This window comes from Kitasatospora sp. NPDC036993, assembly GCF_055607525.1.
On the sequence record NZ_JBVJRP010000003.1, the window covers coordinates 224,174 to 278,162 of the forward strand.

Annotated in this window: 58 protein-coding genes and 1 pseudogene (2 of these 59 cut by a window edge); 23 read left to right on the forward strand and 36 right to left on the reverse strand. The window is 72.1% G+C overall.

The window, feature by feature from the left end:
* Positions 1-11 carry the final stretch of a DeoR/GlpR family DNA-binding transcription regulator gene (locus ACZ7C5_RS07145; RefSeq protein WP_401092449.1) on the forward strand. The gene continues 817 nt to the left of window position 1, outside the view, so 11 of the gene's 828 nt are visible here — the last part of the coding sequence; the start codon falls outside the window, past its left edge; it ends in the stop codon at positions 9-11.
* 89 nt (positions 12-100) lie between these two features.
* On the opposite strand, the gene ACZ7C5_RS07150 is transcribed toward ACZ7C5_RS07145, so the two are convergent.
* The 7 genes from ACZ7C5_RS07150 to ACZ7C5_RS07180 all read right to left on the reverse strand — a co-directional run bounded on the left by ACZ7C5_RS07150 (position 101) and on the right by ACZ7C5_RS07180 (position 8,163).
* Positions 101-1,246: a LacI family DNA-binding transcriptional regulator gene (locus ACZ7C5_RS07150; protein WP_470322181.1), complete on the reverse strand. Its 1,146-nt coding sequence runs from the start codon at positions 1,244-1,246 to the stop codon at positions 101-103.
* A 100-nt stretch (positions 1,247-1,346) separates the two neighbouring features.
* Positions 1,347-3,119 (reverse strand): glycoside hydrolase family 36 protein, encoded by a 1,773-nt coding sequence (locus ACZ7C5_RS07155; protein ID WP_401092447.1) that lies wholly within the window; start codon positions 3,117-3,119, stop codon positions 1,347-1,349.
* 2 nt (positions 3,120-3,121) lie between these two features.
* Positions 3,122-3,991, reverse strand: coding sequence for a carbohydrate ABC transporter permease (locus ACZ7C5_RS07160; protein WP_470322182.1), 870 nt, complete (start codon positions 3,989-3,991; stop codon positions 3,122-3,124).
* Positions 3,988-4,902: a carbohydrate ABC transporter permease gene (locus tag ACZ7C5_RS07165; RefSeq protein ID WP_401092445.1), complete on the reverse strand. Its 915-nt coding sequence runs from the start codon at positions 4,900-4,902 to the stop codon at positions 3,988-3,990. Before ACZ7C5_RS07165 ends, ACZ7C5_RS07160 begins: the two co-directional genes overlap by 4 nt.
* Entirely contained in the window at positions 4,899-6,245 is a 1,347-nt protein-coding gene (locus ACZ7C5_RS07170) for an ABC transporter substrate-binding protein (RefSeq protein ID WP_470322183.1), read from the reverse strand. The genes ACZ7C5_RS07165 and ACZ7C5_RS07170 overlap by 4 nt, the downstream gene beginning before the upstream one ends.
* A gap of 267 nt (positions 6,246-6,512) precedes the next feature.
* Positions 6,513-7,742 carry a radical SAM protein gene (locus tag ACZ7C5_RS07175; protein ID WP_470322184.1) on the reverse strand — a complete coding sequence of 410 codons (1,230 nt, stop codon included), beginning with the start codon at positions 7,740-7,742 and terminating at the stop codon, positions 6,513-6,515.
* Between the two features lie 40 nt (positions 7,743-7,782).
* Complete coding sequence (locus tag ACZ7C5_RS07180; protein WP_401092442.1) at positions 7,783-8,163, reverse strand: hypothetical protein; 381 nt, start codon at positions 8,161-8,163, stop codon at positions 7,783-7,785.
* Here ACZ7C5_RS07180 and ACZ7C5_RS07185 point away from each other — a divergent pair, their 5' ends adjacent.
* Complete coding sequence (locus tag ACZ7C5_RS07185) at positions 8,164-8,685, forward strand: hypothetical protein (protein ID WP_470322185.1); 522 nt, start codon at positions 8,164-8,166, stop codon at positions 8,683-8,685.
* Between the two features lie 36 nt (positions 8,686-8,721).
* Here ACZ7C5_RS07185 and lysA read toward each other — a convergent pair whose 3' ends face one another.
* On the reverse strand, positions 8,722-10,110 hold the full coding sequence (lysA, locus tag ACZ7C5_RS07190) for a diaminopimelate decarboxylase (RefSeq protein ID WP_470322186.1): 1,389 nt from the start codon (positions 10,108-10,110) through the stop codon (positions 8,722-8,724).
* A gap of 37 nt (positions 10,111-10,147) precedes the next feature.
* Entirely contained in the window at positions 10,148-10,354 is a 207-nt protein-coding gene (locus ACZ7C5_RS07195; protein ID WP_401092439.1) for a hypothetical protein, read from the reverse strand.
* Between the two features lie 302 nt (positions 10,355-10,656).
* Here ACZ7C5_RS07195 and kdpB point away from each other — a divergent pair, with 302 nt between their 5' ends.
* The 3 genes from kdpB to ACZ7C5_RS07210 all read left to right on the forward strand — a co-directional run bounded on the left by kdpB (position 10,657) and on the right by ACZ7C5_RS07210 (position 14,630).
* Positions 10,657-12,897, forward strand: a complete 2,241-nt coding sequence (kdpB, locus tag ACZ7C5_RS07200; protein WP_470322187.1) for a potassium-transporting ATPase subunit KdpB — start codon at positions 10,657-10,659, stop codon at positions 12,895-12,897.
* Positions 12,898-13,075: 178 nt separating this feature from the next.
* A complete protein-coding gene (locus ACZ7C5_RS07205) occupies positions 13,076-13,561 on the forward strand; it encodes a universal stress protein (RefSeq protein WP_470322188.1) in 486 nt (161 codons plus the stop codon).
* Positions 13,562-14,168: 607 nt separating this feature from the next.
* Positions 14,169-14,630: a hypothetical protein gene (locus ACZ7C5_RS07210; RefSeq protein WP_401092437.1), complete on the forward strand. Its 462-nt coding sequence runs from the start codon at positions 14,169-14,171 to the stop codon at positions 14,628-14,630.
* Here ACZ7C5_RS07210 and ACZ7C5_RS07215 read toward each other — a convergent pair whose 3' ends face one another.
* The 5 genes from ACZ7C5_RS07215 to ACZ7C5_RS07235 all read right to left on the reverse strand — a co-directional run bounded on the left by ACZ7C5_RS07215 (position 14,631) and on the right by ACZ7C5_RS07235 (position 17,320).
* Complete coding sequence (locus tag ACZ7C5_RS07215) at positions 14,631-15,254, reverse strand: hypothetical protein (RefSeq protein WP_401092436.1); 624 nt, start codon at positions 15,252-15,254, stop codon at positions 14,631-14,633. It abuts the gene before it with no gap.
* Positions 15,255-15,345: 91 nt separating this feature from the next.
* A complete protein-coding gene (locus ACZ7C5_RS07220; protein WP_401092435.1) occupies positions 15,346-15,963 on the reverse strand; it encodes a hypothetical protein in 618 nt (205 codons plus the stop codon).
* Between the two features lie 149 nt (positions 15,964-16,112).
* Positions 16,113-16,592 carry a hypothetical protein gene (locus ACZ7C5_RS07225; RefSeq protein WP_401092434.1) on the reverse strand — a complete coding sequence of 160 codons (480 nt, stop codon included), beginning with the start codon at positions 16,590-16,592 and terminating at the stop codon, positions 16,113-16,115.
* The gene (locus ACZ7C5_RS07230; RefSeq protein WP_401092433.1) at positions 16,562-17,083 is read right to left on the reverse strand and encodes an HD domain-containing protein; all 522 of its coding nucleotides are present in this window, start codon (positions 17,081-17,083) and stop codon (positions 16,562-16,564) included. The genes ACZ7C5_RS07225 and ACZ7C5_RS07230 overlap by 31 nt, the downstream gene beginning before the upstream one ends.
* A gap of 9 nt (positions 17,084-17,092) precedes the next feature.
* Complete coding sequence (locus tag ACZ7C5_RS07235) at positions 17,093-17,320, reverse strand: cupredoxin domain-containing protein (RefSeq protein ID WP_401092432.1); 228 nt, start codon at positions 17,318-17,320, stop codon at positions 17,093-17,095.
* Positions 17,321-17,373: 53 nt separating this feature from the next.
* On the opposite strand from ACZ7C5_RS07235, the gene ACZ7C5_RS07240 reads away from it, so the two are divergent.
* The gene (locus ACZ7C5_RS07240; RefSeq protein ID WP_401092431.1) at positions 17,374-17,757 is read left to right on the forward strand and encodes a sirohydrochlorin chelatase; all 384 of its coding nucleotides are present in this window, start codon (positions 17,374-17,376) and stop codon (positions 17,755-17,757) included.
* Here the strand turns inward: ACZ7C5_RS07240 and ACZ7C5_RS07245 are convergent.
* Both ACZ7C5_RS07245 and ACZ7C5_RS07250 read right to left on the reverse strand, forming a co-directional pair.
* Entirely contained in the window at positions 17,693-17,902 is a 210-nt protein-coding gene (locus tag ACZ7C5_RS07245) for a hypothetical protein (RefSeq protein WP_401092458.1), read from the reverse strand. The genes ACZ7C5_RS07240 and ACZ7C5_RS07245 overlap by 65 nt on opposite strands.
* Before the next feature lie 4 nt (positions 17,903-17,906).
* Positions 17,907-18,809: an alpha/beta fold hydrolase gene (locus ACZ7C5_RS07250; RefSeq protein ID WP_401092430.1), complete on the reverse strand. Its 903-nt coding sequence runs from the start codon at positions 18,807-18,809 to the stop codon at positions 17,907-17,909.
* A gap of 57 nt (positions 18,810-18,866) precedes the next feature.
* On the opposite strand from ACZ7C5_RS07250, the gene ACZ7C5_RS07255 reads away from it, so the two are divergent.
* Positions 18,867-19,475: a TetR/AcrR family transcriptional regulator gene (locus ACZ7C5_RS07255; protein WP_401092429.1), complete on the forward strand. Its 609-nt coding sequence runs from the start codon at positions 18,867-18,869 to the stop codon at positions 19,473-19,475.
* Positions 19,476-19,483: 8 nt separating this feature from the next.
* Here ACZ7C5_RS07255 and ACZ7C5_RS07260 read toward each other — a convergent pair whose 3' ends face one another.
* Together ACZ7C5_RS07260 and ACZ7C5_RS07265 are read right to left on the reverse strand one after the other, a co-directional pair.
* Complete coding sequence (locus ACZ7C5_RS07260; protein ID WP_401092428.1) at positions 19,484-19,681, reverse strand: DUF397 domain-containing protein; 198 nt, start codon at positions 19,679-19,681, stop codon at positions 19,484-19,486.
* A gap of 11 nt (positions 19,682-19,692) precedes the next feature.
* The gene (locus ACZ7C5_RS07265; protein WP_401092427.1) at positions 19,693-20,547 is read right to left on the reverse strand and encodes a helix-turn-helix domain-containing protein; all 855 of its coding nucleotides are present in this window, start codon (positions 20,545-20,547) and stop codon (positions 19,693-19,695) included.
* Between the two features lie 188 nt (positions 20,548-20,735).
* Here ACZ7C5_RS07265 and ACZ7C5_RS07270 point away from each other — a divergent pair, with 188 nt between their 5' ends.
* Positions 20,736-21,089 (forward strand): hypothetical protein, encoded by a 354-nt coding sequence (locus ACZ7C5_RS07270; RefSeq protein WP_470322189.1) that lies wholly within the window; start codon positions 20,736-20,738, stop codon positions 21,087-21,089.
* 397 nt (positions 21,090-21,486) lie between these two features.
* Here the strand turns inward: ACZ7C5_RS07270 and ACZ7C5_RS07275 are convergent, their stop codons facing one another.
* Positions 21,487-22,092, reverse strand: a complete 606-nt coding sequence (locus ACZ7C5_RS07275) for a TetR/AcrR family transcriptional regulator (RefSeq protein ID WP_470322190.1) — start codon at positions 22,090-22,092, stop codon at positions 21,487-21,489.
* 49 nt (positions 22,093-22,141) lie between these two features.
* Between ACZ7C5_RS07275 and ACZ7C5_RS07280 the strand changes: the two genes are divergently transcribed.
* The 3 genes from ACZ7C5_RS07280 to ACZ7C5_RS07290 all read left to right on the forward strand — a co-directional run bounded on the left by ACZ7C5_RS07280 (position 22,142) and on the right by ACZ7C5_RS07290 (position 24,175).
* A complete protein-coding gene (locus tag ACZ7C5_RS07280) occupies positions 22,142-23,005 on the forward strand; it encodes an alpha/beta fold hydrolase (protein WP_470322191.1) in 864 nt (287 codons plus the stop codon).
* Positions 23,006-23,245: 240 nt separating this feature from the next.
* Complete coding sequence (locus ACZ7C5_RS07285) at positions 23,246-23,731, forward strand: DUF6879 family protein (protein ID WP_470322192.1); 486 nt, start codon at positions 23,246-23,248, stop codon at positions 23,729-23,731.
* 135 nt (positions 23,732-23,866) lie between these two features.
* The gene (locus tag ACZ7C5_RS07290; RefSeq protein WP_470322193.1) at positions 23,867-24,175 is read left to right on the forward strand and encodes a hypothetical protein; all 309 of its coding nucleotides are present in this window, start codon (positions 23,867-23,869) and stop codon (positions 24,173-24,175) included.
* Between the two features lie 113 nt (positions 24,176-24,288).
* Here the strand turns inward: ACZ7C5_RS07290 and ACZ7C5_RS07295 are convergent, their stop codons facing one another.
* Both ACZ7C5_RS07295 and ACZ7C5_RS07300 read right to left on the reverse strand, forming a co-directional pair.
* A complete protein-coding gene (locus tag ACZ7C5_RS07295) occupies positions 24,289-24,963 on the reverse strand; it encodes a lysophospholipid acyltransferase family protein (RefSeq protein ID WP_470322194.1) in 675 nt (224 codons plus the stop codon).
* A 139-nt stretch (positions 24,964-25,102) separates the two neighbouring features.
* Positions 25,103-26,677, reverse strand: a complete 1,575-nt coding sequence (locus tag ACZ7C5_RS07300; RefSeq protein WP_401092422.1) for a purple acid phosphatase family protein — start codon at positions 26,675-26,677, stop codon at positions 25,103-25,105.
* 502 nt (positions 26,678-27,179) lie between these two features.
* Between ACZ7C5_RS07300 and ACZ7C5_RS07305 the strand changes: the two genes are divergently transcribed.
* On the forward strand, positions 27,180-27,800 hold the full coding sequence (locus ACZ7C5_RS07305; RefSeq protein ID WP_401092421.1) for a transglycosylase family protein: 621 nt from the start codon (positions 27,180-27,182) through the stop codon (positions 27,798-27,800).
* A 150-nt stretch (positions 27,801-27,950) separates the two neighbouring features.
* Here ACZ7C5_RS07305 and ACZ7C5_RS07310 read toward each other — a convergent pair whose 3' ends face one another.
* The 4 genes from ACZ7C5_RS07310 to ACZ7C5_RS07325 form a co-directional block, all read right to left on the reverse strand.
* Positions 27,951-29,762: an APC family permease gene (locus ACZ7C5_RS07310; protein WP_470322317.1), complete on the reverse strand. Its 1,812-nt coding sequence runs from the start codon at positions 29,760-29,762 to the stop codon at positions 27,951-27,953.
* A 507-nt stretch (positions 29,763-30,269) separates the two neighbouring features.
* Complete coding sequence (locus ACZ7C5_RS07315) at positions 30,270-31,931, reverse strand: multicopper oxidase family protein (RefSeq protein ID WP_470322195.1); 1,662 nt, start codon at positions 31,929-31,931, stop codon at positions 30,270-30,272.
* Between the two features lie 147 nt (positions 31,932-32,078).
* Complete coding sequence (locus ACZ7C5_RS07320) at positions 32,079-32,567, reverse strand: hypothetical protein (RefSeq protein WP_470322196.1); 489 nt, start codon at positions 32,565-32,567, stop codon at positions 32,079-32,081.
* A gap of 98 nt (positions 32,568-32,665) precedes the next feature.
* Positions 32,666-33,574, reverse strand: a complete 909-nt coding sequence (locus tag ACZ7C5_RS07325) for a LysR family transcriptional regulator (RefSeq protein ID WP_470322318.1) — start codon at positions 33,572-33,574, stop codon at positions 32,666-32,668.
* A 126-nt stretch (positions 33,575-33,700) separates the two neighbouring features.
* Between ACZ7C5_RS07325 and ACZ7C5_RS07330 the strand changes: the two genes are divergently transcribed.
* Positions 33,701-34,747: a YncE family protein gene (locus ACZ7C5_RS07330; RefSeq protein WP_470322197.1), complete on the forward strand. Its 1,047-nt coding sequence runs from the start codon at positions 33,701-33,703 to the stop codon at positions 34,745-34,747.
* A 126-nt stretch (positions 34,748-34,873) separates the two neighbouring features.
* Here ACZ7C5_RS07330 and ACZ7C5_RS07335 read toward each other — a convergent pair whose 3' ends face one another.
* The 3 genes from ACZ7C5_RS07335 to ACZ7C5_RS07345 form a co-directional block, all read right to left on the reverse strand.
* On the reverse strand, positions 34,874-35,263 hold the full coding sequence (locus tag ACZ7C5_RS07335) for a cupredoxin domain-containing protein (RefSeq protein ID WP_470322198.1): 390 nt from the start codon (positions 35,261-35,263) through the stop codon (positions 34,874-34,876).
* A gap of 95 nt (positions 35,264-35,358) precedes the next feature.
* Positions 35,359-36,168, reverse strand: a complete 810-nt coding sequence (locus tag ACZ7C5_RS07340; RefSeq protein WP_401092416.1) for a ferritin-like domain-containing protein — start codon at positions 36,166-36,168, stop codon at positions 35,359-35,361.
* On the reverse strand, positions 36,165-36,971 hold the full coding sequence (locus ACZ7C5_RS07345) for a ferritin-like domain-containing protein (RefSeq protein WP_401092415.1): 807 nt from the start codon (positions 36,969-36,971) through the stop codon (positions 36,165-36,167). Before ACZ7C5_RS07345 ends, ACZ7C5_RS07340 begins: the two co-directional genes overlap by 4 nt.
* A 515-nt stretch (positions 36,972-37,486) precedes the next feature.
* Here ACZ7C5_RS07345 and sigK point away from each other — a divergent pair.
* From sigK to ACZ7C5_RS07365, 4 genes are all read left to right on the forward strand, one after another.
* The gene (gene sigK / locus ACZ7C5_RS07350) at positions 37,487-38,071 is read left to right on the forward strand and encodes an ECF RNA polymerase sigma factor SigK (RefSeq protein ID WP_470322199.1); all 585 of its coding nucleotides are present in this window, start codon (positions 37,487-37,489) and stop codon (positions 38,069-38,071) included.
* Positions 38,068-38,811: an anti-sigma factor gene (locus ACZ7C5_RS07355; protein ID WP_470322200.1), complete on the forward strand. Its 744-nt coding sequence runs from the start codon at positions 38,068-38,070 to the stop codon at positions 38,809-38,811. The genes sigK and ACZ7C5_RS07355 overlap by 4 nt, the downstream gene beginning before the upstream one ends.
* 368 nt (positions 38,812-39,179) lie before the next feature.
* Positions 39,180-39,470 (forward strand): SDR family NAD(P)-dependent oxidoreductase, encoded by a 291-nt coding sequence (locus ACZ7C5_RS07360; RefSeq protein WP_470322325.1) that lies wholly within the window; start codon positions 39,180-39,182, stop codon positions 39,468-39,470.
* Between the two features lie 807 nt (positions 39,471-40,277).
* Entirely contained in the window at positions 40,278-40,577 is a 300-nt protein-coding gene (locus ACZ7C5_RS07365; RefSeq protein WP_401092412.1) for a MerR family transcriptional regulator, read from the forward strand.
* A 137-nt stretch (positions 40,578-40,714) separates the two neighbouring features.
* On the opposite strand, the pseudogene ACZ7C5_RS07370 reads toward ACZ7C5_RS07365, so the two are convergent.
* Positions 40,715-40,948 (reverse strand): annotated as a pseudogene (locus tag ACZ7C5_RS07370) (transposase); the annotation flags it as partial.
* A gap of 451 nt (positions 40,949-41,399) precedes the next feature.
* Here ACZ7C5_RS07370 and ACZ7C5_RS07375 point away from each other — a divergent pair.
* The 4 genes from ACZ7C5_RS07375 to ACZ7C5_RS07390 all read left to right on the forward strand — a co-directional run bounded on the left by ACZ7C5_RS07375 (position 41,400) and on the right by ACZ7C5_RS07390 (position 46,101).
* Positions 41,400-42,002, forward strand: a complete 603-nt coding sequence (locus ACZ7C5_RS07375; RefSeq protein WP_401092411.1) for a PadR family transcriptional regulator — start codon at positions 41,400-41,402, stop codon at positions 42,000-42,002.
* Complete coding sequence (locus tag ACZ7C5_RS07380; RefSeq protein WP_401092410.1) at positions 41,999-43,762, forward strand: sulfatase; 1,764 nt, start codon at positions 41,999-42,001, stop codon at positions 43,760-43,762. Before ACZ7C5_RS07375 ends, ACZ7C5_RS07380 begins: the two co-directional genes overlap by 4 nt.
* A 112-nt stretch (positions 43,763-43,874) precedes the next feature.
* A complete protein-coding gene (locus ACZ7C5_RS07385; RefSeq protein WP_401092409.1) occupies positions 43,875-45,218 on the forward strand; it encodes an MFS transporter in 1,344 nt (447 codons plus the stop codon).
* An 82-nt stretch (positions 45,219-45,300) separates the two neighbouring features.
* Complete coding sequence (locus ACZ7C5_RS07390) at positions 45,301-46,101, forward strand: SGNH/GDSL hydrolase family protein (protein WP_470322201.1); 801 nt, start codon at positions 45,301-45,303, stop codon at positions 46,099-46,101.
* A gap of 1,176 nt (positions 46,102-47,277) precedes the next feature.
* Here ACZ7C5_RS07390 and ACZ7C5_RS07395 read toward each other — a convergent pair.
* Positions 47,278-47,736: an SPDY domain-containing protein gene (locus ACZ7C5_RS07395; protein ID WP_401092407.1), complete on the reverse strand. Its 459-nt coding sequence runs from the start codon at positions 47,734-47,736 to the stop codon at positions 47,278-47,280.
* Between the two features lie 445 nt (positions 47,737-48,181).
* Here ACZ7C5_RS07395 and ACZ7C5_RS07400 point away from each other — a divergent pair, with 445 nt between their 5' ends.
* On the forward strand, positions 48,182-48,706 hold the full coding sequence (locus ACZ7C5_RS07400) for a P-loop nucleotide/nucleoside kinase family protein (protein ID WP_401092406.1): 525 nt from the start codon (positions 48,182-48,184) through the stop codon (positions 48,704-48,706).
* Positions 48,707-49,126: 420 nt separating this feature from the next.
* On the forward strand, positions 49,127-49,528 hold the full coding sequence (locus tag ACZ7C5_RS07405; protein ID WP_401092405.1) for a YccF domain-containing protein: 402 nt from the start codon (positions 49,127-49,129) through the stop codon (positions 49,526-49,528).
* A gap of 66 nt (positions 49,529-49,594) precedes the next feature.
* Here the strand turns inward: ACZ7C5_RS07405 and ACZ7C5_RS07410 are convergent, their stop codons facing one another.
* The 6 genes from ACZ7C5_RS07410 to ACZ7C5_RS07435 all read right to left on the reverse strand — a co-directional run.
* Positions 49,595-50,866, reverse strand: coding sequence for an APC family permease (locus ACZ7C5_RS07410; protein ID WP_470322202.1), 1,272 nt, complete (start codon positions 50,864-50,866; stop codon positions 49,595-49,597).
* A 67-nt stretch (positions 50,867-50,933) separates the two neighbouring features.
* Positions 50,934-51,365 carry an SRPBCC family protein gene (locus ACZ7C5_RS07415; RefSeq protein WP_188298218.1) on the reverse strand — a complete coding sequence of 144 codons (432 nt, stop codon included), beginning with the start codon at positions 51,363-51,365 and terminating at the stop codon, positions 50,934-50,936.
* Between the two features lie 93 nt (positions 51,366-51,458).
* On the reverse strand, positions 51,459-53,099 hold the full coding sequence (locus ACZ7C5_RS07420) for an AMP-binding protein (protein WP_470322203.1): 1,641 nt from the start codon (positions 53,097-53,099) through the stop codon (positions 51,459-51,461).
* A gap of 139 nt (positions 53,100-53,238) precedes the next feature.
* On the reverse strand, positions 53,239-53,478 hold the full coding sequence (locus tag ACZ7C5_RS07425) for a chaplin (RefSeq protein ID WP_470322204.1): 240 nt from the start codon (positions 53,476-53,478) through the stop codon (positions 53,239-53,241).
* Between the two features lie 98 nt (positions 53,479-53,576).
* Positions 53,577-53,897 (reverse strand): hypothetical protein, encoded by a 321-nt coding sequence (locus tag ACZ7C5_RS07430; protein WP_470322205.1) that lies wholly within the window; start codon positions 53,895-53,897, stop codon positions 53,577-53,579.
* On the reverse strand, positions 53,894-53,989 hold the end of the coding sequence (locus ACZ7C5_RS07435; RefSeq protein WP_470322206.1) for an Hsp70 family protein. 2,475 nt of this gene lie beyond the right edge of the window; only the last 96 of its 2,571 coding nucleotides appear in the window; its start codon lies off the right edge, out of view — the gene reads right to left on this strand; its stop codon occupies positions 53,894-53,896. Before ACZ7C5_RS07435 ends, ACZ7C5_RS07430 begins: the two co-directional genes overlap by 4 nt.

Consider the following 53,989-nt stretch of genomic DNA (forward strand, 5'->3'; position numbering starts at 1 on the left):
AGCCGGGCTGACGGGCTGACGGGCTGACGGGCTGACGGGCCATGCGAACCCGGCCGGCCGACGGACCGGCCGGGCCGACGGGCCGCGCGAACCCGCCCGGCTAACCGAACCAGCCCGACCAGCCGGATCGGGCCGGCCCGCCGGACCGGCCCGAACTCCCGCGCGCCACCAGCTCGGTGGGCAGCTCCAGCCCCTCCCCCGGCACCGCCTCCCCGCGCACCTGCGCCAGCAGCCGGCCCACCAGCGCCGTGGCGATCGGCCGCAGCGGCAGCCGGACCGAGGTCAGCGCGGGATGCAGGTGCCGGCAGAGCGGCATGTCGTAGAAGCCGGTCACGGCCACCCCGCCGGGCCCGACCACCAGCCCCTCCGCCCGGACGGCCTCGTACACGTCCAGCGCCAGCAGGTCGCTGCCGGCCGCGAAGGCGGTCGGCCGGTCGGGCCCGCGCAGCAACGCCCGGACGGAAGCCGCCACGGAGCCCTCGGCCGCCGCACCCGAACGGCCCCACCCCGAATCGCCCCACCCAGAATCGCCCGACTCCGACGTGCCCGCCCGCCGCGCGCCCGTCGCCACCGCGGACAGCCCCAGCCGCCGCGCCTCGGCCAGGAACCCGGCCCGCCGCGCCGCCGTCCAGGGCAGCTCCTCGGCGGCCCCGACGTAACCGATCCGGCGGTGGCCGAGCGCCGCCAGGTGCCGCACCACCTCGGCCATCGCCGCCTCGTTGCCGATGTCCACCCAGCGCTGGGGCTCCCCCGGCCCGGTCCGCCCGAAGCTGACGAACGGGACGCCGAGCCCGGTCACATGGGCGATCCGGACGTCCTCGCGCAGCACGTCCGCCAGCACCAGCCCGTCCACCTGGCGGGCCGCCACCAGTTCGTCGATCGCCGCCACCGGGTCGGCCGTCCCCCGACCGGGACGGAACAGCAGCACCCGCTGCCCCGCCGCCCCCGCCGCGTCGACCAGGGCCTCCAGGAAGCCGGCCATCAGCGGGTTGGGGTCGAGCGGGTCGTCCACCGGGGCGAGGTAGCCGATGGTGCGCCGGGCGCCGCTGCGCAGCGAGCGGGCCGACTGGTCGGGCTGGTACCCGAGTTCGCGGATCGCCGCGTTCACCCGCTCCAGGGTCTCCGGGCGGACCCGTTGCGGCGCGTTGAGCGCGTTGGAGACGGTCTGCCGGGAGACCCCGGCCGCCCTGGCGACCTCCTCGATCGTGGTGGCGCCGCGGCGCGGCCGGTGTGCTCCCTCGGGCATGCGGTCTCTCCAGGGTGGTCGGGGGCTCGGACGGGGCGCCGGCGCCGGTCCGGCGCCCCGAGCGGGTCGGGCCCGGTGCGAGGTCAGGCCCGGTGCGGGGTCAGGCCCGGCGCAGGGTCAGCAGCCCGCCGCGCGGCACGGGGACCGCCTCCGCCCGGTCCAGCTCGACCTCGCCCTGCCGGACGATACGCCCCCGGGCGTCCCGCACGGTCACGGCCACCTGCCCGCGGCCACCGGTGAGCCGGACGTCCGGGTCGGCGTCGGCGTTGGCCACCAGCAGGGTGTGCCAGTCGTCGCCGGAGACGTCCACCGGCAGCGCGGTGTAGCGGGCCACGGCCACCGTGCCGGTGCCGCGCGCGGTGACCATCGGATAGCCCAGGTCCGGACGGGCCGGGAGCAGTTCGCCGAGCTGGAGGGTGGCGGTGTGCTCGCGGAAGACGCCCAGCCAGAAGGCGATCGCCTCACGCTGCGCCTCGCTCTGCGCGGCGAGGTCGACGGAGACCTGCGGCACCGAGAACAGCACGTTGATCAGGTGGCAGGCGATCTGCTCGGCGGGCTCGCCCGCGTGCCACATCAGCATGTCGGCGTGGACCGGGACGGGCCCGGCGGCCAGCCGCACGTCGATGGTCCGCTGCCGGTTCTCCTGCGGGCTGAGCGGGCAGTCGGTGGCACGGATCATGGTGGCGTACGGCCACAGTCCGGGGCTGACGTACGGCTGGCGGTGCTCGATCATCGCCTCCGGGTTCGCGGCGGTGATCCGGCGGCGGATCTCCGCGAGCAGGCGCTCCACGCCCTCGTCCACGCTCGCGCAGTCCGCGCCGGGGCGGGCCGGCGGGGCGTCGGCGCGGGCGAACCAGTCGACGAAGTCCACCTTGAGGCCGTCCATGCCCCACTCCTCGACGGCCCGGGCGAGCCGGTCGGTGAGGAAGGCCCTGACCTCGGGGTGGCGCGGGTCGGCGACGATCGCGCCCATGTGGGCGGCGTCGGCCAGCGCGAGGTGGCCGATCTCCCGGTACGCGGCGCTGTCCTTGCCGATGAACGGCAGCGCGTACCAGAGCATGTACCGCACGCCCAGGTCGTGCACGCGCTGCACGTGGGCGGCGGTGTCGGGCAGCGAGACGGGCTCCCAGTCGCCGCAGTGGGCGTAGCCGCGGGTGCGGTCGGCGGTCATCCAGCCGTCGTCCACGATGATCACGTCCAGGCCCAGTTCCCTGCCGAGCGCGGCCTGGGTCTCGACGCCCTTGGGCGTGACGTCCTGGTGCATCGAGTACCAGGTGGAGTACGCGGGGCGGCGGGCGGCCTCCGGGATGTCGGCCGTGCGGCCCTCGCCCCACCAGGCGGCGAGGTCGGCCAGGGCCCGGCCGAAGTGCCGGCGGGAGGTGTCGATCCGGACGGTGAGCCGGTCGGTGGCCTGGGCCCAGAACCGGAACTCGCCGGTCTCCTCGACCACTCCGGCCCCGGCCAGCACGTCCGGACGCCCGGCGGCGAAGGCGCACAGGGCGACGTCCCCGGTGCCGATCAGGGCGGCGATCGGCGCGCCGTTGGCCAGCGAGGTGCGGCGCGGGGCGCTCCAGGCGGCGGGCAGCCAGCCGGTGCCGCGCGGCTCGGGCGTCCAGAGGGCGGTGACGTCCACGCAGGGCACCCGCCACTCGATGCGGACCTCGCCCGCGCCCTCGGCGGTCACCTCCACCACGCCGTCGGCGACGCCCTGGGCCGTGCCGGTGCCGCTCACCCGCACGTCCAGCCCCTGGGCGTACAGCGGGCGCAGGCCGCCGGCGGCGGTGGGCGCGTGCGGTTCCCAGACCTCGGCCGTGGTCGTGCCGGCGCCGGTGTCCGTCGTCTCGTTCGTGCTCTGGTTCGTGCTCTCGGTCATGGTCAGCCCTTCGTGGCACCGGCCAGCAGGCCGGAGATGAACTGCCGCTGGAGGACCAGGAAGAGGACCATCATCGGCAGGGTGGACAGCGCGGTGCCGGAGAGGATCGCGCCGTAGTCGGTGTTGGACTTGTTGCCGTGCAGCGTCGCCAGGGCGACCGGCAGGGTGTGCATCTCGGGGCTGCGCAGGGCGATCAGCGGCCAGACGAACTGGTTCCAGGAGCCCAGGAAGAGGAAGATCGACAGGGCCGCCAGCACCGGCCGCATGACCGGCACCACCACGCTGAACAGCACCCGGAGCTCGCCCGCGCCGTCGACCCGGGCGGCGTCCAGGAGTTCGTCGGGCAGGCTGCTCAGCGACTGCCGCATCAGGAAGATGGCGAACGGCACGCACAGGCCGGGCAGGATCAGCGCCTGGTAGGTGTCCAGCAGGCCGAAGTTCATCATCATCTTGAACAGCGGTACCAGCGTGACCTGTTCGGGCACCACGAGGGTGGACAGCAGCAGGGCGAACAGCAGGGTGCGGCCGCGGAAGCGGAACTTGGCGAAGGCGTAGCCGGCGAGCAGCGCCACGACGAGGGCGCCCAGCGTCTGGACGCCCGCCACCAGCAGGGAGTTGCCGACCACCCTGAGCAGGCCGATCTTCTGCTCCAGGTGGCTCAGGTTCTCACCGAGGTTCCCGCCGGGCAGCAGCTTGGGCGGCCAGTCGAAGACCTCGGTGTCCCTGCGGGTGGCGGAGACCACCAGCCAGTAGAAGGGGGCGATCGACAGCCCGGTGACGCCGGCCAGGAAGAAGGTCAGCGGCCAGCCGCGCAGCCTCTTGAGGACGCCCTTGGGCTTAGCGCCGTCGGGGGTAACGGACTTGGAGGTCACTTTTCGCGCTCTCCCATCAAACGCATCTGGAGGGCGCCGAGCACCGACACGAGCAGGGTGAGCGCGTAGGCGATGGCGGAGGCGTAGCCGAAGTCGAAGAACCGGAAGCCGTTCTGGTACAGGTACATGGAGACGGTCAGGGTCGCGTTGTCGGGCCCGCCGCCGGTCAGCACGTACGGCTCGTCGAAGAGCTGGAGCGTGCCGATGGTCGAGAGCACGACCGTGAACAGCAGCACCGGTCGCAGCGCGGGGACGGTGACGGACATGAAGCGGCGGATCGGGCCCGCGCCGTCGACCATCGCGGCCTCGTACAGCTCCTTGGGGATGCCCTGGAGCCCGGCGAGGTAGATGACGGCGTTGTAGCCGGTGTAGTGCCAGGTGAGCACCACGATGACGGCCATCCGGGCCCAGACCGGCTGGCCCAGCCAGTCGACGGAGGGCAGGCCGACGGCGCTCAGCACCCAGTTGACGGCGCCGTCGTCGGACTTGAGCAGGTAGGCGAACATCACGCCGGTGGCGACCAGGCCGGTGACCGAGGGCATGAAGACGCCGAGCCGCCACACCGTGCGCCAGCGCACCAGCGCGGAGTTGAGGCCGACGGCCATCAGCAGGGCCAGCCCGAGCATCAGCGGGACCTGGATGGCGAGGATCTCACCGGTGTTGCGCAGCGCCGTCCAGAACAGCGGATCGTCCAGCAGGCGCTGGTAGTTGGAGACGCCGGCGTTGCGGGTGGCGGCACCGGATCCGGTGGTGAAGGACAGCAGCAGCGAGTCGACGACCGGGTAGGCCTTGAACACGCCGAAGGTCAGCAGGGCGGGGGCGAGCAGCAGGTACGGCACCGCGCTGCGGCGCCAACGGCTGCTCCTGGCCCGGCCGTTGAGGCCGGCCTGGGGCGGGCTGGCGGTTCTCATGCGATCCCGCGCCCGGTCTGCTGGGCGAGCTGCTTGGCGGCGTCCTGGAGGACGGCGGCCGGGTCGGCGCCCTTGAGCAGGACCTTGACCTGGGCGTCGCTGACCAGCTTGAGGGCGCGGGCGTAGTCGCCGGAGTAGTTGGTGGGGTCGCCGCCCTCGGTGGCGAGGTCGGCGAAGGTCCTGAGCACCGGCTGGCCGCCGTAGAAGGCGCTCGGCGCGGCGTACACCGGGTCGGCGAAGGCCTCGGTGAGGGCCGGGAAGACGCCGCCCGCGTTGAACATGGAGTTCACCGAGGCCGGGCGGGTGAGCGCGTACTCGACGAACTTCCAGGCGGCGCGGCGGCGCGGGCTGGAGGCGGCGACGGCCAGGTGGGTGGAGTTGACCAGGGCGGTGCGCTTGCCGCCGGGGGTGACCGCCGGGGGCTTGGTGAGGCGCCAGTTGCCGCTCTGGTCGGGGAACTTCTTCTCCAGGTAGTGGGCGACCCAGGCGGGCATCGCGGCCACCGCGAGCTTGCCGGTCTTCATCACCGGCGGCCAGCTCTGGACGCCGGGGGTGTCGCCGATCAGCCCGGCCTCCTCCAGCCGCTTGATGATGGTCAGGGCGCGCACGGCCGGCTCGGAGCCGACGGTGATCTTCCCCTGGAGGTCGAAGTAGAAGGCGCCCTGGAGCTGCATCAGGCCCTGGAGGAAGTCCAGGTCGGGGGTGGGGTTGGCGGCCTTGTTGACGCCGATCAGGGCGATGCCGGGGTTGGCGGCCTTGAAGCGGTCGGCGACGGCGAGCAGGTCGTCCCAGGTGGCGAAGGACTCGGGGTCGATGCCCGCCTTGTCGAAGTAGTCCTTGCGGTAGAAGAAGCCGAGCGGGTTGACCTCCCAGGGCAGCGCGTAGGCGTGGCCGTCCTTGCCGGAGACGACCGGCCACAGGCCCTTGGCGAACTTGTCCTTGTGGGCGTCGGCGCCGAGCGAGGAGAGGTCGGCCAGGCCGCCGGGGAACTTCTCCAGGTAGCCGGGCAGGTAGTCGCAGCCGATGTGCAGGACGTCGCCGAGGCCCTGGCCGCCGGCCGCCATGCCGACGGTGATCTTGTCCCAGATGGCGGGCTCGCCGATGTCCTGGACGTCGACCTTGATGCCCGGGTTGTCCTTCTCGAAGGCCGGGACGATCCCGCACAGGGCGTCGGCGGCGGTGGCCCAGGACCAGACGGTGATCGTGCCGGTGTCGGCGTCCCCACCGGAGGCGCCTCCCGAGCCGGAGCCGCCGCCGCAGGCCGTGAGGGTGCCGCAGGCCGTGAGGGCCAGCAGGCCGGCTCCGGAGGCGCGGAGCAGGTCGCGGCGGGAAAGGTGTGACATTGCATTCCTCTCGATGGGGTGGCGAGGAGCGGGAGGACGGGATGGGGTGGGGTTCGGACACTCGGCTTGCGGACTTCGCGGGCCTGAGGCGGATTGAACGCAGATTTGAACGTTCAAACACACAAAACAAACCAGAACCAAACAGGTTCCAACGAGCGGACACAGCAAACGCCCGCCCTCCCCGTGCCGTCAAGCCCTGAGCACGGGAAGGGCGGGCTCCGCAACCGTTCCGTTATGAGCCGGAGACCTCGGCCCGGGGTGCCGTCGTCATCGGCCCGGGGTGCCGTCCGCGGGGCCGAACACCGTCCCCGGGGTGACCGGGATCCCCCGGGACATCGCCTCGAAGTCCAGGATCGGGTGGGTCAGGATCTCCTCGACCGAGTCGGTCAGGAGGTTGCCCAGGATGAACTCCTCCTCCGCCCCCGACCCGAAGGTGACGACCTGCCCGCTCGACTGGATCATCCAGTTCAGCAGCTCCCGCTCGGAGCTCTCCGCCAGGTGGATCTCCCGCCCCGGGTGGTCCCGCCGGATGCCCTCCACCACCTCGCGGACGTCCTCCACCGCCACCCCGAGCCTGCGCACCGTGGCCGGCGAGGCCCGCCGGCCCCACCACTGGAAGATCACCCACTGGGCGACCGAGGGGTGGGACAGCACCTCGGCTGCGAGCTCCGGCAGCTGGTGGAGGTTCTCGGCGCTCGCCACGGTGTGCATCCGCACCCGGTCGAAGCCCTCGGTGTCGCACAGGGCGAGGGAGTCCAGCAGCGCCTGGAGGAGGTTGCCGTCCGGGCTGCGGCGGAAGGCGCGCTGCACCTCCGCGGTCACGGCGTCCAGCGGCAGCCGCAGCGAGGACAGCCCCCGGAGCCTGGCGAGCTTCTCCGCCGTGAGGGTGTAGCCGGTGGTGTCCAGGCCGACCTTCAGGCCACTGGCCACGGCGCGGTCCACCACGTCGAAGATCGGCGGCCACAGCAGCGGGTCGCCGCCGGCCAGCACCAGGTCGCTGGTCCCGTGCGCGGCCAGCTTCGCGATGATCCGCTCGGCCTGGGCGAGGTCGATCTGCTCGGCGGCGAACGGGTTGTAGCAGCCCTGGCAGGACATCGGGCAGCGGTTGTTGATCGACCAGTTGACCCGCCGGACGCGACGACCCGTACGCGGCCGGCCGGCGCGGCTCCGGATGCCGGCCACGAGCTCGGCCAGGCGCCGGGCCTGCGGCAGGGTGGCACCGGTGAGCAGGTCCTCGGCGCGTTCGACGGCGGCCGCGGTGGCGTTGTTCTGGAGCAGCAGGAACGCCAGGCACCAGCGCAGGGTCTCGTCCGCCGGGTCCCGGGTCAGGGCCCGTTCGACCCGCTCGGCCAGGGCCCCGAGGTAGCCCGGGGTGAAGTGGGCCGGTTCCAGGCGCCGCTGGAAGTCGTCGGCGATCGACCCGCGGTCCAGGGACCTGTCGTAGCCGGCCCGCAACGGGTGCGGGGGAAGGATCTCCACGTGCTGCCGAGTGGACATGGGGGTGCTCTCCAGGATCGTCCGGTTCGGGAGGTGCCGGTCAGTTCGGGACGGACGGCAGCATGGTGACCATCGAGTCCGCGGACGACAGGCCCATGCCCTCGACGAACACCGCGTCGCGGACGACCTGAGCGATGGCCGGGTGGGTGGGGGTGTCGAGGTAGCGGGCGGTGGAGTCGAGCGGGGTCACCCCGCGTCCCGCGATCACGGCGCGCAGGGCCCGCGGGAGGTCGTCGAGGCCGTCGCGCAGCTCCTCCAGGTCGAACCGGTCGGCCAGCCGGGTCGCGTGGTTGCGGGCCTTGGCCAGATTGGTCGGCGGATCCAGCACCGTGGCCTTCGCCAGGTAGTAGGGCACCGGCTGGAGCGCGGACACACCCTCATGGAAGGCGTTCGGCCAGGTCATCTCGGGGCAGCCGGTCACATGAACCGATCCTCACAACCCGTACCGCGCAGGCGGGCCGCCCTGCTGTGGCTACTGTCCAGCGTCTTCCTCACCCTGACCGCCTGCGGGAGCGACGCCCCGGGGATGAACCTCGGGCAGGCCGAGGAGAAGGTCAAGGCCTATTCCTCCGCCGCGCTCGCGGTGCTCCCCGAAAAGGACACCGTGCAGGTCGCCACACCACTGGTGGACAAGGACGCCTGTGAGCTCGGACCGCTCGGCTCCACCCAGACGTACATGCCGTACATCAGGTACAAGCTGCACGGGATCCCCGCGCCGAAGGTGCAAGGCGTCTTCGAGGCGGTAGCGCAGCGGCTGAAGCAGGACGGCTTCTCCGTCAAACGCAGCGACGACAAGCGGCTGGACCTGACCAATGACACCAACAAGTTCACCGCCTCGGTCGTGCCCGGCGAGCCCGCCACGGCGCCGGACACCCTGTACCTGACCGTCATCGCCCCCTGCGTCAAACCCGCCGCAGGCCCGGGAGCCTCCACGGGCGGCTGACCGGGAACCGGGCCCGTGCCGTCCCCGCGCCCGCCCTCAGCGGCCGACTTCGCGCAGGCGGAAGTCCTCCACCGTCTCCCGGCGGATCAGCAACCGGGCCCGGCCGGCCTTCACCGCCACCACGGCCGGGCGGCCGACCAGGTTGTAGCCGGAGGCCATCGACAGCTGGTACGCGCCGGCCGCGGGCATCGCCAACAGGTCGCCCGGGCGCAGGTCGGCGGGCAGGGCCGCGTCCCGCACCAGCACGTCGCCGGCCTCGCAGTGGCGGCCGACCACGTCCACCCTCGTCTCCCCCGCCTCCGAGCGGCGGCCGACCAGCCGCACCGTGTACGGCGATCCGTACAGCGCCGGGCGCGGGTTGTCGCTCATGCCGCCGTCCACCGCGACGAAGCAGCGGCCGTCCGCGGTGTGCTTGACGGACAGCACCCGGTAGACCGCCACCGCCGCCGGTCCGGCGATCGCCCGGCCCGGCTCCACGACCAGCCGGGGCACCTCCAGCCCGGCCTCCGCGCAGCGCACCGCCAGCCGGTCGGTCACCCGGACCGCGAACCCGGCGAGGTCGAACCCGGCGTCCTCGGGCAGGTAGCGGATGCCGTGGCCGCCGCCGAGGTCCAGCTCCGGCAGCTCCACGCCGTGCCGCTCCCGTACCTCGGCGAGCAGCCGCACCAGGGCGTCCACCGCGAGCAGGTAGGGCTCGACCGAGGTGATCTGCGAGCCCAGGTGGCAGTGCAGACCGGCCAGTTCGAGGCCCGGCTGGTCGAGCACCCGGGCGATGGCGTCCGCCGCGTCGCCGCCCTCGACCGTGAAGCCGAACTTCTGCCCGCCGACGCCCGTCCGCACCGCCGCGTGGTGCCCGGCGGCGATCCCGGGGACCACCCTGACCAGTACCTTCTGCGGCACGTCGGCGGCCACCAGCGCGGCCAGCCGCGCGATCTCGGCCGGTCCGTCGATCACGATCCGCCCGACCCGCAGCCGCCGGGCCAGCCGCAGGTCCTCCGGGGACTTCGCGTTGCCGTGCAGCAGGATCCGCTGCGCCGGGAAGCCCGCCGAGACCGCCAGCCACAGCTCGCCCGCGGAGCACACGTCCAGCCCCAGCCCCTCCTGCTCCACCCAGTCGGCCATCGCGCTGCACAGGAACGCCTTGGCCGCGTACAGCACCTCGGCGTGCGGCAGCGCCCGCCGGTAGGCCCGGGCCCGCCCCCGGAGCTCGGCCTCGTCCAGCACGTACAGCGGGGTGCCGAACCGCTCGGCGGCCTCGGCCAGCCCCACCCCGCCGACCAGCAGGTCGGCTCCCCGGCCGGGGCGCGCCGAGGCCGGCCAGGGGCCGCCGAGCCCGTCGGCGGGGGCGGTGAGAGCGGCTGGGGCGGTGGGAGCGGTGGCGACGACCGGGGCGGTGGGGACGGGCGGGGTGATGAGCTGGGTCATGTCGGCTGCTCCTCCGGGTGGGCGCGCGGGTGGCGGGTCAGTCCTCGTAGTGCACCGCGAACCGGCAGTGCGCCGGGCGGGTGCGCTCCCGGTCGGCCGCCGGGAACGGTTCCGCCGGGGACCCGTTCGCGGCGGTCCCGGGTTCCGGCGGCTCGGGGCGGTCCCGGCGCCAGGCGACGGGCACCAGGCGGACCCTCCGCTCCAGCAGCTCGTCGACGTCGATGACGGCGGTGACAGTGGTCATGGCAGGTCCCTTCGAGCGCCGGCCCGTACGGCCGGACACCTCCAGTGGAGACCCTCCGCACACCGACCGCACCCGTCCTTGACGCAGGGCGTACGCCCCGGCCGCCGTCCTTGACGTTCTCCTGACAGTGCCCCGGCGGCGGCGTCAGGAAGCTGTCAAGGACGGCCGCTCCGCCGCCAAGCCCGTGTCAAGAGCGGCATGCCACCCGGCTCCGCGATGGTGGGCTGTCCGCCGTCCCCGCAGCCCCACCGAACCCGCCGCCCCCGGTCGCCCGGGGCCGGCCCGGAAGGTCCCCCGAGACGATGCGCCGTTCGGCCCTCACCACCCCGGACACCAGCCCGAGCACCAGCCCGGACGCCACTCCGAAGACCGGCCCGGACACCGCCGCCGGTCCGGACACCGCCGCCGGCCGGCAGAACCGGCTCCGGCGCCGGGAGCGCGGGCAGGAACCGCCACCGAGCCACCGCCCCACCTCGCCGGGCGGCCGACGCCGGCTGATCACCCGGCGCCAGCTGGCCGAGGCGCTGCCCGCCGCCGTCCGCAAACTCCACCCGCGCACGATGCTGCGCAACCCGGTGATGCTGGTGGTCGAGACCGGTTCGGCGCTCACCACCTTCAGCGCCGTCGTCCACCCGAGCGTCTTCGCCTGGGTGATCTCCTTCTGGCTCTGGCTGACCGTGCTGTTCGCCAACCTCGCCGAGGCCGTCGCCGAGAGCCGCGGCAAGGCGCAGGCCGAGTCGCTGCGCCGCGCGCAGTCCGCCACCACCGCCCGGCGGCTGCCGCACTGGCGGGTCGGCACCCGCGACCTGCGCCACGAGGTGATCCCCGCCGAGCAGTTGCTGCTGCACGACATCGTCCTCGTCCCGGCCGGCGAGGTGATCCCGCGGGACGGCGAGGTGGTCGAGGGCGTCGCCACCGTGGACGAGGCGGCGATCACCGGGGAGTCGGCGCCCGTCGTCCGGGAGTCCGGCGGCGACCGCACCGGCGTCACCGGCGGCACGGTGGTCCTCTCCGACCACCTGGTCGTCCGGGTCACCTCGCGGCCCGGCCAGAGCTTCGTGGACCGGATGATCGCCCTGGTGGAGGGGGCCGACCGGCAGAAGACCCCGAACGAGGTCGCGCTCAACATCCTGCTGGCCTCGCTGACGATCGTCTTCCTGCTGTCCGTGGTCTCGCTCCAGCCGATGGCCATCTACGCCCACGCGCCCCAGACCACCATCGTGCTGGTCGCGTTGATGGTCGCGCTCATCCCGACCACGATCGGCGCGCTGCTCTCCGCGATCGGCATCGCCGGGATGGACCGGCTGGTGCAGCGCAACGTGGTCGCGCTCTCGGGGCGGGCGGTGGAGGCCGCCGGCGACGTGGACGTACTGCTGCTCGACAAGACCGGCACCATCACCCACGGCAACCGGCGGGCCGTCGCCCTGTACCCGCTGCCCGGCGCGACCACCGAACAGCTTGCCGAGGCCGCCCAGTTGGCCTCGGCGGCGGACGAGACGCCGGAGGGGCGATCGCTGGTCGAACTGACGAATCGTCAGTACTGGGTGCCGCCGAGGGCCCCCGGCGAACTCGGCGATCCGCGGCCCGTCCCGTTCACCGCGCACAGCCGGATGAGCGGCGTCGACCTGACCTGGGCAGACGGCACCACCTGCCTGATCCGCAAGGGAGCCGCGAGCGCCGTCGCCCGCTGGGTGGTGAACTCCGGCGGGAGGCCGCCCAGGGAGGCCGAGCCGCTGGTGGACCGGATCGCCGGGGCCGGCGGCACCCCGCTGCTGGTCGCCGTCCACGACCGGCACGGCGCAAGGGCGTTGGGCGTGGTCGAACTCAAGGACGTGGTGAAGGAGGGCATCGCCGAACGCTTCGCCGAGCTGCGCCGGATGGGCATCCGGACGGTCATGGTCACCGGGGACAACCCGCTGACCGCGCGCGCCATCGCCACCGAGGCCGGGGTGGACGACGTCCTCGCCGAGGCCACCCCGGAGGACAAGCTCGCCCACCTGCGGCGCGAGCAGGCCGCCGGGAACGTGGTCGCGATGACCGGCGACGGCACCAACGACGCCCCCGCGCTGGCCCAGGCGGACGTCGGCGTGGCGATGAACTCCGGCACCCCGGCCGCCAAGGAGGCCGGCAACATGGTCGACCTCGACTCCAACCCGGCGAAGCTGATCGAGATCATCCGGGTCGGCAAGCAACTCCTCATCACCCGGGGAGCGTTGACCACCTTCTCGATCACCAACGACGTGGCCAAGTTCTTCGCGATCATCCCCGCGATGTTCGCGAACGCCTACCCCGGGCTGCACCACCTCAACATCATGGAACTGCACAGCCCCACCTCGGCGATCGCCTCCGCGATCATCTTCAACGCGCTGATCATCGTCGCCCTGATCCCGCTCGCCCTGCGCGGCGTGCGCTATCAGCCGGCCTCGGCGACCGACCTGCTCCGGCGCAACCTGCGGGTGTACGGGCTGGGCGGACTGGTGCTGCCGTTCCTCGGGATCAAGGCGATCGACCTGCTGGTCCGGTTCGTGCCCGGGCTGGGCTGAACGCTCCCGACGGAGGCTGTCAGCAGGCCGTCAAGATGTGCCCGCCCCGCGTCATGGTGGCGTCAGCAGCGGTACGGAGGAGTCCGTTCCGGGGTTGACTGGAGTCATCCGAAGCAAGGAGTGCCGAACCGGCGGAGCCCGATGGAGAGTTCCGCCGGAGAGACGGAGGCGAACGGCCATGCCCGGGACCACCCGAGTGATCGTCGGACTGAGCGGATCACTGAGCAGTCTGGCCGCCCTCTACCACGCCGTCGGCGAGGCGGCCCGGCACGAGGCCGTGCTGGTGCCGGTCGCCGCCTGGGCCGCGAACGAGCGGGTCGGCCTGCGCCCGCTCTCCGAACTGGAGCACGCCGCCCGCCGGCGGCTCGACGTCGCCTTCGAGCAGGCCTACGGCGGCTACCCGTCCGGGCTGGTCATCCACCCGGTGGTGGTCAACGCCGAACCCGGCCCGGCCCTGGTCGGAGCCGTCACCGGCCCGCAGGACCTGCTCGTCCTCGGCGCCGCCACCCGCCGCCGCCTGGACCGGCTGCGGCACGGCTCGGTCGCCCGCCACTGCCGCCACCGGGCCGGCTGCCGGGTCGTCGAGGTCTCGCCCTCGGCCCTCCTCACCCGCCTCGAACTCCCGGCCCGCACCGGCGCCCCGCTCCCCCTGCTGGCCCGCTGAGAACACCTGCCTCCCCGAGAACACCGGCCCCCCGAGAGCCCCCCGTCCGGGGCCCGTCCCACCCGCGGCGCCCACCCGCACCACCCGGCCACCACACCGGGTCGTGCGGGTGGGCGCCGCGTTGCGTTGCGCGGCGAGTGCGTTCGACGGCGCGTGCGTTCGAAGCCGATCGCATTCGAAGCCGATCGCTTTCGAAGGCTCGCCAAGTGCCGTTCAATGAAAGCGAGTTGAAAGCGGAGCCACACACTCGAAGCAACCGGGCCGCCACCCCTTGACACGCCGCCGCGACCGGGGTCCCGCAACTTCGACAAGCCTGTCGAGGTTGGCATGCCCAGGCTATGCTGACCAGAGGCCCGCAGCTGGGCCCCACCCCCTCGACGACCGCACCGCCCAGGCGCGCCCGACCGGAAGGAGGTGTGAACCAGACCTCCGGCTGACGGCCAATCGGCCCAACACATCAGTCTCTTGACGATACGTCAACTCCGATCCGCGATTACACCGCCCGAGTCGCGAGGCGTGCCCCGGGCCGCCCGCCACCGTTGTACGGAAGGTGAATCGCCGCGCCCACCCGAAACCCCCGGTCGCCCCGCCGAGGAAGAGGTTCCGCATGACGACGTCCCGGACCCACCCGCGCCCCGCCGAGACCGCGGTGCTGCTCACCGTGCTCGGCCTGCTCGTCCTGGAGGAGATCGCCCTGGGCATGGCCGAGGAGGAGGACCGCCCCGTCATCGGCGGCATCCTGATCGGCGCCTCCGGCACCGGCCTGCTGGTGGTCGGAGCGGTGCTGCTCAGCCGCTGGATCGACCTCCGCCGCCCGCTCCCGCTGCCCCCGCCCGGCCCCAACGGCCGCGAGTACAGTGCCCGCGCGCTGGAAGGCTTCCCGATGGAGGCCGTCCGGCCGCTGCTGCTCGCCGAGAACGCGCCCCAGCTCGGCCACCTGTACTCGGCCTGGATGCTCGCCAGAACCGGCCGGCCGGCCTCCTGGATCGCCCGTCGCCTGGCCATCCCCCCGGACGCCGCCCGGCTCCTGGTCGACGCGGCCCGCTCGACGGGACTCGACCGGGCCTGATCAGCGCCGCCGACCCGGCGCCGCACCGGCCTGAGCCACCAGGTACGGCACCAGCCCGCGCTCCGCCAGCGCCGACCGCCAGGCGTCCCGCGCCAGCACCAACTCCCCCGGCCCGTCCACCGCTTCCCCGGCCTCCGGCCCCTTCGACCGGGCCGTCCCCAGCAGCCCCAGCCCGCCCACCAGCAGACTCACCGCGGCCGCCCCGGCCGACACCCAGCCGGCGTCCACCAGTGCCCCCGCCGGCACCTCAAGGTCCTCGGCCAGCCCCAGTACCGAGCCCAGCAGCAGGAAGATCACCGCCGCCGTCACCGCGATGACCGGCACGACCAGCCCCAGCACCCCCCACCACCCCGACGCCCGCTCCCGGGGCGGTGCGGCCGCCGGCAGCCGCGCCACCGCGTCGGCATCCGCCCGCAGCGTCGCGTACCGCTCGTACTCCGGCGCCGCCGCGGCCAGCACGAACTCCGCGTTCTCCCGCGCCGTCCGCCGCAACCGCTCGACGCCCCGGGCCTCCTCCCCACTGGCCCACAACGCCGCCCGCACCGACGGGGCGGAGAGCGCCCGCCCCAGCTCCGTCTCGAAGTCCGCCCGATCCTGCTGCGGCAGCCGAAGCGGCCTGTCCATGCTCGTCCCCGATCGCCGTCCGTCCAGTTCTACAGAACTGTAGAACATGGAGGCGGCTCGCAGCAGCCCTGTTCACGGGTGTATTCGGCGCTCAGGACGGGTCGGCCAGGGGAACCCGGGCAAGGGCGTCGCGGATCAGCTCGGCTGCGTCGGGAACCTTGAGGCCCCAGTCCTGGTACCACTCGGTGATCTGAGCCATCGACCGCCCTGTCCTCATCGACAGGTTCAACAGACCCATCAGGTCGATACCCGTGAACGATGACCAGAGGATGGGCCAGGCATGGTCACGCCGGATGAGGGCGACCGCTTCGTCCATCGTCAGCCCGGGCGGCAGGTCATCACTGGATGGGACGATCCCGCGGCTCCTCAGATGGCTGGTCCTCTCCCTGGGGTGCCGCTGAAGCGTGCGAGCAGCCGTGATCAGCCGGGCGAACGGCACCGGCTCGTTCGCCCGCAGATCGCCCCACTGCAGCGCGCTGTCGAACGAGAGGAGTTCCTCGTCCAACCTGGTGAGCCTTTCAGGCACATCGATCGAGATCGCCACGCCGTGAGCTCGGAGGTAGTCGATCGCCTCATGCAGCGGGCGTCCGCTCGATCGCGTCGCTGAGAAGACCTGGGCATAAGTCCGCGTGGTGGGGAACATCCGCCATACCTCGGCCACCCGGCGGAGGACCCATTCATCGCCACCGGAGTTCGCCACTTCCTCCACCGAGGTCCCATCCCCATCCATGCTGGTGTGAGCGGCGTTGGCGTCCGCAACCGCAAGATCGGAGGCCGATGGGCGACCGGGAACCACACCCAGCCCAACAGCGCGGGAAAGAGCACGGTCCGGCGTGACACCGAGTTGCGAGGCAAGCTTCAGAAGCCTTTCCTCATCAAAGAGTGGCTGGAGGCGTCCAGACGGCAGGTGTTGACCCGGATCTCGTCGGCGAGCATGAAGTAACTCAACACGCCGATTCCGAAACGGCTGTTGGGATACAGCTCGACGGGCGGATCCACCTTGCGCCACTCGGCGCGTTCGAGCTTGACGTCCAGTTGCTCGGCGAAGCGGGCTCCGGCGTTGGAGAAGACTCCTCTCAGTTCCTCCTCGCCCATGCCGACTCCGTTGTCCTGGCACTCCAGGTAGGCGCGGCCGTTCTCGTCCACGCCCTGACGGAACTCGATCCGGCCGTCGTACGTGTAGCTGGCCAGCGAACTGGTCCGGTCCAGGTACTCCGTCCTGGCACGGCGGTACCGGCACGCGTCGAGGGCGTTCTGATAGAGCTCGCGGACGGCCAGGTCCCGGTCGCGGTAGAGCTCGACGCCCATCAGCAGGCTGCGCACTCGGCGTTCGTCCATGCGGAAGCGCGCCCAGCCTGTGAAGGCGCCGACGGCGGGGGCGGCTTCCTCCGAGGTGAGGCGGGTGGGGAGTGGGTGGTCGGTGAGGACGCGGCGGAGGCGGGGCGGGTTCGCGTGCGGCCCACCAGTAGGTCGCGGGATTCGACGAACTGCTCATAGGCCGATCGGTCGGCGTCAGGCTCAGGTGAGGGCACGAGGTCGGTCGGCCCGACGGTGAGCCGCGTCGCCGCCAGACGCAGCGAGCGGACACGGTAGAGGAACGGGAGCAAGGCCAACAGCGCGGCTTCGGCCGGATAGAGGCCCAGTTGGGCGTTCCCGAGCAACCAGCCGACCCGCTTGACGAAGCGCTCCACGATGCCCGGGTCCTGCCAGGGGTCGTCCGCCATGTCGGCCGAGTCCCGAAGCCGGGCCAGCTCACCGACGGCTTCCAGCACGACTCGCTGGTACCGCTCGGCGTTCGGGTCCTCCCGGACGTGCTGCCAGACGAGCATCGGAGCCCTCTACGTCAGAATGCCGCGCATGAAGTGGTGGAAGGTGCAGAGGTACGCGTACGCGCCCGGTTGGCTCGCGGCGGTCAGGGTGGTGCCGGCGACTGGGGCGATGGGGCCGGTGTCGACGCTGCCGTCCTGCGCGGTGAGGGTGTGGGCGGTGGTGCCGGTGTTGGTCACGGTCGCCACCGCACCCGGGCCGACGGTGAAGTCATCAGGTTCGAAGCGCTCGGCCCGCACGCGGCGCTGATCCGCACCGCCCCCAAGCGCGGCTACCGGCTGGCGGCGGACTGATGGCGCCGGTACTGCTCGCCGTCGCGCACGGCAGCCGGGACGAGACGGCGAGCACGTCGATTCGCGGTCTACTGAGGGTGGTTCGCTCCCTGCGTCCGCAACTGACCGTCCACTGCTGCTTCCTGGACCTCTCCCGACCCTCACTCGATCAGACGCTCGCCCGACTCGCCCACCGGCGGCCGATCCTGGTGCCGCTGCTGCTCGGCACCGGCTACCACCTGCGGGTGGACCTCCCCACCGCGCCGCCACCACCGCGGCGAGGTGGACGAGCGCCCCGCTGGGCTCTCACCCGGCCGTCGCCCGGCTGGTGCTGCGGCGCTACGACGAGGCGCGGGCCGCCACGGCGCTGCGGTCGGCGGCCTGCGCCTGATCCCCCACCTTGATGACGTGCGCGAGAAGTCGGCCCGCCCGACTTCTCGCGCAGCCGTTGCCCGTCCAGCCGTTGCCCGTCCAGCGGTCGCCGTCGCACCGCTCGGTCAGTCCGGCCCCGCCATCGAGCGCGGGGCTCTCCGGGATCTCGGGCGCCACCCCGCTACACCGCCGGCGACTCCCGCCCGACCGCGCCGACGAAGCCCAGCAGCCGCTCGTTCACCACGTCGGGCCGCTCCAGGTTCAACCCGTGCCCGGCCCGCTCGACGATCTCGGCCCGCACCCCCGGAATCAACGCGGTGACCCGCTCCACGGCCCGTCGCGGCCGCAGCAGCGCGCTGCGCCTGCCCACCAGTACCAGGACGGGAAGCGTGATCGCGGCCAGTTCCTCGTCCGTGAACAGCCTGACCGGTGGACGCGAGAGCGGCTTGTAGCTCCGCATCGCGAGCATCAGCGGCGCGACCATCTCGCGTGGTGCGCCCAGCGCCGGGTTGGCCAGCAGCCTGCCGACCGCCGGGCGCAGCGGGCGCGGGGCGAGCATCCCGAACAGGCCGCCCACCATGTGGAGGTAGAACCGCGCCGACACCTTCTCGATCCCGCCCGGGTCGAGCGGCACGACCGAGGCCAGCCGCTCGGGCGCGTGGATGGCCTGGTTGAGCGCCAGCCAGCCGCCGTACGAGGCCCCGACCAGGTGCACCCGCTCCAGCCCGAGCCCGGCCAGCACCTCCCCCAGCCAGGCCGCGTTCCCCTCCGAACCCGCCGCGACGACGCGCTGCACGCTGCGGCCGGGGTCGTCCAGGGTGTCGATCGCGTAGACGGGGTGGTGCTCGCCGAGCGCGGCGACCTGCGGGTACCAGTTGGACGGGTGTCCGGCGTGGCCGTGCAGCAGCACGATCGGCTCGCCGGCCGTCGCGCCGTACCGGTGGACGTGCACGGTCCCGTGGCCGGTCTCCACGTCGAACTCCTGGCGCGGGCTCGGCCAGAGCTCCATCGCCCGGTCGTACGCCGCAAGGAACTTCGCCCGGGCTTCGTCGCTGACGAAGTGCCCCACGCTGGTCCGGGTCATGGCCCCTCCCTCTCTTGATGGTATGGTTGTACCATAAAAATAGTCGGAAGGAACCCGATGCCGAAGCTGGTGGATCACGAGGAGCGGCGGGCCCACATCATCGACGCCCTGCTCCGCTCGGCGGCGAGCAGCGGCCTGCACTCCGTCACCATGCGCTCGGTGGCGACCGAGGCCGGCGTGTCGGTGCGGCTCGTGCAGTACTACTTCGACACCAAGGAGCAGTTGCTGCTGGCCGCGATGACCCGCCTGGCCGGCCGGATGGGAGAGCGGGTCCAGCGGCGCGTACGCGAGAGCGGCGCCGCAGGCGACCCGCGCGGCATCATCGAGGCGGTGCTGCTGGAGGCCGTCCCCGCTGAGGAGGAGGGCCGGGCCTTTCATCTGATCTACACGGAGTACGCGGTGCTCTCCGTCACCGACCCGGCGCTCGGCGGGCAGCCGTTCCTGGCGGCGCCGGATGAGATGGAGGCCTTCCTGGCGGCCCAGCTGACAGCGGCCCAGCAGGCCGGGGAGGCCGATCCGCGGCTGGACGCGCGCCAGGAGGCCGTGGTGCTGCTGGCCGTCTCCGCCGGCCTCGGCCTCAGCGTGCTGCTCGGCCAGCGGACGGCGGCCGAGGCGACCGCCGTCCTGCACTACCACCTGGGCCGGATCTTCCCCGACCGCAGGTGAGGGGCGGGCTACCGCGTCAGGTGGTCGAACTCCCCCGCCTTGACGCCGGACAGGAGGGCCCGGAGACTGTCGGGCAATGCGGTGATGACGACGCCGGGGTCATCACTCTCGCGGATCTTGATGGTGCCGTCGGATGCCGCTGCTACGTAGACACAGTTCGCGGCTTGGGTGCTGTAACTGGACTTCTGCCAACTGAGGACCGACATGGCCTTTCCTCTCAAATATCTTGTTCAATGCGGGACATGAGATCACGCGACTCCATCGGACCGAGTGCACAGGATTCCATCAGATCCAGAATGCTCCGGTACTTCACCAAGTACGTCGGAGCATCGAGAAATTCGGACCCGTGATCCGTGTCAAGCTGGACGGTATCGAGTTGGGGTACAGCCGCCGAGAAGTACACGATGGGCTGGCCAGAGCTGGGAATCGCCCCCGCACCGAAGGGGATCACGCGAAGCGTGATGTTCTCGCAGGTGCTCATCTCAATCAGGTGCTTGTACTGCGATCGGGCCACAGTCGCTCCGCCGACCCCCATCCGCAACGCGGCCTCATGGATGACGATCGACAGAGGGATTGGCGGCTCTCCGTAGAGTACCCCCTGCCGCTTGATGCGATGGGAGACACGATGCTCCGCTTCGGGCGGCGACAGAGGAGGAAAGGCGTCCCGGAAGAGCGCGCGGGCATGGTCGGAAGTCTGAAGAACCCCGGGGATGTGGATCACGGTGGCAATCCGCATCGATCGCGCATGATGTTCGAGTTCCGCCAGGTCGAGCGCTCCGGCGGGAAGGATCTCGCGGTACTCCTCCCACCAACCTCGCGTACGGCCGCCGGTCATGCGGGTCAGCGCCTCGATCAGGGCGTCGTCCGCGCAGCCGTAGAGACGTGCCAGCGCCCGCACCCGGTCCGCACTCACCGGGTATCCGCCTGACTCGATGTTGCTGATGCGGGACTGGGTGGTGCCGTGGAGCTCCCCGGCCCGTGTGACCGACAGTCCCGCCTGCTCGCGCAACCGGCGCAGCTCCGCACCGAGTCGCCGCTGCCGGATGCTCGGCGGAATCTTGCTGGGCGGCATCCGTTGCTTCCTTCCCTCGCCGGCCGTGGCCGGCACCGTTCACCCTTTGGGGTGGAGCTGAAATCAATCCCCCGAGAGCGGTGGACTACATGCTACCGACTGGCTACTTTTGATCCTGCGTCAGGGCTGATCGCTGCCCGTGGTGGTGACAGCACCGCGTCCAACTCCCCTTCACGTAGGGGACTTCCATGCCTGCCGCGCCCTCGCAAAACTCCTTCCCCAACACGCTCGCACAGGCGGCCGACCCGGCCTTCGACCGGGAACTCTGCGGGCTCGTGCTCGACACCGCACCCCGGCTGTTCGCCGTCGTCCAGGTGTGCGACGAGGGCCGCGCGGACGCCGGCGGGTGGGTCGCGGCCTGGGGGTTCGCCGACGCCGCCGGGTCGACGCACGTCATCGGCGTCGACGGGCGGACGCGCTTGACCCTTCCCTCCCCTGAGCGAGCCGCACACCACTTCTCCCGCCGGCCGGGGATCACCGCCCGGCTGGCCTGGCTCTCCCCGCCGACCGCCGCCGCGACGGACCGGGCCGAAGCCGCCTGACGCCTCACGTCTGCACAGCACTGCCATCAGCTGACACTCAGACCATCCAACTGAGGCTGACAGCAAGTCTGTTCATCCTCATCCGGCGCCAATCCCATTGCCACGGCGGCATGGTGCCGAGCCAGCTCATCCCCGACCATCCCGTAGACCATCGCCAGTGCGCAGCACCAGAAGAGGTCGAGCCCCACTACGGCGGCCAGGCCCTCGGCCACGCTCCCTGCACCGGCCCCGCCTGCACCACGCAGCGCAGCACGTCCGGATTGCGGAGGTGCTCCCCCCTTATCCATATGACTACTCAGATTGCACTTTCCTTGTCGGCCAGTGGGAATCGAATCAGCTGGAAGAGCGAGGGTGCCGTGGTAGGTGGTGGGTCCTCCGGCCCGGGCCGTACCGGCCCTCACGGCGTCCGGAAGAGTTCGTCCAGGTGGTGGGCGAGGATCGCGAGTGCGGCGTCGCCCGTGCGCTGGCCACCCAGCACGCTCGGGCCCAGTCCGTTGACCATGGCAAGCAGTCCGGCGGCGGTGATTTCGGGGTTCCTGTCGGGGCTGATCTCCCCTGACTGCTGAGCCGCACGGATCTGCTTGGCGAGAAAGCCCTCCAGCAGTTCCGGCTGCCGCGCGCCGTGCTTTTCCAGTACCTCGGGGTCGTTGAGTACCAGGGTGTAGTAGGCGGCGTAGGTCCTGGTGATCCGCCGGCTTTCCGGGTCGGTCGGCAGTATGCACGACAGGAGCGCGGTCACGGTGCCGCGCGGTCTGGGCGGGGTCCCCGCCGCACCGATCCACTTCTCCATGCGGGCCTGAAGTTGGGTGCCGAGCCTGGCCAGTGCGTCGAGCAGCAGCCCTTGCTTGGTTTCGAAGTAGTACTGCACCAGTCGCAGGGAGACGTTGGCCTCGGCCGCGACGGCCCGCATGCTGGCCGACTGCAGGCCCTGGGTGTCAGCGATCCTCAACAGCGCCTCGGCGATCTGCCGTCGGCGCTCCTCATGATCGACCCTTGTGTTCACGATCCCACCTCCCTGGTACACCCGTATCATGCCGTGATACACATGTACCATGCGAATTGGCGAGTTCAGGAACGACCAAGCCAGAGACCGGTTCCATGTCACATACGAGCGGACTCTGGCTGAACTGTGGCCGGGGCAGCGGACGGCGCTGGATCTTCCGACCACGTTCGGGACCACTCGCGTCTACCGAACCGGGCCACAGAGCGGCGAGCCGATCGTTCTGCTCCCTGGATCGGGCGGAAACGCGCTGATGTGGCACCGGTACATCGACACGCTGGCCCGGCACCGTCCGCTCATCGCCGTCGACACCATCGGTGAGCCAGGCGCGAGCGTGCAGACCACCCCGATCCGCGACGGCCGGGACAGCGCCGCCTGGCTGGACGAAGTCCTGGCATCGTTGGAGGTGACGGACGCTCAGCTCGTCGGCTGCTCCTACGGCGGCTGGCTGGCGATCAACCACCAGATCCACCGCCCCGGCCGGGCCGCGTCCCTCACCTTGGTGGACCCAGCGGGCTTCGCCGAGTTCGGGCCGCGGTTCTACGCCTGGTTGATCGCCGGCGGGCTCGCCGCAGCCGCACCCGGCCCGCTCCGCCCGCGGCTCGCCCGTCTGGTCGGCAACAGCGCGATCCTGGAGAGCGAACTGATGGGCCTGATGCGCGCCTCGATGGGATTCCGTCGCGCACTCCCGGTGCCACCAGTCCTCTCGGACGGGGAACTGCGCCGCCTGCGCGTTCCTTCGTTGTTCCTGCTCGGGGCGCGCAGCGCCATGCACGACTCACGCAAGGTCGCCGATCGCATCGGCAGGCTCATGCCCTCGGCCAGGGTGGAGATCGTGCCTGGCGCCGGCCACGCGCTGCCGACCGACGAGCCGGAGCTGGTGGCCGAGCGCATCCTCCATGCCATCGAGCAATAGCGTCGCCAGGTAGACCCGGCCGCTGCTGTGACGGAGGTTGCATCGGGGGTGACGTCGGCAGCCAGGGTGGGGCGATGCTCAACCCGGTCAAGGTCCGTCAGCACCTACGACAAGGCGAGTTCAACCTGAGTACTCGCGCGCTCACTGGACTCTTTGCCATCGAACTGACTATTCGTCAAATAGAAACGCCTGACAGGCCGGTCGCGCACACGTCAGGATGAGCCCATCAGGTGTGCAACCATGCGGAACCAGAGTCCCGGGGAGCATCGTGCAGCCTCCAGAGTTCATCGGGATCGTCTCCAACAGTTCCAGCGCTATCGGGAGGGTCTTCGCTACAACCCGGACGACCGGCCGGAGTGGTTCCAGAACTGGACCGACTTCGCCGGAGAGGCGATTCGCCGTGGCGTGGTCATGCGCCGGGCTCGGATCGTCTCCGAGCCAGTCACGGAGTACATCCGCTACGAGCACCATGTGACGTTCCTGAATGTGGCCATCGGCGAACAGGTCCGCTGGCTTCCGCGCCGGCTGGCGGCGGACATCGCTCTGCCCGGAACCGACCTGTGGATGTTTGATGACTCCAAGATCATGTTCACCTTCTTCTCGGGTGACGGGGATGTGGTGGACCGTGAGTGGACCACCGAACCTGCCGTCGTTCAGCTCGTGAAGAACGCCTTCGAGACCGTGTGGCAGAGGGCGACTCCGCACGAGGGCTACGTGCTCAAGTAACCGAACGAGATGCGTACTTCTCGCTCGTCGAGCGTTCAGCAGGCCCGGTTCGGTGAAGCGCCCTGGAAGCGCAGGCTCCTGGGGACGTTCCTCGTACTCTGCGTGTCGGTCGCCGCGGGATGTGTCTGGTGGGGCGTGGCCGGGTTCCTGCGAACCCTCGATCCGCCGGAGACGGACAACGACCGCGCGGAGCGGTCGGCGGGTCTGCACCGCACCCAACACCCCCGCAAGGGAAGGTACTTCATTCCCACGGACGCCGTTCTGTCGCGGGCCACCGACGGATCGCCGGTCTCCTACCTGCACTACGAACTCGGTGACAGCGACGACGTCAACCTCGCAAACTTCCTCTCCACGTACGACCTGCGACAGCCCGGCGCCCTCGCCCCGCTGCCGGGCGATCTTCGCGTCGCGCTGCCGGGCGACGAGCCGGCCGAGGCGAGCTGATACCGGAAGGGCAGGCCGGGCGCCGGATCTTCGTGGTGCGGCGGCCCTTCGGTCTCGGAGGCGGCGCCGACATCTATGTCCGGGCGGCCGGCACGTAGGAGGGCGCCGACCCCTCAGCCCGAGGCCCGGTGAGTCCGAGGGCCCCGCCGACAGCAGCGCCGCTCCGCGGTGCGCCAGGCCGCGGTGACGGCGCGCTGGGCGGCGGCCGTGGCCTCGGCGACATCGCCCGCCAGGTGGAGCGGTGCGCCGAGGTGGACGTGCAGGGCAGGGCGCCGCAGCGGGGCGGTGGCGAAGCCGGCGAGTTGTTTGGCGGTGCTGCCCGAGCTGAGGCGGCGGGCGCCGCACTGGCCGAGCGGCACCACCGGGGCGCCGCTCGCCGCCGCGAGCCTGGCCAGGCCGGTGCGGAACGCGCCCGGCTCGGCGTCGCGGGAGTCCCGGCGGTCCGGCAGGCCGCCCTCCCCGTAGATCAGCACGACCCGGCCGGCCGCGAGCGCCGCCACGGCCGGGTCGAGGGCGGCGGCGGCCCTGGCCGTGCCGCGGTGGACGGGGATGTGTCCGCCGGACCGCAGCACCCCGCCGAGCACCGGCACCCGCCACAGCCCGGCGGCCGCCATCACCACCGGCTCGGTGCCCAGCCGGCGCAGTGCGGCGAGCACCACGCCGGGGTCGGCGAGCGAGCTGTGGTTGGCCGCGACGATGCTGCCGGGGGCGACCGGGCCCGGCGTCTCCGAGCTGACGGACAGGCGTCCGAGGGCGGGCACCAGGGTGCCGGCGATCCGGCTGAGCATGGCTGGTCCTCCGTGGGGTCCGGCGGGCTGACGCCTCCATGCTCGCCGGACGCCGCCGCCGGCCGCCTGAGTAGGCGTACTCAACCTGGGCGTACTCAACCCGGGCGTACTCGACCCGGGCCGGGTACGCGGGCGCGGGTCAGCCGCGCTGCACGGTGACCCGGTCCACCGCCGTCCCGTCCTCGGTGAGCGAGCGCACCTCCATGCGGGCGGGTTTGCCCGCGGCGCCCGGCGTCACGTCGACCGCGACCAGGCAGTAGCCGGTGTAGCGGACCCTGGACCAGGTGACCTTGACGGTCTGGTTGTGGCCGTCCCGCTCGGAGACCACCATCGGCACCGGCTTGTCGTTGCCGGTCTCGTGCCCGAGGTAGGTGTCGGAGACCGGGAAGGAGTAGAGCCCGCCGCCTCCGCCGCCCGCGACGACGTAGGTGGTGCCGTCCTTCACCGGGTTGACGGTGTCACCGGAGGCGACCTTGCGGGTGGCCTTGCCGGCCCGGATCGGGTCGGTGCGCTCGTAGACGTGGTTGTGGCCGCTGAGCACCAGGTCCACCTGGTACTTGTCGAACAGCGGGGCCCAGTCCTGCTGCGCGCCGAGCTCCGCTCCGTTGTCGTGGCAGGTGGAGTAGGTGCACTGGTGGAGGTAGACGACGATGAAGTCGATGCCGCTGTCGGCGCGGAGCGCGGCGAGCCGGCTCTCCAGCCACTTCTTCTGCTTGCCCTTGGTGTAGTCGAGGTTGGCCGGGGTGTTGTAGCAGACGTCGTTGCCGTCGAGGCTGATCAGGCCGACGTTCTGGTAGCGCCAGGAGTAGATGCCGGTGGACTGGCTCCAGGCGTTGTCGGGCGTGGTGAACCGGGCGCGCATGCCCCCGTAGCCGTCGGACCCGTACCACGGCTCCATCTCGTGGTTGCCGATCGCCGGCATCCACGGAGTCCTGGAGGCGACGGGGTCGTTCTGCACGAAGAAGGAGTCCCACAGCCGGGCGTCGTACGCGTCGCTGGTCTTGCCGCTGCCGCCGGCGTTGGCGTACGAGAGGTCGCCCATGTGGAGGTGGAAGGCGGGGTCGAGGCCGGCGATCAGGTGGCCGGTGGCGGCCGCGTTGTAGCCGATGCCCTGGTCGCCGAAGGCCGTGAAGGTGAATCCGGCGCCACGTCCGGGGGCGGGCGCGGTGCGGAAGCTCGCCATGTCGCCGAGCCTGGTGTGCTGCCCCGCGGGGTCGTAGCCCTGGTGGCCCACGACGTAGTAGTAGGTGGTGTCCGGGATCAGCTGGTCCAGCTGGGCGTGCAGGTAGTACTGGGTGACGGTGGTGGGCTTGACCGGGGGCTGGTCCTCGACCGGCTTCTGCCAGGAGAGCTTGCTGACCAGGGTGCGGACCTCGGCGGCGACCGGGGCGCCGAGGTCCCCGGGCTGGACGCCGATCCTGACGAAGGGGGAGGTCACCGCGTCCGGCACCTGCCAGGAGACGACGACCTGCTGGGACGGGTCGGCGCCGAAGGCGAGGTGCCGGCCGAAGGGGCGCAGCGCGGACCCCGCGGTCCGCTCGCTCCGGGGCGCGGGGACGGTCGGGAGGTCGAGGGCGACGGGGCTCGGAGTGGTGAGGCGCGGGGCGGCCTGGGCGGTGCCGGGCAGCAGGAGGCCGCCGGCGGCGAGGGCGGCTCCGCCCATCGCGCCGACGCGCAGGAGGTCACGCCGGGAGTGCCGTGGTGTCTCGGACATGACATCAAGTTAGGAAACTTCACTAACCTTTGACAAGAGGGCGGATGGCATCGAATTCGCGTACGGGAAAGGGCAGTTGAACGCCGGGTTGCCGGGGCCCCTCAGTGCACCGCCCGGTCCCTGATCTGCCGTCCGGCGGGCCGGCCCGCCGGACGAGCCCCCCGCGGACACCGAGGTCGTCGTCTACTGCCGCGGCGAGTACTGCGTGCGGCCTGGCTCCCGGACGCCGGGCCCCCGCTTCGGCATTCCGCCCGTCCGTCCGGCGGCCGACGAGTGGCCTCGACGGGCGGCGTCGCCGCGCGGCGACGCCGGGCAACCGGCGGTGACGACGAGCGACGAGGGTGACGGCCGATCGGCCGCGGGCCGCCGGGGTGGTCCACGGCCGCCGCCCGGGTGACCTGCCGGACGTGTCGGCGACGGAACGCCCCGTCCAGCGTGCATGGGTGGGAGAGCGCCGTCCGCGGACGGCGCCCCGCCCTGTCCCCCAGCATGAGAGCCGCCGATGCCTCCCACCGCCCGTCTCCGCCGCATCGTTCCGACCGCGCTCTGCGCCCTGTCCGTGGCCCTCGCCGCACCGGCGGCCCACGCCGCGCCACCAGGCCGCGACGGCGGGTCCGACCCCGGGAGGGCTGACGGCGGCTCGTACGACTGGGACCGCGTGGCGGCCTGCGAGAGCAGCGGCAACTGGCGCATCAACACCGGCAACGGCTACTACGGCGGTCTCCAGTTCGACCAGCCCACCTGGCGCGAGAACGGCGGCCTCGGGTACGCCCCGCGCGCCGACCTCGCCACCCGCGAGCAGCAGATCGCCGTCGCCCAGCACCTCGCCGACCGCCGTGGCCTGTCCCCCTGGCCGGTCTGCGGCGCGCGCGCCACCCGCGACCACCCCCGCGAGACCGTCCAGCCGCCCCCGGCCACCGCGTCGAAGCCGACCGCGTCGGCCACACATTCCACGCCGCAGGACGGCACCTGGACCGTCCGTGAGAACGACACCCTCGCCGAGCTCGCCGAGTCCCTCGACGTGCCCGGCGGGTGGACCGCCCTCTACGAGCTCAACCGCGACACCATCGGCGAGGACCCGGACCTCATCCAGCCCGGCCAGGTCCTCGAACTGCCGTCCTGACCCCGACGGCCCCACCGGTCCCACCGGGAAGGCCCCGCAGGGAAGACACCCGCAGGGAAGAGACCCACAGGGAAGACACCGCGAGGAAAGCACCGACGGCCCGTCCGCTCACCAGGAGCGGACGGGCCGTCGGCGTGCGGGCGCGGGTGCTCAGCCGACGTGGACCCGCGGGCGGCGCGAGCGGTCCGGCTCGGCCTCGCGCAGCACCTCGCGGGTGACCGGCGCGACCTCGCCCTGTCCGAACAGGAAGAACCGCAGGAACTGGGCGAAGGGGCTGCCCTCGGTCCACTCGAAGTACAGGTGCGGCCGCTGGCCGGTGCGGTCCCGGACGGTGAGCGCCAGCGCGGCGAGCGCGTTGGGGATGCTGGAGCTCTCCAGGGTCAGCACCCGGTAGCGCCCGTGCAGCACCTCACCGCGGACGGTCAGCTCGGCCTCGAAGTCGGAGGCGTCGCGGACGGTCACCTCGACGAAGACCAGGTCGTCCTCGTCGGGGATGTCGTTGTCGGCGCGGATCTGGCGGATCTTGTCGCGGTACTCGGCGTGGTCGCGGTGGCTGGGCTCGTTGGCGATCAGCCGCAGCGGACGGTGCGCGTAGTCCCTGATGAAACGTTCAGCCACATCGTCCAGCTCCACGCTCGTGACCCGCAGCTCGAAGGCGCGGCGCAGCCGGGAGAGCAGCGAGACCAGGATGATGCCGGCGATGAAGCAGGCGCCGATCTTCAGACCGTCAGGACGCTCCAGGCAGTTCAGCACGGTGGTGTAGAGGAAGATCGCCGCGATGACCGCGAAGGCGACGGTCCAGCCGCGCTCGCGCTTCTTGTGCGCGGCGATGGTCACCGCGATCGCGGCCGAGCTGATCAGCACCAGCACACCGGTCGCGTACGCGCCGCCCTGGGCGTCCACGTTCGCGTCGAAGATCCAGGTGACCAGGAAGCCGATCAGGGTCAGCACGATCACCATCGGCCGCACCGCGCGCGCCCAGTGCGGGGCCATGCCGTAGCGCGGCAGGTAGCGGGGCAGCAGGTTGAGCATGCCCGCCATCGCGGAGGCGCCGGCGAACCAGAGGATCGCGATGGTGGAGAGGTCGTAGACGCTGCCGAAGGCACCGCCCAGGTACTCGTGCGCCAGGTACGCCAGGGCGCGGCCGTTGGCTTCGCCGCCCGCCTTGAACTGGTCGGCCGGGATGAGCAGCGTGGTGATGAAGCTGGTGGCGATCAGGAAGCAGCTCATGATCACGGCGGCGGTGGTCAGCAGCTTGCGGGTGCCGCGGATCCGGCCGGCCGGGTTCGCCTCGGTGTCGTCGGGGTCGCCCTTGACGTGCGGCATCACCGCGACGCCGGTCTCGAAGCCGGACAGGCCGAGCGCCAGCTTCGGGAAGGTCACCAGGGCCACGCCGACCATGATGACCGGGTTGCCGTGCTGGGCGGTCAGCGCCTCCGTCCAGTCGGTGACCACGTGCGGCGCCTCGATGATCTTCCAGAGGCCGACGGCCACCACGACCACGTTCAGCAGCAGGTACGAGCCGACCAGGAACACCGCCAGGCCGATCGCCTCGCTGAAGCCCTTGAGGAAGACCGCGCCGAGCATGGCCACCAGGACCATCGTGATCAGCACCTGCTTGCCGCCGAGCATGCCGGTCAGGTGCGGGTTCTCCACCAGGTGCGCGCTGGCGTCGGCGGCGGACAGGGTGATGGTGATCAGGAAGTCCGTCGCCGCGAAGCCGAGCAGCGCGAGGACGAACAGCTTGCCCTTCCAGAACGACAGCAGCCGTTCCAGCATCGCGATCGAGCCCTCACCGCGCGGGCTCTCCTTGGCCACCCGCCGGTAGACCGGCAGCGCGCCCAGCAGGGTGACCACCACCAGCACGATGGTGGCGATCGGCGACAGCACGCCCGCGGCGAGGGCGGCGATGCCCGGCTGGTAGCCGAGCGTCGAGAAGTAGTCCAGGCCGGTCAGGCACATCACCCGCCACCAGCGCTGGCCGGCGGGCGCACCGGACGCGGCGGAGCCCCCCGCCGCCGCGCCCCCGGGCGGCGCCTCCGGGGCGTCCTGCCCCTCGGACTCCTGCGCGGGCTTCGTCGCCGGCTTCTCCCCGGTCACGTCCTCCAGCAGCCAGCTGCGGAGCCGTATTCGCGCCGACGGCGCGCCCGTCTCCGCCGTCCCCGTCGAACCCGACGAAACCACCTTGCACCTCTTGTTTAAAGACCCCGTAAAAACGCCGTCGGGCGACGGCAGGGCGACACGCTATGCGACCAGCGTTAAGAAACCGCCATCGGGCCGCGTTAAGAAAACGTCATGGCCGCGCAGGTCGGGGCGGGTGGCACGGCGCGATGGTTCGGGTGCCGCGAACGGCGGGACCCCGGGCCGGCGGTGCGGCCCGGGGTCCCTCCCTCGGTGAAGCCCGAAATCCCTTCCCTCGCGGGAGGCTCGGAATGACTCGGAAGGAATCGCGGGGGGGGGAGCCCGGTGTCAGGCCCGGTAACCGAGGACGGTCATCATTCCCGTCTCCGCGTGGTAGACGTTGTGGCAGTGCACCATCCACAGGCCCGGGTTGTCGGCGTCGAAGTCGACGGCCAGCGTCGTACCCGGCAGCACGATCGCGGTGTCCTTGCGCGGGCCGTCGCCGGGCAGCGCGAAACTGTGTCCGTGCAGGTGGACGGGGTGCCACATGGCGGTGCTGTTGCGGAACTCCAGCCGCACCCGCTCCCCCGCCGCCACCGGGTGGCGCTGCGCCGGGTCGTACCTGCGGCCGTTGAACGCCCAGTCGGCCTTCGCCATCCCGCCGGTGAGCTCCAGCCTCACCGTGCGGTCCGGTGTCCTGGCGGGCAGCCGGACGTCCGGGGCGGCCCTGAGCTGCCCGGCGGTGACCAGCCGGCCGTCCAGCTCGGCCGGGCGGACGGCCGCGTCGGGCGCGGCGCCGCCGCCGGTGCGCAGCACGGCCAGGGCGGTGGCGTTCTTGCCCTCGGCCAGCGCGGTCAGCGGGAAGACGCCATCCCCGGCGGTGACCAGCACGTCGTAGCGCTCGCCCATGCCGAGCAGCAGCGCCTGGGTGGTGGCCGGTTCGACCGGGAAGCCGTCGGTGTGGGTGACGGTCAGCTCGTGGCCGCCGAGGGCGACCCGGTAGGCGGTGTCACCGCCCGCGTTGACCAGCCGGATCCGGATCCGGTCACCGGGCTTGGCGGTGAAGGTCTCGGGTGCGGTGGCGAGCCTTCCGTTGACCAGGTGGAACGGGTACGCGACGTCGCCGGCGTCGCCGCCCAGCAGCGGGCTCCGGGCGCCCATCAGCATCCGGGAGGGGGCCGCGCCGCTCGGAGCGCTTCCCGTCCCGGACATCCCCGGCATGTCGTGCCCTTCGTGGCCACCGTTCCCGGAGCCGCCGGAGTGGTCCATCCCTCCCATGCCCTGGGCGAGTTCGGCGAGGACGGCGTCCGGGGTGCTGCCGTCGACGCCGTCCACCCAGTCGTCCAGGACGACGACCCACTCCCTGTCGTAGGCCAGCGGCTCCCTGGGGTCCTCGACGATCAGCGGTGCGTACAGGCCACGGTCCTGCTGGACTCCGGAGTGCGGGTGGAACCAGTACGTGCCCGGGTGGCTCAGCGCGAACCGGTACTCGAAGGAGGCGCCGGGCCTGACGTCGGCCTGGGTCAGGCCCGGGACGCCGTCCATGTCGTTGCGCAGCGCGAGGCCGTGCCAGTGCAGCGAGGTGGGCTGGGGCAGGTGGTTGGCGAGGGTGACGGCGAGGGTGTCGCCGAGGGTGGCGCGCACCTCCTGGCCGGGCAGGCGGTCGCCGTACGCCCAGCTGCGGACGGTGCGGCCGCCGAGGTCGAGGGTGGTCTCGGTGGCGGTGAGCGCGACCTTCCGCTCCGGGCCGGGCTTGCGTGCCGCCTCGGCGGCGGCGACCTCGGGACCGTTCGGGGCGAGGTAGCCGGGTGTTCCGGTCGTCCCGGGTGCTCCGGCCGTCCCGGGTGTTCCGGCCGATCCGCTCGTGGGGCCGTGGTTCATGCCCGCGTGGTCCATGCCCTTCATGGAGTCGGAGGAGCCGGGGGAACCGGAGGAACAGGCGGTCAGCAGGCCGGTCCCGGCGGCGGCGAGCGCGGCGCCGAGGAGGGTACGACGGGTGGGTGTGCGCATGGCGGAGTGCACCTCGTGTGGTGTGTGGGTGTGCAGGACGTCGCGTCGGCCGTTCCGTGCGCGGGCGCTTCGGGGCGCGATCGGGCGCGTGGGCGTGCGCGCGGGCGCTCCTGAGCGGGGCGCGGGCGCGGAACGGCGGGCGCGCGCCTACTGGCGCAGCACCGAAAGCCGGGTGAGGAGTATCCGCCCGCCCCCGGGCGGGGGCAGCGCGCGGACGGCCGTCAGCAGCCTGGCCCGCACCTCGGCGGCGGCGTCACCGCTGCGCCTCGGCAGGGGGCCGACGACGAGGAGCACCAGGGTCCAGCCGGCCAGGACGGCGAGGCAGACCGCCATCGGGTCCAGGCCGCCGGGGGCGGCGGGGTCGACGGCGGGACCGACGGCGAAGGCGGCAGGGTGGGCGGCGGCGTGGACGGAGGGTGGCCCGGCGGCCGGTCCGTGGTGCGCGGCACCCGCCGGAGGCATCGCTGAGACACCCGTCCCGGGGCCCTCGTGCCCGCCGTGCCCGCCGCCCGGATGGCCGAGCGTGTGCATGGTCACGATGCCCAGCAGCAGTGCGGCGAGCAGCAGCAGGCGCAGCACCCAAGGCACCGGCACGGGCACCGGCACCGGCGGACCGAACTGCCGCGACCGCGCCATTCCCGCCTCCGCCCTCAGCGCCACCCCCACGTACCCCGGCAGGGTATCCCGACCCTATGCCACGGACCGAGCCGGGGCGCCGCGTTCACCCTCCCCCCTCATGCCGGGTGGCGCGGGTCCGCGCCCAGCACCGCGGCCGCCACGTGCTCCCGGAACCAGCGGTGCCCCGGATCCGCCGAGTTGCGCGGATGCCAGGCCATCCCCAACTCCAGCGGGGCGAGTTCGAGCGGGATCGGAAAGGTGCGCAGGCCCAGCGCGGCGACGGTGTCCGGCAGCCAGTCCTCGGGGACCAGCGTGATCAGGTCGCTGTCCCTGGCCAGCAGCATGGCGCCGGTGTGGCTGGGCACGATGACCGCCACCCGGCGCCGGAGCCCGAGTCCGGCGAGCCCGGCGTCGATCGGGCCGAGCCGTTTGCCGCGCCGGGAGACGCCGATGTGGTCGACGGCGGCGAACCGGCGGGCGGTGATCCGGCGGCCGTCGAACAGCGGATGGCCGGCTCTGGCGAGGCCGACCAGCGGAACGCGGAGGAGCTGCCGGGTGCGGACCTCCGGGTCCAGGCCGCCGAGCACGCCCAGTTCGACATCCACCAGCCCCTGCCGCAGCGCCGGCCCGTCCTCCAGCGCCTCCGGCAGGAAGACCACGTCCACCCGCGGGGCCTGCGCCCGGACCCGCTCGGCGAGCGCGGCAGCCGTCCGCACCAGCATCAGCTCCCCGGCCTGCACCGTGAAGGTGCGGTCGAGGCGCACCGGGTCGAACCCGGCGCCGGGGCGCAGCACGCTGTCGCAGCCGCGCAGCAACGCGCTGACCTCCTCCCGCAGTTCGAGCGCCCGCGGGGTCGGGACGAGGCCCTGCCCGGCGCGCACCAGCAGCGGGTCCTCGACGGCGCGGCGCAGCCGGGCGAGCATCCGGCTGACCGCCGCGGGCGAGGTGCCGAGCCGCTCGGCCGCGCGGGTCACACTGCTCTCCTGGAGCAGGGCGTCCAGTGCCCGCAGCAGGTTGAGGTCCAGCATCCGCACGCCCCCGGTCTCGGTCTTTGCGTTCAGCGCAACTATCCGATGCCGATCCTTGCATTGTTCCCGCCCCCACCGCCGACGAAGGTGGAGACGAACACGCAACCTCCCTGAGGAGTCCTCATGTCACAGCTCTCCCGCACCGCCCGCGCCGGCGACGTGCTCGCCGTCGTCAGCCAGAGCGGCCCGACCGTCTCGTTCTTCGACGCCGCCACCGACCGGCACCTGGACACCCTCCAAGTCATCGCCGAGCCGCACGAGTTGTGCTTCGACCCGACCCAGCGGCTGCTCTGGTGCAGCAGCGCCTACCACTCGGGCTACTACCACGCCAACAGTGGCCGCCGCACCGAGCTGACCGTCATCGACGCCGACACCCGCCGGATCGTCGAGGTGATCGACCTCGCCCCCGAACACGGCCCGCACGGGCTGGCGTTGGACACCGCCCGGGGCCGGCTGTACGTCAGCGTGGAGGGCGGCGAGGACCGCCCCGGCGGCGTCGTGGTCATCGACACCGCGACCCGCCGCCCGCTCGGCCGGATCGACACCGACGCCCCCGGCCCGCACTGGTTCGCCGTCTCCCCGGACGGCCGGACCGGCTTCGCCACCAACAAGGAGGCGCCCTTCGTCTCGGTCGTGGACCTCGAACGGGGGACGCTGACCGCCAAGGTGGAGGTCCCCGGCAGCGAGGGCCTGGCCGTCTCCTCCGACGGCACCCGGGTCTACGCCGCCGGCCCGTACCTCTCCACCTCCACCGCCCCCGCCGCGGCCCCGGGCATCCGCGTCATCGACGTCCCGACCGCGACCGTCACGGCCGTCCTCCCGACGGACTCCCCGGCCCTGCCGGTCCACCTCACCTCGACCGGCCGGCTCCTGGCCGGCGAAGTCCGGTCGACCCCCGCCTCCGGCTCCGCCCTGGGCCGTCAACTCCCGGGCCGTCTCACCGTGTTCGCCGCCGACGACCACCGCCGCCTCGGCTCCGTCGAGGTGGGCCTCTTCCCGCTCACCATCACCTCCTCCCCGGACGGCGGCCTCGCCTACGTCGCCGGCGTGATCTCCTCCACCGTCGACGTCATCGACCTGGCCACCCTCACCCCGGTCTCCCGCCTCACCATCCCCAAGCTCGCCGACCCGGGCGCCCACGGCCTCGCCTACCTCCCCCGCCCGGCCTGACGACCGCCCGTCAGCCCTGCCGGGCGACGCCCACCGGGGACGGCGCCGAGCAGGGCCCGGGGGCGGCTCGGGCCGCCTGGGCCGGACACGCTGGTCTCCGTACGCGGGTGGGCGCTTCGTTGCCGGTCAGCTGACGGTGAGGGTGGCGTGCATGTACTGGTGGATGGCACAGATGTACGGGTAGCCGCCGGCCTTCGCCGGGGCGGCGAAGACGGCCGATGCTCCGCCGCTGACGGCCTTGGTGTCGAAGGACCCATCGTCGGCGGTGACGGTGTGGGCGGTGGAGTCCTCGTTCACCACGGTGATGCTCTGCCCCGGGGGAACGGTGAGCGTGGCCGGCTGGAACCGGAAGTCCTTGATGGTGATCCGGGCCCCGGAGGGGGCCGGGCCGGAGGAGCCGGCCGGGGCGTGGGATCCGGCGGGGGCGTGGGATCCGGCGGGGCTCGACGAGCAGGCGCCGAGCGCAAGGGCCAGCAGGGCCGCGCTCAGGGCGGCGCGCAGGCGTACGGCGGTCACGGGTGCACTTCCGTTCCGGGGTGGGGGGGAAGGTGCGTGCCCGGGCGCGGGGGTGTCGACGTCTCGCGCCCGGGCGCGCACCGCTCTGGATCTGCTCAGACGGTGAGCAGGGTGGGACTGGCCGCCTTGTCGACGGGCAGGAAGTCGTCGGGGACGGGGTACTGGCCGAGGACGTAGTTGAGGATGGCGGCGTGCATGGCCTCGACGGGGGCGATGGTGGCGGCGGTGGCGATGCCGGCGGGGCTGGTGACGTTGTAGGTCGCGAAGAGGTAGGTCTGGGCCGCCTGGTCCTCCAGCTGGAGGGCGAGCTTGGCGACGTCGCCCACGCTGGCGGCCTTGCCCAGGGCCTCGGTGGTGGCGGCCTGGTTGGTCAGCGGCACGTTGGTGATCGCGGGCTTGCCCGCCCCGGTGAGGACCGCGTTCCAGGCCTTGGCGTGGTCGGCGTGCTGAGCCATGGCGGTGGTGACGAAGGTGGCGACCGCCGGGGGGACGGTGCCGAGCTTGCCGGCCTTGGCGGCGTCGAGGGCTGCCTGGTAGGCGCCGACGGCCTGGTTCTCCAGCGCGACGGCCAGGGCCACCACCTTCAGGTCCCCGGTGTACTGGCCCGACACCGAACCGGACGGCGGCGCCGAGGAACTGCCGGAAGTGGGCGGCGCACCCGTGGGCTTGCTGCTGGAGCAGGCCGCCAGGGTGAGCGCGAGCGCGGCGCCGCCGGCCCCGAGCAGGAAGCGGCGCCGCCCGGCGTCGCGCGGCTCGTCGCCCCGGCGGGCGCGGATCTCCTCGCCCAGGTCCAGCGCGCCGGTGCGCATGGCGGGCAGCGTCGCCCGGTGGGCCTCGTCCATCTCCGCCGTGAGACGGGCGAGTTGGCCTTCGCTGATCTGGAGCTCCCAGTCGTGCGCGGTCACTTGACGGCTCCTTCGGTGATCGGCGAGGCACTGTCGGTCTTGTAGAAGGCGTCGGGGAAGCCGACGCTGCCGGCCGCCGCCGGGAGCTTGGCCGGGTCGACCGGGATGGTGACCAGGTCGGCGGCGTTGCCGGCGAGCAGCGCCTGCACGGCCAGCAGGGTGGCGCGGTGCTGGGCCTCGACCGGGGCGACGGACGCGAAGAGCTTGCGCAGGTCCGCGCTGCTCACCTGGCTCACGTTCCTGGCGTAGGTCTGCGCCGCCACGTCCTCCAGGGTGATGGCGAGCTTCACCACGTCGGCCGGGCCCTTGATGCTCGGCAGCGCCTGGTCGACGACGGCCTTGTACGTCGGGTCCGGGTCGTTCTGGGCCTTGCCGCCGGCGGCGGTCGCGGCGGCGTTGAACGCCTTGGCGTGCGCCTGGTGCTGGGCGGTGGTCTTGGCGATGAACGCGGCCACCGTCTTGTTGCCGTCCTTGATGAACGGCAGTCCGACAGCGGTCCGGTAGACGGCCACGGCGAGGTTCTCGATCGACGCGGCGGTCTGCAGCGCCATGATGTCGTCGGCCATCGAGCCGGACGGCGAGGGGCTGTCGGCGAGGGCGCGGGTGCCGCCGAGGAGCGCGGCCGTCCCGACGGCTCCGGCGACCAGCCCGCCACGCTGCCACCAGCGGCGCCGGACGGGTCCGACCGCCTGCCCGAAGTCGGTCAGCGCGCCGTGCGTGATCCGCAGCGCGTCGCTGTTCAGGTCCTGCGACTGCTCGGTGAGTTCTTCGAGCAGCCGGGTGTCGATGTGCTCTGAAGGCATCATGCTCCCGTCTCAGGCCGGAGCCCGCCGGTTCACGGGCTCGTACGTCATCCCTTCGGCGCTGCCCGCTGGCCGGCTTGCCCGGAGGGCCGGGAAACCCGGTGATTCACCTGCCCGAGTGGTGGCGGCGCATCGAATTGACTCGAAGTCACCGCCCGCTGCCCCCGGGCGACGGGGCGACTGCCGGCCGGAGCCCGCTGCCGCCCGTACGCGCGGTCCGCGCCGGTCGGGCCGGGAGCCGGGGGCCGGGGCGGGCACGGCGGCCCGGCACCGGCCGCGGGCCGGGAGACGGCGACGCGGAGGGCTCCGCCTGCCGCCGCGTGCGACGGCGGCGGCGGCGAAACTGGTGACAGCCCGGGCCAATCCGGTGGCATGCCGGTCCCGAAGGACCACATGAGTAGTCCTGTTCACCGGCCGGTGCCTTCTTTCCCCGGCCGCGTCGTGGGGAGGCCCGTGATGCCCGCCATCCGTCCGTGGGGCTCGCCGCCCGCCCGTCGTCCCCGAGGAGTGGTCGGATGAGCACCGTCGTCCACCTGTCCGGTCCCGGACGACCGGGCCCGGACCTCAAGGAGCTCCTCGCCAGGGTCGCCCGCGGCGACCAGGACGCCTTCTCCCGGCTGTACGACTGCGTGGCCGCCCCGGTACTGGGCCTGGCACGCCGGGTGCTGCGGGACCCGGCGCAGTCCGAGGAGGTCGCCCAGGAGGTGCTGCTGGAGGTCTGGCGCACCGCCGCCCGCTACCGCGCCGAGCGCGGCGAGGTGATGCCGTGGGTGCTCACCATCGCCCACCGGCGCGCGGTGGACCGGGTCCGCTCGGCGCAGGCCGCCGCCGACCGCGACCAGCGCGCCGCGGCCGCCTCCCGCACCCCCGAGTTCGACGAGGTCGCCGAGCAGGTCGAAGCCAGACTCGAACGCGACCAGGTGCGGCGCTGCATGAGGACGCTCACCGACCTCCAGCGCGAGGCGTTGACGCTGGCGTACTACCGCGGCTACACCTACCCCCAGGTCGCCGAAGTCCTCGGCGCCCCGCTGGGCACCGTCAAGACCCGCATGCGCGACGGACTGATCCGCCTGCGCGACTGCCTGGGGGTAGCCGCATGAGCACCGCCGACCCGCACACCCTGACCGGCGCCTACGCCGCCCACGCCCTCGACCCCGACGAGAGCGCCGACTTCGAACTCCACCTGACCCACTGCCCGGCCTGCTCCCAGGAAGTCGCCGAGTTCGCCGCCACCCTCGCCCGGCTCGGCGCCGCCCAGGCCGTCCTCCCCCCGCCGGCCCTCAAGACCCGTGTCCTGGCCGCGCTGCCGACGCTGCGCCAGGAGGCCCCGCGCGTCGTTCCCGCTCCGGGACGCCGGCGCGGCCGCCTCGCCGGGGGCTGGCCGAAGCTCGCCCTCGCCGCCTGCCTGGCACTCGCCGTGGGCACCGGTGCCGTGGCCGTGCGACAGCACCAGCAAGCCGGGCAGGCCCGCGCCCGAGCCGCCGCTCTCCAGCACCAGCAGGACCGCTTCGCCGCCCTGCTCACCGCGCCCGACGCCCGGACCGCCACCGGTCGTGCCGCCGGCGGGAGCGGCGTGGGCACGGCGGTGTGGTCGAACAGCCGCGGCCAGGCCGGCTTCCTGGCCTCCGGCATGCCCGCCCCGGCCGAGGGCGGCACGTACCAGCTGTGGTTCGACGACTCGGGGACGATGCGCCCGGCCGGGCTGCTGCCCACGGGCGACGGCGTCCTCCTGCTGACCGGGCCGCTGGACGGGGCACGGGGCATCGGCGTCACCGTCGAACCGGCGGGCGGCTCCGCGCACCCCACCACGCCGCCGGTCATGCTCCTGCCCTTCACCTGACCGGGCGAGCCGGATGTGACCTGGTGCCGGCGGGACGGTGGCGTGCGCGTCGCTGGGCGTGGGATCCGGGGCGGCACATGCGGTGGTCATCTTTCATGACTTGGAAAAAATCTGACGGACAATCGGTGCCTTCGATTCGCATAGGCGGAAGCAGGTCGGGGCTAGGTATCGGCACCCGTTCGACCTGGGCGAGCGCAAGGTCCAGCTCGACCCAGATGCCTTGCTCCACCCACTCGTTAAAGTACTTCGAGGCGGCTCATCGAGCCGTACTCCTCACGAAGTTTCGGCCAGGAGACGCCGGTGCGGGCCTTGGCGAAGATCCTCTTCCGCCCCTGACCCGCGCCGCCCGCACCATGGAGGCCACCACCATGGCACACCCCGCCCGCAACCGCCCCGACAGGGACCGGCCCAGGCCCGGCAAACCCGCGTCCCGCACGATCGCCCGGACCGCACTGGTCACCGGCGCCTCCCGCGGACTCGGCCTGCTCATCGCCGGAGAACTCGCGCGCCGCGGCTGCCGGGTGACGCTCTGCGCCCCGCGAGGAGGACCTCCGCCAAGCCATGGAGACCATGCTGTTCGCTGGAGCAACCGCTGGATGGCCGCCCTCAACGCCTTCGACATCACCTTCGACGGGCGCCTGTCAGCCGGACGGGCGTAGGCCAACCGGCCCACGCCCGACAGCAAGATCAACACCTAGTCCAACCGGGTGTCGTACACCTAGATCGTGATAGTCCGGTGCCGGCGGGCCCGCCGGCACCGACAGGCCGCCGCCTCCGAAATAACCGTCGACTGCCGAACGGGGAAACCTGTAGTGGCGAGAGTAGATATTCCTCAGCAAGGCATGTAGTGTTCCTGGTGTTGGAAGAAGAGGACAGCAGGACGGGCAGACACGAACTGCCCGGTTGGTAGCGCAGTTGGCAGTACCAGCAGTAACGCAGGAGGCGTGCAGGCCGTCAGTACGCGGGATCCGGTCAAGGCAGAAGGATTCCCGACGGAAGACGGGTGACCTGTCAGGCGTTACGGGCCCGGTTACGCGTGGGGCCCGGGGCGGTGGCGGTCGCACACGCGTTAGACGCAGTACCGGCAGCACCCCAGCAGTTCGCAGTGCCGCAGTACGCACGATGCACATCAGAGGAGAAGGGAAGGGTTCACCCCGTCGGATCGCCCGCCACGGCATGCACTCCCGCCGGGCGGTCACCGCAGTACCCATCGTCATGGAACGTCATGGAAGAGGTGGTCCTCGGTCACGCATACGCGATCCCCGCATCCTGCCCATCCCCCGGGCAGCGCGGACACCACAGGCCGGCGAAACAGCCGGCAGCAGTAGTGCAGTAGATGGTGCAGTGAATCCACATATCCCTGGGCCCCGGCGCACAACAGCGCCGGGGCCCTCGACCCGTTTCCCGAGAAAGAAGGTGCTGGTGGAACAGGCCACCCTCACCCCGGACCCAACACGGCGGACCACATGAGCGCAGAGACCAAATTCGACGACGACGACTACCCCGCCTACACCATGGGCCGAGCCGCGGAAATCCTGGGCACCACACCGAGCTTCCTCCGCAGCCTCGACGAGGCCAAACTCATCACCCCCCAGCGCTCAGCCGGCGGCCACCGCCGCTACTCCCGCTACCAACTGCGCATCGCCGCCCGCGCCCGCGAAATCGTCGACCAGGGAACCCCCCTCGACGCCGCCTGCCGCATCATCATCCTCGAAGACCAACTCGAAGAAGCCCTGCGCATCAACTCCGAACTCCGCCGCGACTGAGCGAGCAGTCCCCAGCCCCTCACCGCTGGACCGGGCCCCGAGCACCGAGGGGCAGCGACCCACGTAGACAGCGTGGCCGGCAGCGACCAGTCGGCGGCGGTCCCGAAGCCGTCGCCCTGGTCGCGAGTTGCGGCGGACAGGTGGACGATGCAGGTCTGGACGACGGTCCGGGGCCAGACCTGCGCGACGGCGTCGGGCAGGCCGGTCAGGCCGGTCAGGCCGTCGCAGATGAGGATGAGGCAGTCCTTGACCCCGCGGTTCCTGATCTCGGTGAGGACGGACTGCCAGTACTTGGCGCCCTCGCTGCCGCCGCTGGTCCACAGGCCCAGGATGTCGCGGTAACCGTCGGTAGCGACGCCCAGGACCACGTGGACGGGCGGTGGTGTGGATCTGCTCGGCGAAGCCGGGCTGTCGCACTTCGGAAGGGAAGGCATTCGGTGGCCAGGAGCGTCTTGAGCTGGGCGCCGGCCGTGGCGACGTGGGCGATCCGGTAGTCGCCGATGGTGATGGAGCGGTCGGCGACCGGCCAGCCGGTGTAGTGGCCTCCGAAGCGGTGTCCTGACCGCGAACCGGCGAAGGGATGGGTCCGCGGAGCCCGCGGTGCTCATCCACGGTATGGCGACACCCCCGTTCCGTACGCCGGCAGCACCCGGTTCGCCGGCGGCCGGCCGGTCAAGGTCCACTCGTGCGTGGGGAACCAACCCGGATGTGCCTGTGTGAACTGCGGTGAACGCCCTGATAAGTCACCGCCGGATGCGTTGACGCTCCCGGGCGCCAGAAGGAAACTCTGCACATAAGTGAGTCCGCACATAGGGGGCCGGGGTGCAGTTCGAGTATGTCCTGCTGGCTTTGCTCGCCGGCCGCCCGCTCAGCGGGTACGACCTGCGCAAGTGGGTTGAGACGGAGGGCCAGTTCCTTCGGTCGCGGGCCCATCACAGCCAGATCTACCGCCTGTTGGGGCGGATGGTCCGGGACGGCTGGGTGGTGTACGAGGTCGACCCTCGGGAGGGCCGGCCCGACGCGAAGGTGTACCGGCTGACGCCGGTGGGCCGCGAGGCGCTCCTGGAGTGGGTGCACTCGCCGTACGAGCCGCCCAGCCGGTTCCAGGACGCCGACTTCTACGCACGGTTCGTCTTCGCCGCCGGTCTGGACCGGGCGGCGGCCATCCGGTTGCTCCGTACCGAACTGGACTACCGGCGCGAGCAGATCGCGCGTAGCCGGCCTCGGGACCGCACCATGCGTTTCGAGGACCCGCTGCCGGAGCTGGACCAGGAGTTGGTGCGCGAGGTCGCCGAGGAGCTGCACCAGTACGGGGCGCGGGCGGTGGACTCATGGATCGTCTGGCTGGAGCGCATGCTCCGGCGCCTTGAACGCTGGCAGCCGGGGCCGCAGGCCACGCCGGCTGGAGAGGAGAACGCCCGATGAAGGCCATCATGGTGATGTTCGACAGCCTCAACCGGCACATGCTGCCGCCGTACGGAGGCGACTGGACCCATGCCCCCAACTTCGCCCGCCTGGCCGAGCGGTCGGTGACGTTCGACAACGCCTACGCGGGCTCGATGCCCTGCATGCCGGCCCGTCGCGAGATCCACACCGGCCGGTACAACTTCCTGCACCGCAGCTGGGGCCCGCTGGAGCCGTTCGACGACTCCATGCCCGAACTGCTCAAGCAGAACGGCGTGTACACCCACCTGGTCAGCGACCACCCGCACTACTGGGAGGACGGCGGCGCCACCTACCACGGCCGCTACAACACCTGGGAGTTCTTCCGCGGCCAGGAGGGCGACCCCTGGAAGGGCCACGTAGCCGACCCCGAGATCCCCGAGGACCTGAAGCGGCTGCGCGGCGATGCCTACCGGCAGGACTGGGTGAACCGGCGCTACCTGGCGACGGAGGACGTGCACCCGCAGACGCTGACCTTCGACGCCGGCTTGGAGTTCGTACGGACGAACCAGGACTCGGACAACTGGTTCGTCCAGATCGAGACCTTCGACCCGCACGAGCCGTTCTTCAGCCACCAGCGTTACAAGGACCTCTACCCGCACGACTACGACGGCCCGCACTTCGACTGGCCCGACTACAAGCGCGTGGCCGAGACCTCCGGCCAGGTCGAGCACGCCCGGATGGAGTATGCGGCGCTGCTGTCGATGTGCGACCACTCCCTCGGGCGAGTCCTTGACCTGATGGACGAACAGAACCTCTGGGACGACACGCTGTTGATCGTCAACACCGACCACGGCCTCTTGCTGGGCGAGAAGGGCTGGTGGGGCAAGGTCGTCCAGCCCTGGTACAACGAGCTGGTCCACCTGCCGCTGTTCGTCTGGGACCCCCGGGCGGGTACGGCCGGCGAGCGGCGGGCGGCGCTGGTGCAGACGACCGACCTCGCGCCGACACTGCTGGAGTACTTCGGCATCGACCTCCCGGCCGACATGCAGGGCAGGCCGCTGCCCGTCGCCGACGACACCCCCGTGCGTGCGGCGGCCCTGTTCGGCATGCACGGCGGGCACGTCAACGTCACAGACGGCCGCCACGTCTACATGCGCGCCCCCGCCACGCCCACCAACGCCCCGCTCCAGGAGCACACCCTGATGCCCACACACATGCGGGGCCGGTTCACCCCGGCCGAGCTGGCGGACCTGGAACTCGCCGAACCGTTCACCTTCACCAAGGGCGTGCGCACACTGCGCATCAACGGGCGCACCTTCATCAACCCCTACCAGCACGGGACGCTGCTCTTCGACCTGGACGCCGACCCTCAGCAGCGCACCCCGATCCTCGACGAGGAGGCCGAACTGCGCATGGCCACCCACCTGGTGGACCTGATGCGGGCGAACGAAGCCCCGCCGAGCCAATTCGAGCGGCTCGGCCTGCCGGCCGAAGGCCCGGTCACCGAGCACCACCTCCTGGCCCGTGCCCAGCATCAGCAGGCCCACACGGCCGCGCAGCCGCTGCCCCTGCCGCAGGACTTCCCCGACAGCCGGCTCTCCCTGCGGACCCCGCTGATGACCCTGCTCGCGGACCCCGTCGCCGTCGAGGTGCTGCGCACCCACCTGCCCGGCATCGTCGACTCGGAGTTCCTGCAGTTCCTCGGCCCCACACCGCTGATCGATGTCGCCGCGCTCGCCGGCGCACTGCTGGACATCTCCGCGCTGCACGTCGTCGCGCACGAACTCTCAACGCTCTGACCGACGCGGTACGACAGAAACCGGTGACGGGGCTGCCACCCCGTCACCGGTGAGCACTCACCCCAGCCCCGCACAGTCCTCGCGAAGAACGATGCACAGAACGGGATGGCGCATGCCCAACCTTATCGACGACACCCCTCGTGGCGCCCAGCAAGCCGAACCGCCCCCGGTCCGCGGCCGCTGGAGACAGCTGTCCATCCTCGGCGGCGCCATGCTGGTCGACGGCACCGAGGCCGGTCTGGTCACCGGACTGTTCCCGGTGATCAGACAGTCACTGGGCCTGTCCCTGGGCGCCCTCGGCATCCTGGGCGCGGCGGGCAAGCTCATCGGCGTGGCCGCCGCACCGCTGTGGGTGTGGGCGGCCCGGCGCTGGTCCCGCAAGGCGGTCCTGGTCCTGACCACCGGCCTGTGGGGGGTCTGGGGAGTGGCCGCCGGGTTCTCCCAGGACTTCACCCAGCTGCTGGTGTTCCTCACCGTCCTGGCCGCCGGCTACGCCTCCGCCCCGCCTCTCGTCTCCGAGATCATCGGTGACCTGTTCGCCGCCCAGTCGCGCGGCCGCGCCGTGGGAATCCTCTACGGGGCGCTCGCCCTGGCGAGTTCGGTGCTCGGTCCGCTGATCGGCCAGCTGGCCGGGATTCCGGATGGCTGGCGCTGGGGCTTGTGGGGCGTCGGTCTCGTCAACATCCTCTTCGGCCTGGTACTGCTGGCGGGCTTCCGCGACCCCGGTCACGGTGCTTCCGAACACCAGCTCGCCGACCTCGACCGGACTGCTCGCGAGACACCGACCACGGTCGGCCTCGCCGGGGTCCGAGCGCTGCTGCGCATCCCCAGCTTCGTGATCCTGCTCGTCTCCCGGCTGCTCTCGGGCCACCTCCTCCTCGGCTCGTTCGCCGTCGTCTACCTGGTGGATGTGTTCGGCTTCACCACCCAGCGGGCCTCCGTCGTGCTGATGCCGCTCGGCATCGGCTACCTGCTCGGCACCCTGCTGGGCGGCTTCCTCGCCGACTGGGCGGGCCGCCGCAGCCCGGGCCACGGACTGCCCGCCGTCCTCCAGGCCGCCCAGATCGCCTTCGCCGCGTTCGCCTTCCTCGGCACCCAGGTCCACTACGGCGGCCTCGGCGTCTACGCCCTGCTCTTCGGGCTCATGGGCATGGCCCAGGGCGTCAACCCCGGGGTCAACCGGCCGATGGTCATGGCCGTCACCCCACCGGAACTACGGGCCACCGCCTTCACGATCTACCTGTCCATCTTCGAGGCCGTCGCCTGGGCCATCTTCAGCCTGGGAGCCGGCTTCCTCGGCCAGCACCTCGGGCTGCGCCCGGTGTTCCTGACGGTCCTCGTCTTCCTGATGCTCGCCAACGCCGCTTTCCTGACGCTCCTCCACCTGCCCTACGCGAAGGACGTGGAGCGGGTACAGCGGCAACTCGACCGTCGGCGCGAAGCAGCCCTGACCTGACCGACCACGATCCCGGCGCCGCCGTCGGCAGGCCGCCGACCGTCCGCCCCGCAGGACGCCACCGAAGCGAAGGAAGCCCAGCATGCGCCGAGCCAGGACCGCCGTTCTCTCGACCGCACTCCTCGCCCTCACGACAACCGCACTCGCCACCGACACCGCGCACGCCACCGCCACCGCCACCGCCACCGACTACGTCGCTCTCGGCGACTCGTACTCCGCGGGCGGCGGGTCAGCCACCATCTACCTCAACGGCTGCAACCAGAGCACCAACGCCTACCCGTACCTCTACGCCCAGGCCACCTCGCCGACCGCGTTCAGCTTCCAGGCTTGCGGCGGCGCCACCACCACCGACGTCCTCGACGACCAGCTCACCCCGCTCAGTACCAGTACCACCCTGGTCAGCATGACCATCGGCGGCAACGACGTCGGCCTGGCCGGTGTGTTCGGCTCCTGCCTGCTCGGCAGCGACTCCGCCTGCCTGGACGCCATCTCGTCCGCCGGGACCACCGCGAACACCCAGCTGCCCGCCAAACTCGACACCGTCTACAGCGCCATCCGTTCGCGGGCCGCGAACGCCCGCGTCGTCATCCTCGGCTACCCGCGGTTCTACGATCTCGCCGCCTCGTTCTGCCCCGGGATGAGTGCCACCAAGCGGGCCGCGCTCAACAAGGGTGCCGACGTGCTGAACAGCGTCATCCGGACCGAAGCCGCCAAGTACCCGGGCTTCGTCTTCGAGGATGTCGCGGACCGCTTCACGGGCCACCAACTGTGCGACTCCACTGCCTGGATGCACGCACTCAACTGGCCGATCGGACAGTCCTTCCACCCCACCGCCGCCGGCCAGGCCGGCGCCTACCTCCCGGCTCTGCAAGCCGGCGCCTGACACGGCACCACCGTCTGCCGGCTCCGTCCCGGACGTGCGGAGCCGGCATTCCGACCTCGCGGGAGAGCGGCCGGCGTGGCAGCTGCGCCGACCCTCACGGCCACCTCGTGACCGTCCCGTGGCCTGCCGGGTACCGACGACACGGCTGCCCGCCACAGGACGGCCGACGGCGGACGCGGCGAGGGGTTTCTCGCAGGGGACTTCTTCGCGGCGACCGTCGCAGGACTGATGCCTCCCGGGGAGTATCAGAAGGACCTGATAGTCCCGCCTCCCGGACCGCCCCGCACGGGTTCGTGCGGGGCGGTGCACCTCCGCCCCTTCCGAGCGTGCTCGACGCCCCACGCGGGACGCGTGTGCCACCCAGACCTGGAGCCCTTCTCGATCCTGGGCACTTGATCGAATACCGAGGGAGCGATCGCATTTCCCAGATGATTCCCGTCCGTGACGTCGACCGGCATTTCAAGCGCTGAACTCCCGTTCAGTCACATCGCCCTGACGGGCGGAATCTGGCCGTCCCGCCGGCATCCGATGCCATCCTGGCAGCGGAATCGAAATCGCGCGGAGAACTTCCCTCTCGGCATTCGCGTATCCCTGCCACGACGCTCGGCGGGAACCCGAGCGCGAGGCCGGGCCATTGACCCGCTCCGAAGTGGTGCCCGTGCAAGGGCTTCATCGGTGGGCATGCATGATGGGACGCGGCGCGGGGCACCGGTGGTGCGCTTTGCCGGGAGCCCCGACGCAGCGGAAATCGTGGTCGTGCTCGCCCTGATTAGCGGGACATGGGCGCAGGTCCTCCGTGGTGCGCCCCCGCGCCACCACCCGTGATCCCCTGTGGAACGCACCCGCTCTGCGGATCGCTGCGGCATCTCACGTCCCGGGCAGGCCGCCCACACTCACCGAGTCGTTGCCACGGAGCCGACGGCCCCGCACACCGAACTGTCCCTTCGCGGCTCTGGGATCTCGCCGACCAAGGCCCGCGCGGTTTCCCCGAGTTCGGCCAGCAGGACGTCGAAGCGGTCCATCGACGGATCATGCAAGCAATCTCCGGCGACCGTCAGCCGGTGACCCGGGCTCCGGTCCGCGAGAGCGATCACTTGAGCGACCGCGTCATCCGGCATCGTCCCGCTACCACGAAGGCAAAACTCCAGGAGATCTCTCCTCTCGGCATCCAGCGGATCAGCCCGGTGGTGGCGTCGGGCGAGCGGAATCGCATTTCCGAGGGGTGCTGACGTCCAGCCAGTCGGACTCGCGCATCTGGGTCACCAGGGTCGCGCAGGTGCTGTCCCTGCCCCAGAGCGCTTCGTCCTTCGCGGCGAAGCTGCTGTAGGACAGGGCGTGGGAGAAGGCGGCGGCGAAGGCGAGGGCGATCTCGTGCGGGGTCTCCAGGTCGAAGGCCGCGTGCCAGGCGCGCTCGCCCACTGCGGACTCGTATCCGGCCACCATCCAGCGGGAGTTGCGGTCCCCCGGCTCGCGGTCGAGCCGGATCCGGCCGGTGAGGCAGTCGCTGACGGCGACGCTGGTGTCGCCGTCGTCGCAGGAGTACCGGGACCAGCCCTGGTGCTCGGTGAGGAAGGCCTCGAACGCCGCGTTGGCGGTGTCCGGGTGGCCAGGCCCGGCGAGGTAGCCGGGGCTCACCACGACGTGCTAAAGCGAAGAGCGTGTCGAGATCCTCACCGGGGCCGGCGAGGTAACCCGGGAAGACCGCCATCGGCATGTCGTGGGACGGGTTGGTGTGCGTCATCGGGTGGTGGCTCCATCGGGTGCTGGGGCGGCCCCGGGGTGGTCCGGGGCCGCCGGGCCGGGGTTCGGCCGGGGGTGCTCGAGGCACTAAGGGTCCTCGGGTGGCTACGCCGGTGCCGGGTCGGTTGCCTCGGCGGTGCGCTTGGCCTCCGCGAGGCGTTCCTCAACTGGTGCAGCGGGGTTTCGAGTATGGGGAGAGTTCCTTCGGCCAGGTTCTGTCCGGCGGACCGCGTGACGCGTCACGTCGGGCCGTTGTTCGGGACGTGGGCGGGGCGATCTGACCAGGATCGCGCGGATAAAGCAGTGGTCGCCTGCCCGGCCTCCCTGCCACCATCTCGGTGTGACCACGTTGTTCCTGACCGTCGGCCTGCCAGGGGCCGGGAAGACCACGAAGGCTCGGCAACTCGCCGAGGAGCACGGCGCGCTGCGCCTGACCCCCGACGACTGGATGATTCCCCTGTTCGGCGAGTCGGAGGCGGGCGGCAAGCGCGACGTATTGGAGGGGCGCATGCTCTGGCTCGCCCTGGAGGCGGTCAGGCTGGGCACCAACGTCGTGCTGGACTACGGCTGTTGGTCACGGGACGAGCGGTCCGCGATCCGCTGGCTCGTGGAGGCGGAGGGCGCGTGCTGCCACATGGTCTACCTGCCGGTGGACGATGAGATCCAACGCGCCCGGATCGCCCATCGCTGGGCGACCACCCCAGAGCAGACGTTCCCGATGACCGAGGCCGACATCCTGGACGGGCGGGCGCACTTCGAGGAGCCCGACGTGGCAGAGCTGGCAGGTCGCGGAGTCGCCAGCCCGCCCCCCGGCTGGGCGGGCTGGCGGGAGTGGGCCGCCGACCGGTGGCCGTCGTTCGCGTGACCGTTTCGGCCGATATCGGCGCGAAGTAGGGGATCGACGGCCCTGGGCCCCCTGTTTTCGTCACAGACCGTAGCTACTGTCCACGTCTGCCATTACTTTCAGTGCACTTCGGGCCATCGCGCGGCGCCCCGCCCGCGGCCCACCGGGCAAGAACGCCATCTACGGCGTGCATCGCCGCCCGCGCCGAGAGCCGCCCGCGCCGAGAACTACCCCTCCTCCCGACCTAACCTGCACGGATTCCCCGGGCAGCAAGCCCTCGTCAGCGGTCCCGGACGTCAGGCCGCCTTCCACCTGGACCTCTTGTTCGCCGACTCATCCCGACCGATCCCTGAGGATCGCCCCCTAAGGGGAATAGACGCGTTCGCCGACGGGCATGGCAGATCGTAGTGCAACGCCATCCGTCGTGAGAAGGTACCGATCATGAGTTTCCTGAAGTTCGCCCTCAATGTTATCTGGCTGCTTTTCTGCGGAATTTGGATGGCTCTCGCCTATGTGCTCGCCGGAATCATCTGCTGCCTACTCGTGATTACCATCCCATTTGGCATTGCTTCATTTCGGATCGCTGGCTTCATCCTGTGGCCGTTCGGGCGCACCACGGTGGAGCGGCCCGACGCCGGGGCGGCGTCCTGCGTGGGCAACGTCATCTGGCTGGTGTTCGCGGGCTGGTGGCTGGCGCTCGGGCACCTGATCACCAGCATCCCGCTGTTCCTGTCGATCATCGGGATCCCCTTCGGCTGGGCGAACCTCAAGATGATCCCGGTCTCGCTGATGCCGCTCGGCCGCGAGATCGTCCCCACGGACGCGGAGTGGGGCGCGCGGTAGCCGCCACCCACCCGTCGACGGCCGGCGCAGGGCAGCAGCCCGCGCCGGCCGCCGGCGTTCCCGGGGTCAGGCGCGGCGGGTGAGGGCCCTGCGCACGGCGTAGGCGGCGGCGCCGAGGGCGAGGACGGTGGCGCCCTGGAGGACGGAGGCCGCGGGCAGGGCGAAGGCCAGGGCGAGGCAGCCGGCCGCGCCGAGGACGGGGACGGCGCGCGGGGGCCGGCCCTCGGCGGGGGTGAGGGTCCAGGCGGCGGCGTTGGCGACGGCGTAGTAGACGAGGACGCCGAAGGAGGAGAAGCCGATCGCGCCCCGGAGGTCGCCGAGGGCGGCGGCGAGGGCGACCACGGCGCCGACGGCGAGTTCGGCGCGGTGCGGGACGCCGAACCGGGGGTGGACGGCGGCCAGGGCGTGGGGCAGGTGGCGGTCGCGGGCCATCGCCAGGGTGGTGCGGGAGACCCCGAGGATCAGCGCGAGCAGTGAGCCGAGTGCCGCGACCGCCGCTCCGGCCCGCACCACCGGGGCCAGGCCCGGCGACCCGGCCGCCCGGACGGCGTCGGCCAGCGGCGCGGCGCTGTGGGCGAGCCGTTCGGGGCCGAGGACGGCCAGGACGGCGAGGGCGACGGCCGCGTAGACGACGAGGGTGATGCCGAGGGCGAGCGGGATCGCCCGGGGGATGGTGCGCCGCGGGTCGCGCACTTCCTCGCCGAGGGTGGCGATCCGGGCGTACCCGGCGAAGGCGAAGAAGAGCAGGCCGGCGGCCTGGAGCACGCCGTGGAACCCGGCGTCCGCGCCGACCGCCCAGTGGCCGGGGTCGGCCTCGCCCCCGGCCAGGCAGGCGGTGACGACGGCGGCCAGCACCGCCAGGACGACGGCGACGATCACCCTGGTCAGCCAGGCTGCCTTCTGCACGCCGACGTAGTCGACGGCGGTCAGCGCCACCACGGCCGCGACGGCGACGGCGTGGGCCTGGGCGGGCCAGATGTAGGAGCCGACGGTGAGCGCCATGGCCGCGCAGGAGGCGGTCTTGCCGACGACGAAGCCCCAGCCGGCCAGGTACCCCCAGAAGTCGCCGAGCCGCTCCCGGCCGTAGACGTAGGTGCCGCCGGACCGGGGGTACCGGGCGGCCAGCCGGGCGGAGGAGGTCGCGTTGCAGTACGCCACCAGACCGGCCAGCGCCAGCCCGGCGAGCAGCCCTGACCCGGCGGCCCCGGCGGCGGGCGCGAGCGCGGCGAAGACGCCCGCGCCGATCATCGAGCCCAGCCCGATCACCACGGCGTCCGACACCCCGAGGTGCCGTCGCAGGTCCCCCGGCGGGGACGGCGGTGCCGACGACGTACTCATGAACCCGCACCACTCCCGGTCGCCCTCGGATGTCGCGCGCACCATACCGGAGCGGGGGAAACGGCGGTCAACGGCCGAGCCGGTCCTCCAGGGCGCGGAGGTCCGCGGTGAGCGCGCCGCGCACCTGGCGGGACATCAGCGGACCGGCCAGCCGGAAGCCGCCGCGGACCCGGATGCGGGCGAAGGTGCCGGCCTGGGTGGGCTCGAAGGTGTAGGTGACCCGCATCGGCATCGGCCCGGCGACGGAGACCAGGTCGAGCACCGTCGGCGGGTCGTACCGTGCCACGCGCAGCACGTACCCGAAGGACGCGCCCAGGAAGCGCGCCGTCCTGGTGACCTCGGCCCCGGCGCCGAAGCCGCCGCCGTCGGCCTCCCGGGTGAGGGCGGCGGTGCGGATGCCCCGGGTCCACTCGGTGTCGTGGCGCCAGTCCATCGCGTAGGCGGCGACCGTGGCGGGCGGCAGGGGGATCAGGCGTTCCACTGTGACGTCGAGGGGCATGATCACACTCTCCCGCCGGGCGGGCGGCCGCGCTCCCCGGACTCACCCGGGCGGAGGGACGGCCTCCCGGGCGGAGGGACGGCAGCCTCCCGTTCAGAGCCCCAGGATCCGCTGGGCCTCCTCCCGCATCTCGACCTTGCGGATCTTCCCGGTGACCGTCATCGGGAACTCCTCGACCACGTGCACGTAGCGCGGGATCTTGACGTGGGCGAGCCGGCCGGCGCAGTACGCGCGGAGGGCCTCGGCGGTGACCGGCTCGGCGCCCTCCCGCATCCGGATCCAGGCCATCAGTTCCTCGCCGTACTTGGCGTCGGGCACGCCGATCACCTGGACGTCGAGGATGTCCGGGTGGGCGTGGAGGAACTCCTCGATCTCGCGCGGGTAGAGGTTCTCGCCGCCGCGGATCACCATGTCCTTGATCCGCCCGGTGATGGCGAGGTAGCCGTCCTCGCCCATCACCGCGAGGTCCCCGGTGTGCATCCAGCGGGCGGTGTCGACGGCCTCGGCGGTGCGCTCGGGCTCGCCCCAGTAGCCGAGCATCACGGAGTAGCCGCGGGTGCACAGCTCGCCGGGTTCACCGCGCGGGACGGTACGGCCGGTGGCGGGGTCGATCACCTTGACCTCCAGGTGGGGGCCGACCCGGCCCACCGTGGCGACCCTCCGCTCGACCGGGTCGTCGACCCGGGTCTGGGTGGAGACCGGCGAGGTCTCGGTCATGCCGTAGCAGATGGAGACCTGGGTCATGCCCATCCGCCCGATGACCTCCTTCATCACCTCGCTGGGGCAGGGCGAGCCGGCCATGATGCCGGTGCGCAGGCTGCCGAGGTCGTAGCGGTCGAAGTCCGGGTCGGCCAGTTCGGCGATGAACATGGTCGGCACGCCGTACAGCGAGGTGCAGCGCTCGGCGGCGACGGCGGCCAGGGTGGCGCCCGGTTCGAAGGAGGGGGCCGGGATGACCGTGCAGGCGCCGTGCGAGACGGCCGCCAGGTTGCCCATCACCATGCCGAAGCAGTGGTAGAAGGGGACGGGGACGCAGATCCGGTCCTGCTCGGTGTAGTCGAGCAACTCGCCCACGAAGTAGCCGTTGTTGAGGATGTTGTGGTGCGAGAGGGTCGCGCCCTTGGGGAATCCGGTGGTCCCCGAGGTGTACTGGATGTTGATCGGGTCGTCGGGGGACAACTCGCCCTGGCGTACGGCGAATTCCTCGACCAGGGCGGTCCCGGCCCGCCTGCCGGCGGCGGTCACGGCGTCCCAGGCGGGGCCGCCGATCAGCAGGACGCGCTCCAACTCGGGGCAGCGGGGCCGGACTTCCTCGATCATCCCGGCGTAGTCGGAGGTCTTGAAGCGCTCGGCGGCGACCAGCACGCGCAGGCCGGCCTGGTTCAGCACGTACTCCAGCTCGTGGGCGCGGTAGGCCGGGTTGACCGTGACCAGGATCGCGCCGAGCTTGGCGGTGGCGTACTGGGTGAGCGTCCACTCGGCGCAGTTGGGCGCCCAGATGCCGACCCGGTCCCCCTTGGCGATCCCGAGCTCCAGCAGGCCGAGTGCGAGGGCGTCGACGTCGGCGGCGAGTTCGGCGTAGGTCCAGCGGCGGGCGGTGGCCCGGTCGACCAGGGCGTCGCGGTCGGGGAAGGCACGCACCGCACGGTCGAGGTTCTCCCCGATGGTGTCGCCGAGCAGCGGGACGTCCGAGGTGCCGGAGGCGTAGCTGCGCGGGGTCGGCGTGGTCGGCACGGGCTGGCTCCTGGGGACGGCGGTGCGGGACGGGGACCATGGTCCCGGCCCCGACAGCCGTCCGCCACCCCCGAACGGGGGTACGGACACGGCGCCGGGGCCGCCCGTCGGGTTCGACGGACGGCCCCGGCGCGCGGGGTCACTCGTTGACGCAGATGTTGCCGAAGGCCGGGTTCAGGAGCCCGATGATGTCGATCGAGTTCCCGCAGACGTTGGCCTCCAGGTTGACCGGGACCTGGATCAGGTTGCCGGAGAGGACACCGGGCGAGCCGATGGCGGCACCGTTGGCGGTGGCGCTTCCGGCGGCGGCGGTCCCGGCACCGGCGAGGACCGCGGCCGCGGCGAGGGCGGTGGCGGCGAAGGTGGTACGCATACGCATTGCGTCACTCCTTGTGAGCACGGCGAGTCGATGTGTGACGATCACACTCGCTCACGATCACAAGGGATCCGCTCCTCCGCACGCCGGATTGCCCCGTTCTAGGGCGTGTCGCCCTCCCGGCCCACCGACGCCGCGGCCCCGGGGGCGGCGACGCTCAGTGATTCCAGCAGCTCCCGGGCCGGGGACAGCCCCGGTTCGACCGCCACCGCCCGGTGCAGCAGCCCGAGGGCGAGGGCCCCGTCCCCGGCCGCCAGGGCGTCCAGCGCCCGGTTGTAGTCGATCCGTCCGGCGTAACGCAGCCGGAACAGCACGGACAGGTCCTCCCGGCAGGAGGGGCAGCGCAGGCTCTCCGGGGCGGCCGGGACCCTGCACAGCGGGCAGGACACCTCCGGCGCGCTCAGGGCCTCCACGGCGCTCATCGCGGCCCCGCCTCCTCCGGACGGACCGGGCCGAGCGACTCCTGGGCCGGCTCGCTGCCCAGCTCCCGCTGCGCCTGCGCGTACAGGGCCAG

Excerpts from the sequence above, each read along its gene's own strand:
- ACZ7C5_RS07195 (WP_401092439.1), bottom strand. The coding sequence starts at position 10,354 with ATGACCACTGTCACCGCCGTCATCGACGTCGACGAGCTGCTGGAGCGG.
- ACZ7C5_RS07425 (WP_470322204.1), bottom strand. The coding sequence starts at position 53,478 with ATGCGTATGCGTACCACCTTCGCCGCCACCGCCCTCGCCGCGGCCGCG.
- ACZ7C5_RS07390 (WP_470322201.1), top strand. The coding sequence starts at position 45,301 with ATGCGCCGAGCCAGGACCGCCGTTCTCTCGACCGCACTCCTCGCCCTC.
- ACZ7C5_RS07260 (WP_401092428.1), bottom strand. The coding sequence starts at position 19,681 with ATGTCGGTCCTCAGTTGGCAGAAGTCCAGTTACAGCACCCAAGCCGCG.
- ACZ7C5_RS07405 (WP_401092405.1), top strand. The coding sequence starts at position 49,127 with ATGAGTTTCCTGAAGTTCGCCCTCAATGTTATCTGGCTGCTTTTCTGC.
- ACZ7C5_RS07285 (WP_470322192.1), top strand. The coding sequence starts at position 23,246 with ATGCGGAACCAGAGTCCCGGGGAGCATCGTGCAGCCTCCAGAGTTCAT.
- ACZ7C5_RS07265 (WP_401092427.1), bottom strand. The coding sequence starts at position 20,547 with ATGCCGCCCAGCAAGATTCCGCCGAGCATCCGGCAGCGGCGACTCGGT.
- ACZ7C5_RS07355 (WP_470322200.1), top strand. The coding sequence starts at position 38,068 with ATGAGCACCGCCGACCCGCACACCCTGACCGGCGCCTACGCCGCCCAC.
- ACZ7C5_RS07205 (WP_470322188.1), top strand. The coding sequence starts at position 13,076 with ATGCCCGGGACCACCCGAGTGATCGTCGGACTGAGCGGATCACTGAGC.
- ACZ7C5_RS07250 (WP_401092430.1), bottom strand. The coding sequence starts at position 18,809 with ATGACCCGGACCAGCGTGGGGCACTTCGTCAGCGACGAAGCCCGGGCG.
- ACZ7C5_RS07155 (WP_401092447.1), bottom strand. The coding sequence starts at position 3,119 with ATGACCGAGAGCACGAACCAGAGCACGAACGAGACGACGGACACCGGC.
- ACZ7C5_RS07270 (WP_470322189.1), top strand. The coding sequence starts at position 20,736 with ATGCCTGCCGCGCCCTCGCAAAACTCCTTCCCCAACACGCTCGCACAG.
- ACZ7C5_RS07280 (WP_470322191.1), top strand. The coding sequence starts at position 22,142 with ATGCGAATTGGCGAGTTCAGGAACGACCAAGCCAGAGACCGGTTCCAT.
- ACZ7C5_RS07305 (WP_401092421.1), top strand. The coding sequence starts at position 27,180 with ATGCCTCCCACCGCCCGTCTCCGCCGCATCGTTCCGACCGCGCTCTGC.
- ACZ7C5_RS07230 (WP_401092433.1), bottom strand. The coding sequence starts at position 17,083 with ATGCTCGTCTGGCAGCACGTCCGGGAGGACCCGAACGCCGAGCGGTAC.
- ACZ7C5_RS07255 (WP_401092429.1), top strand. The coding sequence starts at position 18,867 with ATGCCGAAGCTGGTGGATCACGAGGAGCGGCGGGCCCACATCATCGAC.
- ACZ7C5_RS07295 (WP_470322194.1), bottom strand. The coding sequence starts at position 24,963 with ATGCTCAGCCGGATCGCCGGCACCCTGGTGCCCGCCCTCGGACGCCTG.
- ACZ7C5_RS07225 (WP_401092434.1), bottom strand. The coding sequence starts at position 16,592 with ATGGACGAACGCCGAGTGCGCAGCCTGCTGATGGGCGTCGAGCTCTAC.
- ACZ7C5_RS07360 (WP_470322325.1), top strand. The coding sequence starts at position 39,180 with ATGGCACACCCCGCCCGCAACCGCCCCGACAGGGACCGGCCCAGGCCC.
- ACZ7C5_RS07415 (WP_188298218.1), bottom strand. The coding sequence starts at position 51,365 with ATGCCCCTCGACGTCACAGTGGAACGCCTGATCCCCCTGCCGCCCGCC.
- ACZ7C5_RS07380 (WP_401092410.1), top strand. The coding sequence starts at position 41,999 with ATGAAGGCCATCATGGTGATGTTCGACAGCCTCAACCGGCACATGCTG.
- ACZ7C5_RS07175 (WP_470322184.1), bottom strand. The coding sequence starts at position 7,742 with ATGTCCACTCGGCAGCACGTGGAGATCCTTCCCCCGCACCCGTTGCGG.
- sigK (WP_470322199.1), top strand. The coding sequence starts at position 37,487 with ATGAGCACCGTCGTCCACCTGTCCGGTCCCGGACGACCGGGCCCGGAC.
- ACZ7C5_RS07210 (WP_401092437.1), top strand. The coding sequence starts at position 14,169 with ATGACGACGTCCCGGACCCACCCGCGCCCCGCCGAGACCGCGGTGCTG.
- ACZ7C5_RS07320 (WP_470322196.1), bottom strand. The coding sequence starts at position 32,567 with ATGGCGCGGTCGCGGCAGTTCGGTCCGCCGGTGCCGGTGCCCGTGCCG.
- ACZ7C5_RS07170 (WP_470322183.1), bottom strand. The coding sequence starts at position 6,245 with ATGTCACACCTTTCCCGCCGCGACCTGCTCCGCGCCTCCGGAGCCGGC.
- ACZ7C5_RS07165 (WP_401092445.1), bottom strand. The coding sequence starts at position 4,902 with ATGAGAACCGCCAGCCCGCCCCAGGCCGGCCTCAACGGCCGGGCCAGG.
- ACZ7C5_RS07310 (WP_470322317.1), bottom strand. The coding sequence starts at position 29,762 with ATGTGCCTGACCGGCCTGGACTACTTCTCGACGCTCGGCTACCAGCCG.
- ACZ7C5_RS07315 (WP_470322195.1), bottom strand. The coding sequence starts at position 31,931 with ATGCGCACACCCACCCGTCGTACCCTCCTCGGCGCCGCGCTCGCCGCC.
- ACZ7C5_RS07215 (WP_401092436.1), bottom strand. The coding sequence starts at position 15,254 with ATGGACAGGCCGCTTCGGCTGCCGCAGCAGGATCGGGCGGACTTCGAG.
- ACZ7C5_RS07240 (WP_401092431.1), top strand. The coding sequence starts at position 17,374 with ATGGCGCCGGTACTGCTCGCCGTCGCGCACGGCAGCCGGGACGAGACG.
- ACZ7C5_RS07185 (WP_470322185.1), top strand. The coding sequence starts at position 8,164 with ATGAACCGATCCTCACAACCCGTACCGCGCAGGCGGGCCGCCCTGCTG.
- ACZ7C5_RS07300 (WP_401092422.1), bottom strand. The coding sequence starts at position 26,677 with ATGTCCGAGACACCACGGCACTCCCGGCGTGACCTCCTGCGCGTCGGC.
- ACZ7C5_RS07385 (WP_401092409.1), top strand. The coding sequence starts at position 43,875 with ATGCCCAACCTTATCGACGACACCCCTCGTGGCGCCCAGCAAGCCGAA.
- ACZ7C5_RS07410 (WP_470322202.1), bottom strand. The coding sequence starts at position 50,866 with ATGAGTACGTCGTCGGCACCGCCGTCCCCGCCGGGGGACCTGCGACGG.
- lysA (WP_470322186.1), bottom strand. The coding sequence starts at position 10,110 with ATGACCCAGCTCATCACCCCGCCCGTCCCCACCGCCCCGGTCGTCGCC.
- kdpB (WP_470322187.1), top strand. The coding sequence starts at position 10,657 with ATGCGCCGTTCGGCCCTCACCACCCCGGACACCAGCCCGAGCACCAGC.
- ACZ7C5_RS07365 (WP_401092412.1), top strand. The coding sequence starts at position 40,278 with ATGAGCGCAGAGACCAAATTCGACGACGACGACTACCCCGCCTACACC.
- ACZ7C5_RS07430 (WP_470322205.1), bottom strand. The coding sequence starts at position 53,897 with ATGAGCGCCGTGGAGGCCCTGAGCGCGCCGGAGGTGTCCTGCCCGCTG.
- ACZ7C5_RS07345 (WP_401092415.1), bottom strand. The coding sequence starts at position 36,971 with ATGCCTTCAGAGCACATCGACACCCGGCTGCTCGAAGAACTCACCGAG.
- ACZ7C5_RS07150 (WP_470322181.1), bottom strand. The coding sequence starts at position 1,246 with ATGCCCGAGGGAGCACACCGGCCGCGCCGCGGCGCCACCACGATCGAG.
- ACZ7C5_RS07330 (WP_470322197.1), top strand. The coding sequence starts at position 33,701 with ATGTCACAGCTCTCCCGCACCGCCCGCGCCGGCGACGTGCTCGCCGTC.